This window comes from Streptomyces sp. NPDC005492, assembly GCF_040605995.1.
GTDB lineage: Bacteria > Actinomycetota > Actinomycetes > Streptomycetales > Streptomycetaceae > Streptomyces.
This window is the reverse complement of the sequence record NZ_JBEXDX010000057.1, coordinates 1-51,134: the sequence shown is the minus strand read 5'-3', so window position 1 is coordinate 51,134 and position 51,134 is coordinate 1. Positions and strand designations below refer to the sequence as shown.

Annotated in this window: 41 protein-coding genes; 22 read left to right on the top strand and 19 right to left on the bottom strand. The window is 71.1% G+C overall.

The features are described 5' to 3' along the window. Both ABZT04_RS41020 and ABZT04_RS41015 read right to left on the bottom strand, forming a co-directional pair. Positions 1-1,426 (bottom strand): glycoside hydrolase family 127 protein (locus ABZT04_RS41020; RefSeq protein ID WP_356064411.1); only part of this gene is annotated, 1,426 nt, incomplete at its 3' end. Between the two features lie 51 nt (positions 1,427-1,477). Then, positions 1,478-2,236 carry an ABC transporter ATP-binding protein gene (locus tag ABZT04_RS41015; RefSeq protein WP_356064408.1) on the bottom strand — a complete coding sequence of 253 codons (759 nt, stop codon included), beginning with the start codon at positions 2,234-2,236 and terminating at the stop codon, positions 1,478-1,480. Positions 2,237-2,389: 153 nt separating this feature from the next. Here ABZT04_RS41015 and ABZT04_RS41010 point away from each other — a divergent pair, with 153 nt between their 5' ends. The 9 genes from ABZT04_RS41010 to ABZT04_RS40970 all read left to right on the top strand — a co-directional run bounded on the left by ABZT04_RS41010 (position 2,390) and on the right by ABZT04_RS40970 (position 12,964). Then, on the top strand, positions 2,390-3,424 hold the full coding sequence (locus tag ABZT04_RS41010) for an ABC transporter substrate-binding protein (protein WP_356064405.1): 1,035 nt from the start codon (positions 2,390-2,392) through the stop codon (positions 3,422-3,424). Positions 3,425-3,429: 5 nt separating this feature from the next. Next, on the top strand, positions 3,430-4,230 hold the full coding sequence (locus ABZT04_RS41005) for a methyltransferase domain-containing protein (protein ID WP_356064402.1): 801 nt from the start codon (positions 3,430-3,432) through the stop codon (positions 4,228-4,230). After that, a complete protein-coding gene (locus tag ABZT04_RS41000; protein WP_356064399.1) occupies positions 4,227-4,985 on the top strand; it encodes an ABC transporter permease in 759 nt (252 codons plus the stop codon). The genes ABZT04_RS41005 and ABZT04_RS41000 overlap by 4 nt, the downstream gene beginning before the upstream one ends. 163 nt (positions 4,986-5,148) lie before the next feature. Beyond that, positions 5,149-6,732 carry an ABC transporter substrate-binding protein gene (locus ABZT04_RS40995; protein ID WP_356064396.1) on the top strand — a complete coding sequence of 528 codons (1,584 nt, stop codon included), beginning with the start codon at positions 5,149-5,151 and terminating at the stop codon, positions 6,730-6,732. Positions 6,733-6,734: 2 nt separating this feature from the next. Then, on the top strand, positions 6,735-7,691 hold the full coding sequence (locus ABZT04_RS40990; protein WP_356064393.1) for an ABC transporter permease: 957 nt from the start codon (positions 6,735-6,737) through the stop codon (positions 7,689-7,691). After that, positions 7,688-8,566, top strand: a complete 879-nt coding sequence (locus tag ABZT04_RS40985; RefSeq protein WP_356064390.1) for an ABC transporter permease — start codon at positions 7,688-7,690, stop codon at positions 8,564-8,566. The genes ABZT04_RS40990 and ABZT04_RS40985 overlap by 4 nt, the downstream gene beginning before the upstream one ends. Beyond that, positions 8,566-10,296 (top strand): ABC transporter ATP-binding protein, encoded by a 1,731-nt coding sequence (locus tag ABZT04_RS40980; protein ID WP_356064387.1) that lies wholly within the window; start codon positions 8,566-8,568, stop codon positions 10,294-10,296. Before ABZT04_RS40985 ends, ABZT04_RS40980 begins: the two co-directional genes overlap by 1 nt. Further along, positions 10,293-12,299: a CocE/NonD family hydrolase gene (locus tag ABZT04_RS40975; RefSeq protein ID WP_356064384.1), complete on the top strand. Its 2,007-nt coding sequence runs from the start codon at positions 10,293-10,295 to the stop codon at positions 12,297-12,299. The genes ABZT04_RS40980 and ABZT04_RS40975 overlap by 4 nt, the downstream gene beginning before the upstream one ends. Continuing rightward, positions 12,266-12,964, top strand: a complete 699-nt coding sequence (locus ABZT04_RS40970; RefSeq protein ID WP_356064381.1) for a TetR family transcriptional regulator C-terminal domain-containing protein — start codon at positions 12,266-12,268, stop codon at positions 12,962-12,964. Before ABZT04_RS40975 ends, ABZT04_RS40970 begins: the two co-directional genes overlap by 34 nt. On the opposite strand, the gene ABZT04_RS40965 is transcribed toward ABZT04_RS40970, so the two are convergent. Together ABZT04_RS40965 and ABZT04_RS40960 are read right to left on the bottom strand one after the other, a co-directional pair. Then, positions 12,918-13,829, bottom strand: a complete 912-nt coding sequence (locus ABZT04_RS40965; RefSeq protein ID WP_356064377.1) for an SGNH/GDSL hydrolase family protein — start codon at positions 13,827-13,829, stop codon at positions 12,918-12,920. The two genes, ABZT04_RS40970 and ABZT04_RS40965, sit on opposite strands and share 47 nt — an antisense overlap. A gap of 151 nt (positions 13,830-13,980) precedes the next feature. Next, positions 13,981-14,994: a zinc-binding alcohol dehydrogenase family protein gene (locus ABZT04_RS40960; protein ID WP_356064423.1), complete on the bottom strand. Its 1,014-nt coding sequence runs from the start codon at positions 14,992-14,994 to the stop codon at positions 13,981-13,983. A 121-nt stretch (positions 14,995-15,115) separates the two neighbouring features. Between ABZT04_RS40960 and ABZT04_RS40955 the strand changes: the two genes are divergently transcribed. After that, on the top strand, positions 15,116-15,910 hold the full coding sequence (locus tag ABZT04_RS40955; RefSeq protein WP_356064374.1) for a VOC family protein: 795 nt from the start codon (positions 15,116-15,118) through the stop codon (positions 15,908-15,910). On the opposite strand, the gene ABZT04_RS40950 is transcribed toward ABZT04_RS40955, so the two are convergent. Then, on the bottom strand, positions 15,907-17,136 hold the full coding sequence (locus tag ABZT04_RS40950; protein ID WP_356064371.1) for a low temperature requirement protein A: 1,230 nt from the start codon (positions 17,134-17,136) through the stop codon (positions 15,907-15,909). The two genes, ABZT04_RS40955 and ABZT04_RS40950, sit on opposite strands and share 4 nt — an antisense overlap. Before the next feature lie 100 nt (positions 17,137-17,236). On the opposite strand from ABZT04_RS40950, the gene ABZT04_RS40945 reads away from it, so the two are divergent. The 4 genes from ABZT04_RS40945 (at position 17,237) to ABZT04_RS40930 (ending at position 21,432) form a co-directional block, all read left to right on the top strand. Next, positions 17,237-17,926: a ribonuclease H gene (locus ABZT04_RS40945; RefSeq protein WP_356064369.1), complete on the top strand. Its 690-nt coding sequence runs from the start codon at positions 17,237-17,239 to the stop codon at positions 17,924-17,926. 120 nt (positions 17,927-18,046) lie between these two features. Continuing rightward, positions 18,047-19,258: an FAD-dependent monooxygenase gene (locus ABZT04_RS40940; RefSeq protein WP_356064366.1), complete on the top strand. Its 1,212-nt coding sequence runs from the start codon at positions 18,047-18,049 to the stop codon at positions 19,256-19,258. Between the two features lie 96 nt (positions 19,259-19,354). Further along, positions 19,355-20,848 (top strand): MFS transporter, encoded by a 1,494-nt coding sequence (locus ABZT04_RS40935; protein ID WP_356064363.1) that lies wholly within the window; start codon positions 19,355-19,357, stop codon positions 20,846-20,848. Continuing rightward, on the top strand, positions 20,845-21,432 hold the full coding sequence (locus ABZT04_RS40930; RefSeq protein WP_356064360.1) for a TetR family transcriptional regulator: 588 nt from the start codon (positions 20,845-20,847) through the stop codon (positions 21,430-21,432). The genes ABZT04_RS40935 and ABZT04_RS40930 overlap by 4 nt, the downstream gene beginning before the upstream one ends. Here the strand turns inward: ABZT04_RS40930 and ABZT04_RS40925 are convergent. Then, positions 21,429-22,346 (bottom strand): squalene/phytoene synthase family protein, encoded by a 918-nt coding sequence (locus tag ABZT04_RS40925; protein WP_356064357.1) that lies wholly within the window; start codon positions 22,344-22,346, stop codon positions 21,429-21,431. The two genes, ABZT04_RS40930 and ABZT04_RS40925, sit on opposite strands and share 4 nt — an antisense overlap. 42 nt (positions 22,347-22,388) lie before the next feature. Further along, positions 22,389-24,122, bottom strand: a complete 1,734-nt coding sequence (locus ABZT04_RS40920; RefSeq protein WP_356064355.1) for a cholesterol oxidase substrate-binding domain-containing protein — start codon at positions 24,120-24,122, stop codon at positions 22,389-22,391. A 136-nt stretch (positions 24,123-24,258) separates the two neighbouring features. On the opposite strand from ABZT04_RS40920, the gene ABZT04_RS40915 reads away from it, so the two are divergent. After that, entirely contained in the window at positions 24,259-25,242 is a 984-nt protein-coding gene (locus ABZT04_RS40915) for an aldo/keto reductase (protein ID WP_356064352.1), read from the top strand. A 45-nt stretch (positions 25,243-25,287) separates the two neighbouring features. Further along, a complete protein-coding gene (locus ABZT04_RS40910; protein ID WP_356064349.1) occupies positions 25,288-25,773 on the top strand; it encodes a DUF6328 family protein in 486 nt (161 codons plus the stop codon). Here ABZT04_RS40910 and ABZT04_RS40905 read toward each other — a convergent pair. The 7 genes from ABZT04_RS40905 to ABZT04_RS40875 all read right to left on the bottom strand — a co-directional run bounded on the left by ABZT04_RS40905 (position 25,706) and on the right by ABZT04_RS40875 (position 34,387). Beyond that, complete coding sequence (locus ABZT04_RS40905; RefSeq protein ID WP_356064421.1) at positions 25,706-26,353, bottom strand: DUF2238 domain-containing protein; 648 nt, start codon at positions 26,351-26,353, stop codon at positions 25,706-25,708. The genes ABZT04_RS40910 and ABZT04_RS40905 overlap by 68 nt on opposite strands. Positions 26,354-26,463: 110 nt before the next feature. Beyond that, complete coding sequence (locus ABZT04_RS40900) at positions 26,464-27,495, bottom strand: hypothetical protein (protein ID WP_356064346.1); 1,032 nt, start codon at positions 27,493-27,495, stop codon at positions 26,464-26,466. Between the two features lie 97 nt (positions 27,496-27,592). Continuing rightward, positions 27,593-29,236 carry a serine/threonine-protein kinase gene (locus tag ABZT04_RS40895; RefSeq protein ID WP_356064344.1) on the bottom strand — a complete coding sequence of 548 codons (1,644 nt, stop codon included), beginning with the start codon at positions 29,234-29,236 and terminating at the stop codon, positions 27,593-27,595. A 329-nt stretch (positions 29,237-29,565) separates the two neighbouring features. Next, the gene (locus ABZT04_RS40890) at positions 29,566-30,525 is read right to left on the bottom strand and encodes a pyridoxal-phosphate dependent enzyme (protein WP_356064341.1); all 960 of its coding nucleotides are present in this window, start codon (positions 30,523-30,525) and stop codon (positions 29,566-29,568) included. Positions 30,526-30,798: 273 nt separating this feature from the next. After that, positions 30,799-31,476, bottom strand: a complete 678-nt coding sequence (locus ABZT04_RS40885) for an AIM24 family protein (protein WP_355902461.1) — start codon at positions 31,474-31,476, stop codon at positions 30,799-30,801. A gap of 66 nt (positions 31,477-31,542) precedes the next feature. Then, positions 31,543-32,994 (bottom strand): CAP domain-containing protein, encoded by a 1,452-nt coding sequence (locus ABZT04_RS40880; protein WP_356064339.1) that lies wholly within the window; start codon positions 32,992-32,994, stop codon positions 31,543-31,545. 127 nt (positions 32,995-33,121) lie between these two features. Beyond that, a complete protein-coding gene (locus tag ABZT04_RS40875) occupies positions 33,122-34,387 on the bottom strand; it encodes a serine hydrolase domain-containing protein (RefSeq protein ID WP_356064417.1) in 1,266 nt (421 codons plus the stop codon). 310 nt (positions 34,388-34,697) lie between these two features. On the opposite strand from ABZT04_RS40875, the gene ABZT04_RS40870 reads away from it, so the two are divergent. The 5 genes from ABZT04_RS40870 to ABZT04_RS40850 all read left to right on the top strand — a co-directional run bounded on the left by ABZT04_RS40870 (position 34,698) and on the right by ABZT04_RS40850 (position 43,212). Then, a complete protein-coding gene (locus ABZT04_RS40870) occupies positions 34,698-36,485 on the top strand; it encodes a M4 family metallopeptidase (RefSeq protein ID WP_356064336.1) in 1,788 nt (595 codons plus the stop codon). 113 nt (positions 36,486-36,598) lie between these two features. Continuing rightward, positions 36,599-37,771, top strand: a complete 1,173-nt coding sequence (locus ABZT04_RS40865; RefSeq protein WP_356064334.1) for an ROK family transcriptional regulator — start codon at positions 36,599-36,601, stop codon at positions 37,769-37,771. Positions 37,772-37,811: 40 nt separating this feature from the next. Beyond that, complete coding sequence (locus tag ABZT04_RS40860) at positions 37,812-39,599, top strand: CBM35 domain-containing protein (RefSeq protein ID WP_356064414.1); 1,788 nt, start codon at positions 37,812-37,814, stop codon at positions 39,597-39,599. Between the two features lie 23 nt (positions 39,600-39,622). After that, positions 39,623-41,989 carry a glycoside hydrolase N-terminal domain-containing protein gene (locus tag ABZT04_RS40855; protein ID WP_356064331.1) on the top strand — a complete coding sequence of 789 codons (2,367 nt, stop codon included), beginning with the start codon at positions 39,623-39,625 and terminating at the stop codon, positions 41,987-41,989. After that, complete coding sequence (locus tag ABZT04_RS40850; RefSeq protein ID WP_356064328.1) at positions 41,986-43,212, top strand: SGNH/GDSL hydrolase family protein; 1,227 nt, start codon at positions 41,986-41,988, stop codon at positions 43,210-43,212. Before ABZT04_RS40855 ends, ABZT04_RS40850 begins: the two co-directional genes overlap by 4 nt. Before the next feature lie 8 nt (positions 43,213-43,220). On the opposite strand, the gene ABZT04_RS40845 is transcribed toward ABZT04_RS40850, so the two are convergent. The 5 genes from ABZT04_RS40845 to ABZT04_RS40825 form a co-directional block, all read right to left on the bottom strand. Continuing rightward, the gene (locus ABZT04_RS40845; RefSeq protein WP_356064324.1) at positions 43,221-46,184 is read right to left on the bottom strand and encodes an AAA family ATPase; all 2,964 of its coding nucleotides are present in this window, start codon (positions 46,182-46,184) and stop codon (positions 43,221-43,223) included. A 75-nt stretch (positions 46,185-46,259) separates the two neighbouring features. Beyond that, positions 46,260-46,610: a UBP-type zinc finger domain-containing protein gene (locus ABZT04_RS40840; protein WP_356064321.1), complete on the bottom strand. Its 351-nt coding sequence runs from the start codon at positions 46,608-46,610 to the stop codon at positions 46,260-46,262. Further along, positions 46,607-48,064 (bottom strand): ATP-binding protein, encoded by a 1,458-nt coding sequence (locus tag ABZT04_RS40835; RefSeq protein WP_356064318.1) that lies wholly within the window; start codon positions 48,062-48,064, stop codon positions 46,607-46,609. Before ABZT04_RS40835 ends, ABZT04_RS40840 begins: the two co-directional genes overlap by 4 nt. Then, complete coding sequence (locus ABZT04_RS40830) at positions 48,061-49,737, bottom strand: FAD-dependent oxidoreductase (protein ID WP_356064316.1); 1,677 nt, start codon at positions 49,735-49,737, stop codon at positions 48,061-48,063. Before ABZT04_RS40830 ends, ABZT04_RS40835 begins: the two co-directional genes overlap by 4 nt. A 120-nt stretch (positions 49,738-49,857) precedes the next feature. Next, the gene (locus ABZT04_RS40825) at positions 49,858-50,211 is read right to left on the bottom strand and encodes a VOC family protein (RefSeq protein ID WP_356064313.1); all 354 of its coding nucleotides are present in this window, start codon (positions 50,209-50,211) and stop codon (positions 49,858-49,860) included. A 61-nt stretch (positions 50,212-50,272) separates the two neighbouring features. Between ABZT04_RS40825 and ABZT04_RS40820 the strand changes: the two genes are divergently transcribed. Beyond that, positions 50,273-51,134: universal stress protein (locus tag ABZT04_RS40820; RefSeq protein ID WP_356064310.1), on the top strand; the 862-nt coding region annotated here is incomplete at its 3' end.

Genomic DNA, 51,134 nt, shown 5'->3' with positions numbered 1-51,134 from the left:
AGCGGTCCGGGAAGCCGGTGGTCTGCCGCCAGGTGATGCCCCGCTCCCGCCAGACGACCTCGGACGGGATGAACAGGTTGACCAGCAGGCCGAGTTCGTCGTGTGTGTAGATCGTGTCGGCGAACTTGGCCTGCGTCTCCATGCCGGTGCCGTGGTCGCACGAGAAGTTGTCGTAGTCCGTGGAGTACACGTCCGGATCCGCGCCCATGAACGAGGGCTGGCGCTTGAACGAGCCGGGTGCCAGACCCGTGTAGTAGATGTTGAAGCCGTGCTCCGAGTCCGGGTCCTGCTCGCCCAGCATCTGGTTGAACAGCACGCGTTCGTAGAAGTCGAGCAGCTCCGTGCGGTCCGGCGTGTGCAGGTGCAGCAGCCGGGTCAGCTTGAGCATGTTGTAGCTGTTGCAGTTCTCGCAGGTGTTGTCGGACAACTGCCCTGCCACGACGTCCGGTTCGTGGAAGGCCTCGCCGTTGCTGTTTCCGCCGATGACGTACGAGTGGTGCCCGGTGACGATCTCCCAGAAGTTCGCGGCGATGGTCCGGTACCGGTCGGGCAGGCCCTCCTCCCACAGCCGCAGCGCACCGACCATCTTCGGGATCTGGGTGTTGGCGTGCAGTCCGGCGAGCCGGTCCTCGTTGCGGGCGAGGGGATCGAAGACGCGGGCGTGGGTGAAGCGTTCGGCCACGTCGAGCCAGACGCCGTCACCGGTGAGGGAGTGCAGATCGGCGAGCACGTCGTTCATCCCGCCGAACTCGGTCTCCAGCACCCGCTGCATCTGCTCGTACGACAGCCTCGCGGTCCGCGCGTCGACCCAGCGCGCCTGCTGGAGCACGACGTCCAGGGCCTGCTCGTTCCCGGCCAGCCGGTACTGCTCGACGAGCCCCGCCATGATCTTGTGGATCGTGTAGTACGGCGCCCACACCCCGGTCCCGGCCTCCAGCCGGTCGAAGAAACTCTCCGGGAACGCGGACAGGTATCCCGCGCCGAAACCGGCTGCGGAGGAAGCCTTCTGACACTTCGCCAGCTCGGCTACGAGTGCGCGCCCCTTGGAACGCAGCGCCCTGTCACCGGTGTTGGCGTACGCGAGGGCGAGTCCGGAGAGCAGATGCCCGGTGGAGTGGCCGCGTAGTTCCACGTCCGGCCCCTCCCACCCACCGCAGGGCTGGGCGTCGCTGGGCAGGCCGACGTTGGTGCGGAAGGTGTGCAGCAACCGGTCGAGGTCGACGAAGCGCAGATAGGCCGAGTTGCGGCGCTGGTTGTCCCGGAACGGACTGTCCAGCAGGGTCACGGCGGTGAGCGGGAAGGGGCGGGTGCGGGTGGTGGCGGCTCGGGGTGCGGCGTGGGCGGTTCCGCCGCCGGTGACGGCGAGGGCCGCCGAGGTGGCACCTGCGGCGGCGAGCAACTGACGTCTGCCCAGGGGTGGGGTCATCACCAAATCCTTCGCATGCCGAGGGGTTGGGGTTGCCGTTGCCGGTGCGGATCAGGTGTCGCTGTTCAGCAGCAGGGCGTGCAAATCGGCCGCCCGCCCGGCCAGTTGTTCCGCCTGGCCGGCCTCGGCGCGGGTGCGCGGCCGGGGCAGGGTGATGTCGAGGACCGTACGGATTCGGCCGGGGCGGGGAGTGAGTACCACCACCCGATCGGCGAGCAGCACCGCCTCGTCGACGGAGTGGGTGACGAGGACGACGGTCGACGGATGCTCGCGGTGCGTCCGCTGCAACTCGGCGCACAACTCGTCCCGGGTGAGCGCGTCGAGCGCGGAGAACGGCTCGTCCATCAGCAGCACCCGGGGCCGCCGCATGAGCGACCGGCACAGCGCCACCCGCTGCTGCATCCCGCCGGACAGCTCGTGCGGCAGCCGCCGCTGGAAGCCGTCCAGGCCCATCGTCCCGATCAGCTCCAGCGCAAGTTTCCGCGCGCCGTTGCGCCGCTCGCCGGCGATCTCCGCAGGCAGCAGCACATTGTCCAGTACCGACCGCCACGGCAGCAGCGCCGGACGCTGGAAGAGGACGGCGCAGTCGGGGCGCGGCCCGGTGACGGCACGGCCGCCCACCATGACCTCTCCCCGCGTCGGCGGTACCAGCCCGGCGATCAGCCGCAGCAGCGTCGACTTCCCGCAACCGGAACGCCCGACGACCGCCACGAACTCACCGTCGGCGGCCTCCAGATCGATGCCGTGAAGCGCTTCGACGGAACCCCGCCGATGCGTGAACTCCTTGGAAACGCCCCGTAATTGGATCACGCGTCGACTCCCGTCGGCCGCCGTGCGCGGAGTACCGAAAATCGCTCTGCTGGATTGTGGCATACCCGCGTACGCTTTTCCGGATCGCGACCCCGGCGATAACCCCCACCGACTGCCGTCGTCCCCCACCCATTCCCCCACAGGCGAGGTCGCATGATCCGCTCGAACCGTACGGCCACGGTGCTCTGCGCGACGCTCACGCTCCTGGCTGCCGCTGCCTGCGACTCCAACTCGGGCTCGAATACCAAGAGTTCGGCCAAGGACCACATCACCTACGTCACCGCCTTCGGCGCGGCGGGACGGGACGCCTTCGCCTGGGTGGCCGAGCAGAAGGGCTATTTCCGGGACGCCGGAATCGACGTACAGATCGAACTCGGAAAAGCCGCCGGAGAGAACCTCAAGGCCCTCGCCTCCGGAAAGGCGCAGTTCACGACCCTCGACCTGACGGGCGCGATGATTTCCGCCGGAGCCAAGAACTCCACGGCCTATCGCGACTTCCGCGCCGTGCTCGCCGTCCATCAGCGCACCCTGGTCTCCATCATGGCGATGCAGGGCTCGGGCATCGCCACCCCGAAGGACCTCAAGGGCAAGCGGATCGCGGCCGCCGCCAACTCCGTGAACCAGATGCTCTTCCCCGGCTATGCCAAGCTCGCCGGCATCGACACCACCGGCGTCCGCTGGATCGCCGTCCAGCCCGTCCAGTTGGGCCCGGCCCTCGCCAGCGGAAAGGCCGACGCGCTGAGCACGTTCCTCATCGGCCGGCCCACCATCGAGAAGGCCACCGTGCAGGCCCGGTCGAAGCATGTCGTGGTGTTCCCCTACAGCACCTACCTGCCCGACCTGTACGGCAACGCGACCGTCACCTCGGCCTCCCTCGCCGCGAAGAGCCCGGACCTGGTCAAGCGCTTCCGCACCGCGCTGCTCAAGGGGCTGAAGTACACGATCCAACACCCCGACGAGGCAGGGAAGTTGCTGCATTCCAAGCATCCGGAGACGGACGCCGCCGCCGCGACGGCGGAGATCAAGCTCATGACCCCGTCCGTGACAGCCGAGGGCACGGAGAGCATCGGCCTGATCACCGAGGCACGGATGCAGCGGGCCATCACCAGCCTGCAGAGCGCCGGTGTCATCCAGCCCGGGATGACACCGCAGAACGTCGTCGACTTCGCCGCCATGAAGGCGAGTTGACGGCCGTGGAGACCCCGCTCTCGTACGTCTTCGACAACGACCACCCCGAAGCCGTCGACCGGCACGGCCAACTCCCCGCCATCCTGGACGAGTTCACCATCTCGCGGCTCTCCTCCCTCGGCGACCTGACCGGCCTGCGCTGTCTGGAGACCGGCGCCGGGGGCGGCAGCATCGCCACCTGGCTCGACCGGGCGACGGGACCGACGGGGCGGGTGCTGGCCACCGATGTCAACACCCGTCATCTGCCGCCGAGTCCGCCGTACGACGTGCTCGTGCACGACCTGGAGAGCGAACCGGTGCCGGACGGTCCCTGGGACCTGATCCATGCCCGGCTGGTGCTGCTGCACCTGCCCGGACGCGAGACCGTGCTGCAAAGGCTCGCGGAAGCCCTCGCACCCGGTGGCGCACTGGTGGTGGAGGACTTCGAGACGACCTTCCGCAAGCTGGTGCTGGCCGCCCCCACTCCACGTGCCGCCCACCTGGTCGACCGCTACCACGAGTTGCTCGTCGAACGCGTGCTGCCCGCCCACGGCAACGACCCGACCTGGGCGGGACGCGTGCCCGCCGCCATGCTGGACGCGGGCCTCACCGACATCGACACCGTGATCCACTCCCGGTCCTGGCCGGGCGGCACCCCGGGCGCGCTGCTGATCGGCGCGAACATCGCCCAGGCGCGGGATGACTTCCTGGCGGCGGGCATGACCGCGGCCGAACTGGACGAGCTGAGCCGACTGGTCGCCGACCCCCGGCTCCTGCTGCGCGGCCACTTCACCTACTCGACCATCGGCCGCAGGCCCCAGGCGTGAGACGCGTCCTCGCGGCGGGACCGCCGGTCCTCGCCGCCGTGTGCGCCCTCGCCGGATGGTGGCTGGTGACGGTCGCCTTCGGCATCCGGCCGTTCCTGCTGCCGTCGCCACCCGACGTCGTCCACGCCTTCGACCGGCTGCCGGGCTATCTGCTCCGGCAGACCTGGCAGACGTTCACCGAGACGGCCGTCGGCTTCGGTCTCGCCGTCGGCGCGGGACTCGCGACCGCTGTACTGCTCACCGCCTCCCGCGGTGTGGAACGCGCGGTCATGCCGCTGCTGGTCGCCGTGAACGCCGTACCGAAGATCGCGGTGGCACCGCTCCTCGTGGTCTGGCTCGGCTTCGGCACGGCACCGAAAGTGTTCATGGTGGCCCTGCTCGCCTGGTTCCCCGTGGTCGTGTCGGCGATGGCCGGACTGACCTCGGTCCCCCTGGAGCTGACCGAGCTGGCCCACTCCCTCACCGCCTCCCGCTGGCAGACCTACCGCAAGCTGCGCATCCCCTGGGCCCTGCCCCAGGTCTTCACCGGCCTGCGCCTCGGCGTCACCCTGGCCGTCGTCGGCGCGGTGGTCGGCGAGTTCGCGGGCGGTGACCAGGGCCTCGGCTACGTCATCGTGGCCTCCGGCGGCAACGCCGACACCCCCCTCGCGTTCGCCGCGATGGCCCTGCTCAGCGCCATGAGTGTGCTGCTCTTCTACGCGGTCGTCCTCGCCGAGCGGGCACTGCTGCCCTGGGCCCGCGAGATCACCGGCTGAGCCAGCCCCGCGCGACTCCAGCCGGTAACCACTGCGTTTCGGACGTTAATTTCCGCGCCCAAAGGGTTGGCGGGAAACCATCCCCTCGTTATCGTTCACGCACTTCACTCAATCGTTCGGCTGAACGAATAGCTGAACGGATAGCGACAAGGACGGTCGGTACATGTCCGACATCCACCACCCGGGACGCCGGTCGGTGCTCGCCGCGGGCGTCGCCTCGGCCGTGGCGCTCGGCGGGTCCTGGCTGCTGACCGGCTGTACCGGGGCGGCGGCCGCCCCCGTCCTGCCGGCCGCCGCCCGGAAGGGCGCCCCCGACCGAGGCGGCACCCTGCGCATCGCCCGGCCGCCCGCCTCCGACGCCGAGACGCTCGATCCTGCAAGCTCGCTGTCGGCGTACGAATACCTGGGCGCCCTCTACAACCGGCTCGTCCGCATCGGCGCGGACGGCGAACTGGCACCCGACCTCGCCGAGTCCTGGGAGCCCGACGCCAAGGCCCGCACCTGGACCTTCCACCTCCGCAAGGGCGTCACCTTCCACAACGGCCGCGCCTTCACCTCAGCCGACGCCGCCTACACGCTGCGCCACATCCTCGACAAGGCGACTGCCTCGCCGCAGGCCGCCGTGCTCGCCCCGCTCATCGACCCGGCGAAGCTGGGCACGCCCGACGCCCACACCCTCGTGGTCCCGCTGAAGACGCCGAACGCCGAGTTCCCGAGCCTCCTGACGCACTACAACTGCTACGTCGTCCCGGACGGCAGCGCGAAGTCCGTCGGCCGCACCGGCATCGGCACCGGCCCCTTCAAGCTGGAGTCGTTCGCACCGGCGGGCCCCGGCCGCGTCACCGCGTACAAGGACCACTGGGCGGGCCGCCCGGTGCTCGACGCCATCGCCTTCTACTCGGTCGCCGACATGTCGGCCCGCTCAAACGCCTTGCTCGCAGGGCAAGTTGACCTGCTCTCGCAGACCAACCTCGACTTCGCGACCGCCCGCGTGGTCGCCGCCTCCGACCGCGCCACCATCGCCCGCGTGAAGAACGCCCAGTGGTACGTCCTCCCGATGCTCACCACCGAGAAGCCCTTTACCGACGTGCGTGTCCGCCAGGCCATGAAGCTCGCCTACGACCCCGAGCACGTGGTGAAGGTCGCCCTCCAGGGCGCGGGCACCGCCGGCTGGGACAACCCCGTACCCCCGAGCGACCCCGCGCACATCACCGCACACCCGAAACACGACCCGGAACAGGCCAAGTACCTGCTGAAGCAGGCCGGTCACGAAGGCCTGGCCATGGACCTCTACACCTCGTCCTACGACCCGCTGTTCACACCGATGGCCCTCGCCTACCAGGACTCCGCGAAGCGGGCCGGCATCCGGATCAGGGTCAAGACGGCCTCCGCGGACTCCTACTACACCCAGATCTGGATGAAGAAGCCGCTGATGGCCACCTACTGGTTCACCGGCCGCCCCGTCGACCAGCTCTTCACCCAGATCTTCCGCAGCGGCTCCTCCTACAACGAGACCGCGTGGTCCGACAAGGACTTCGACGCCGTGCTCGACCGTGCCCGCGCCGAGCTCGACGACACCAAGCGGCGCGAACTGTACGGCCAGGCACAGCAGTTGGTGATCGAGAAGGGCGGGGCGATGACCCCGATGTTCGCCGACCGGCTCGTCGGCATCTCCCGCAAGGTACGCGGATACGCCGAGTACGGCTTCGAGTTCGACTATCTGGGCATCGGCCTGAAGGGAGCCTGACCATGCTCTCCTTCATAACGCGCCGCATCGCAGCGGCCGTTGGCACGCTCTTCCTCTCCTCCGTCCTCGTCTTCCTCGCCGTCCAGGCGCTGCCCGGCGACGTGGCCACCCAGGTCCTCGGCAAGGACGCGACCCCCGACGCGGTGGCCGCCCTGCGCACCAAGCTGGGGCTCGACCAGCCCGCCTGGGAGCGGTACTTCCACTGGGTGCGCGGCGCCCTGCACGGCGACTTCGGCACCTCCCTCGTCTCCGGCAAGGCCGTCGGCGGCGAAGTGTCCATGTACCTCGGCAACTCCGCGCTGATCGCCGTCGTCACCGTCCTCTTCGCGGTCACCGGCTCGATCGTCCTCGGCATCCTCGCGGGCCTGTACCGCGACCGCTGGCCCGACCACCTCATCTCCACCGTCAGCCTCATCGGCATGAGCGTCCCCGAGTTCGTCGTGGCCACCGTCCTCGTCCTGTGCTTCTCGGTCGCGCTCCCTTGGTTCCCCGCGGTCGTCCTCTACGGCCCCGACGCCACCGTCGGCCAACTCCTGCCCGCCGTATGGCTCCCCGCCCTCGCACTCGCCGTGGTGATGGCCGCGTACATCGTCCGCATGGCCCGCACCTCGGTCATCGACGTGATGGCCACCGAGTACGTCACCACCGCCCGCCTCAAGGGCCTGACCACCTGGCGGGTCGTCACCCGGCACGCCCTGCCCAGCGCCCTGCTGCCCACCCTGCACGTCATCGCGCTCAACATCGCCTGGCTGGTCGGCGGGGTCGCCGTCGTCGAGAACGTCTTCAACTACCCGGGCATCGGCAAGCTGATGCTCTCCTCGGTGCAGAACCGCGACCTGCCCACCATCCAGGCCATCGCCCTGATCAGCGCGGTCGTCTACGTCGTCTGCAACCTCGCGGCCGACCTGGCGACCATGGCCCTCGACCCCAGGCTCCGCACCCGAGGGAGGACCCGATGACCACGCTCGACACCGCACCGACCATCGCCGCACGCGGTACCCGCGCCTGGCGCACTCTGAGCATCTCCCGCACGGCGCTCGTCGGCCTCGCCATCGTCGCCGTACACGTCCTGATCGCCCTGCTCGCTCCCCTCCTCACCTCCTACGACCCCATCGCCAACGACGCCAACCACGCCTTGCTCGGCCCGAGTTGGAGCCACTGGGCCGGCACCGACCAGTACGGCCGCGACGTTCTCGCCCGCGTCCTGTACGGCGGCAGGTACGCCCTCGGCGTCTCCGTCGCGGCCACCGTCCTCACCGTCGCCCTCGGCACGGTGATCGGCTGCGCGGCGGCCCTGCGCGGCGGCTGGTTCGACGACGTCCTGGGACGGGTGCTGGACGCGATCCTGTCCATCCCGGCGGTCCTGGCACTCCTCGTCGTCGTGACCGCACTCGGCACCGGTCCGGCGGTCATCGTCCTCGCCGTCGCGATCGTCTACGTCCCGCAGGTCATCCGCGTCGTCCGGGGCGCCGCGCTCGCGGTCGTCCCCGCCGACTACGTGACCGCCGCCCGCGCCCGTGGCGAGAGCACCTGGTCGATCCTGCGCCGGGAGATCCTGCCGAACATCACGGACGTGGTGTGCGTGGAGTTCGCGATGCGGGCCTCCTGGGTCGTGCTGCTGATCTCCTCGCTGTCCTTCCTCGGCTTCGGCGCCGACCCGCCCACCCCCGACTGGGGGTTGATGGTCGCCGAGAACCGCACCGCCATCACCGTGGTCCCGATGGCCGGCCTCGCTCCCATCATCGCCCTGGCCACTCTCGTGGTCGGGCTCAACCTCGCGGCCGACGGCCTGTCCAAGGCGTGGGGCGTCGACCGGATCAGGGAGGGCTCCTGATGACCCCGATCGTTTCCGTCAACTCCCTGTCCGTGGCCTACCGTTCGGGCGGCCGGGACGTGCCCGTCGTGCACGAGTTGTCGCTCGACGTCGCCGAGGGGCGGACGCACGCGCTGGTCGGCGAGTCGGGCAGCGGCAAGTCGACCGTCGCCGCGACCCTCCTCGGACATCTGCGCCACGGCTCACGGATCACCGCAGGATCGGTGCAGGTGGCCGGCGCCGACGTATTCGCCCTGCCCGCACGGGAGTTGCGGCGCCTGCGCGGCGGCACGGTCGCGATGGTCGGCCAGAACGCCGGCCACGCCCTCACCCCCTCCATGCGTATCGGACGGCAGATCGCCGAGGCGGCCGGCGACGTGCCCGTCGTAGAACTGTTGGAACAGGTACGACTGCCGCGCCCGGCGGAGTTGGCCCGCCGCTATTCGCACGAGCTCTCCGGCGGCCAGCAGCAGCGCGTCGCCATCGCCATGGCCATCGCCGCCCGGCCCAAGGTGCTGGTCCTGGACGAGCCGACGACCGGCCTGGACGTCGTCACCCAGCGCGGCGTCCTCGACCTGATCGCCGCCCTGCGCGACGAACTCGGCCTGGCCGCTGTGCTGGTGAGCCATGACCTCGGTGTCGTCGCCCACATGGCCGACGAGGTGACCGTCCTGCGCTCGGGCCGGGCGGTGGAGTCGGCGCCCACCCGGCAGCTCTTCGCCCAGCCCCAGGACCCGTACACCCGGCGCCTGTTGGCGAGCGTGCCGCGCCTCGACGACACCGGTCTCGCGGTCGTCGGCGAGACGGGGGAGCGCGAGGTCAGGCCGAAGGCCGAGGTGCCCGCCGACGCCCCGGTGGCCGTGTCCGCGCGGGACGTCACCGTCGACTACGGCAGCACCCGGGCCGTGCACGGTGTCTCCTTCGACGTCCGGCGCGGCGAAGTCCTCGCCCTCGTCGGCGAGTCGGGCAGCGGCAAGTCCACCCTCGCGTGGACCCTGGCCGGACTGCGCACCCCCTCCGGTGGCACCATGCGCCACGAGGACGGCGACCTGGCCCGGCCGGCCCAGCGACGGCCGCTGTCCCTGCGGCGCCGGGTCCAGCTCGTCTTCCAGAACGCGGACACCTCGCTCAACCCCCGCCGCTCCGTGGGCGACGCGGTCCGGCACCCGCTGCGGTTCTTCGGCACGGCGGCCGACCGTACGGAGGCGGCCGAGCGGGCCCGGCGGCTCATCTCCGACGTACGGCTCGACCCGGCCCTCGCCGACCGGCTCCCCGCCCAGCTCTCCGGCGGTCAGCGCCAACGCATCGGCATCGCGAGGGCGTTGGCGGGCGAGCCGGACGTGCTGATCGCCGACGAGATCACCACCGCCCTGGACGTCTCCGTCCAGGCCGATGTACTCCGCCTCCTCGACGACCTCCGGCGCGAACGGGACCTGGCCTGCCTGTTCATCAGCCACGACCTTGCCGTCGTACGGGGCATCGCGGACCGCGTCGTCGTACTGCGCCACGGAGTCGTCGTCGAAGAGGGCCCCACGGAAGCCGTGTTCGCCGACCCCCGCCACCCCTACACCCGCCAACTGATGGCCGCCGCACTCGAACCCGACCCCGACGCGCGGCCCTACGTCGACGACACCGCCGACTGGGCCGACGCGGCGGAAGGGGACGACATCTGGACCGACCACGGCGAGGACGGCCACCGCGTCCGACGCTGGCACCCGCTCAACGCCCCCGTGGCGGAAGGAGTTTCGTGAAGTACCGCGAGCAGTTCGAGCGCCGGGTCGTCCGCGAGGACGTCTGGATCCCCACCCGGGACGGGAGGACCCGGCTGCACGCCCGCATCTGGCGCCCCGCCGACGCCGAGTCGGACCCCGTGCCCGCGCTGCTCGAATACCTCCCCTACCGCAAGAGCGACTGGACCGCGCCCCGCGACGCCCAGCGCCACCCCTGGTACGCGGGCCACGGCTACGCCTCCGTCCGCGTCGACATCCGTGGCCACGGCGACAGCGAAGGCGTGCCCGGGGACGAGTACGACGAGCAGGAACTCGCCGACGGCGTCGACGTCGTCAACTGGCTTGCCGCGCAAGCCTGGTGCACCGGCAAGGTCGGTATGTTCGGTATCTCCTGGGGCGGCTTCAACTCGCTCCAGATCGCGGCCCTGGCACCCGAACCCCTCAAGGCGATCGTCACCGTCTGCTCGACCGACGACCGCTACGACAACGACGTCCACTACACCGGCGGCGCCGTCCTGGGCATCGACATGCTCGCCTGGGCAGGCACCATGCTCGCCTTCGCGTCCCGCCCGCCGGACCCCGCGAACGTCGGCGCCGACCGCTGGCTGCCGATGTGGCGCGAGCGCCTCGACGCCCTCGAACCCTTCCTGCACACCTGGCTCGCACACCAGCAGCGCGACGACTACTGGAAGCACGGCAGCGTCTGCGAGGACTACGGCACGATCGATGCCGCTGTCCTCGCCGTCGGCGGCTGGAACGACCCCTACCGGGACGCCGTCCTGCGGCTCGTCGAGCACCTGCCCGGGGACCGCGTCCGGGGGATCGTCGGGCCGTGGTCGCACCAGTACCCCGACCGGGGGCTGCCGCCCGGCCCCGCGATCGGCTTCCTCCAGGAGACTCTGCGCTGGTGGGACCAGCACCTCAAGGGCATCGACACGGAAGCCATGGACGAGCCCCTGCTGCGGGCCTGGATCACCGACCCGGTCCCGCCGCGGACGTCGTACGACGTGCTGCCCGGTCGGTGGGTGGGTGACGTCAACTGGCCGAGCGCAAAGGTGCGTTGTGACGCACGAGTCCTTGGCGCCGGCGCCGAGCCCGTCCTCGTGTGCTCCCCGCAGCACACCGGACTCGACGCCGGACGCTTCTTCCCCTTCGGGAACGCGAGCGATCTGCCGCCGGACCAGCGTGAGGAGGACGGCCGTTCGGTCTGCTTCGACTCCGAGCCGCTCACCGAACGCGCCGAGATCCTCGGCCGCCCGCGCGTCCGGCTGCGCCTCGACAGCGCCACTCCACGGGCCCATGTCGTCGCCCGCCTCTGCGATGTCGCCCCGGACGGCTCGTCCACGCTCGTCACCCGGGGCGTGCTCAACCTGCTGAGCCGACACGGGCGTGACCGGGCCGTCGAGTGGACGCCGGGGACGTACGAGGACGTCGAGTTCGAGCTGACCGGCATCGGCTACGCGGTCCCGCCGGGGCACCGGATCCGGCTCGCCGTGTCCGACACCTACTGGCCGTGGGTGTGGCCGCACGGCGAGCGCGGTGAGCTGCGGGTCGTACCGGCCGAGAGCGCCGTACTGCTGCCCCTGCGGGAGGCGGGGGACGAGCCGGTGATCCGCTTCGAGGAGCCCGAGCAGGCGGTACCGCTCGACGTGACCTACGACCGGCCGGCCGAGCCGACGCCCGAGCGGCTGGTCACGCACGATGTCGCCAAGGGGGAGTGGACGCTGGAGGTCGACCCCAACTACGGGGGATCGCGGACGTATCCCGACGGGCTGCGCTACGAGGAGAGCGCGCGGGAGACGTACCGCATCCGGAGCGACGACCCGCTGTCCGCGCACGCCGTGTCGGAGTGGCGTGTCCGGTTGCGGCGCGGGGACGAGTGGGACGCTGAGATCATGGCGCGGACGGAGCTGCGCGCCACGGCCGACGACTTCGTCATGGACAGTCGCGTCGAAGCACGGGCGAACGGAGAGACAGTGGCCAAGCGCGCATGGCACCGCACCACCCCGAGGACGTCGGGATGACGGCCGCCAAGCAGCCGCAGCCGACCGCCAGGTCCCCGCGTCGTGCCGTCGCGGCCGCCGACCGCACCCGGCAGCCCACCGAGGTGCGCCGCCGGCTCATCGTCGAGGCGGCCGTCCCGCTGATAGCGGAACGCGGCTACGCCTCGGTCGGCGTGCGGGACGTGGCCGCCGCCGCCGGGGTCTCCGTCGGCACCGTCACCTACCACTTCGGCAGTGTGCAGGAGATCCTCTCCGAGGCGATGGTCCTGCACATCGAGCGCTACTACGCCGAGTTGAGCGAGGCCGCCGAGCAGGCGACCAGCGGGGCCGAGGCGCTGCGGCTGCTCGTGGACGCGCTGTTCACCGAGGACACCGACCGGCACTGGCGGATGTGGTTCGACTACTGGAACGCGGGTGAGCAGGGCACGGACGCGGCCTTCAGCAGCGGACAGGCCCGGCGCTACGAGGACTGGCACCGGCAGATCCGCGCGCTGGCCGAACGGGGCGTCGCCGACGGCGAGTTCGACTCCGACGACCTCGGCGGCTTCACGGTCCGCTTCGCCGCCCTCGCCGACGGCCTCGCCCTCCAACGGCTGCGGCAGACACCGCCGTTGAGCACCCAGGACGCCCGTCGGCACCTCAACCGTCTGATCGAGACGGAGTTGGGGCGCCGATCACCCGGGTGATCTCACGGGCGATCCGCAGGATGCCGGGGGAGGGGACGGGACAAGGTCTGGGCTTCGAGGTCGTCGGCACCAGGCAGAAGTGCAGGTAGTCCGTGTCGAGGTGCAGGGCCGTGCGGTCGTTGCCGGGCTGGGTGCAGTAGTCGGGGTGGGCGCGTTCGTAGGCGGTGCAGGGCAGGTACTGGGCCCAGGTGTAGCGGGCTCCGGCGGGACTCACGGTCTTGCCGGCGTCGGCGACGATGTCGCCCGTGGACCGGGCCTGCGCCGCGTAGAGCGCGTTGACGGCCCGGACGCGCTCGGGCGTGATCGGGTCGGGGCCCTGCAACACCCAGACGATCGTGGGGCGTCGCGCGCCCCCGGCGGCCGCGATCTGCGCGGTGAGCCTCCTGATGTCGGCCTTGTAGCGGGCGAAGTACGTCTCCCGGTCGGCGGCGTAGGTGATCCCGTCCATGCAGGGCGTGTAGGCCCACGCGTTGCCCCAGAACTGCAGCACCACGTAGTCCGGGTGCAGTGAACGCACCAGCGCGGCGGCCTTGTCCGCGTCCGGGACCAGCGAACCCTTCTTCGCGCCCTCCAGGTAGTCGCACGGAGTCGTCCCCGAGTACGGGGCGCTCGTGTACGTCGCGTCCAAGGTGGAGCGGAGTTCCCGCCCGAGCACGTTCTGGCTCTCCATCGCAAGGGAGTCCCCGAGGTACAGCACGCCGGGTGCCGACTTCGCGACCGCGCTGGGCGAGGCCGGCTCCTGTCGTGGTGCGGTGGTCGGCACGGAGGGTGTGGGCGGGGCGACTTCGGGCCCGGACACCGGGTCCGTGCACGCGCCGAGCAGCACTCCGGCCAGCACCACACCCACGATCCACGGCTTCCGCATACGGCAACTCCCGCCCCGCGCACCGGAAAACGGCTCCCCAGGCAAGCACAGCGGGACGGAAGGAGGAAGGTGCCCGACGACTCCCGACCGCTCCCGGTAGGCGCCGCGCGGGGGGCGCAAACGCCGTGCCCGCGCGAAACCCCTTGCGCGCCTACCGGTTGAGGTCGTTCACGAGCACCGCGGCCCCGTCGAAGAGGCCGGCCTTCAGGTCTGTGAGCGCCCGCGCGGCCTCGGAGAGCGGATAGGTGTGGGTGGTCGCGCGCACGTCGTACCGGGCGGCCAGATCGAGGAACTCCCTCGCGTCCGCACGGGTGTTGGAGGTGACGCTGCGCAACTCCCGCTCGTAGAACAGCTCGCGCTCGTAGCGCAGCGGCGGAATGTCGCTGAGGTGGATGCCCGCGACCGCGAGGACGCCGCCCCGGTCGAGGGCCCGCAGCGCCACCGGCACGAGGTCGCCGACCGGCGCGAACAGGATCGCGCTGTCCAGCGGCTCCGGTGGCGCCTCGTCCACGTCGCGTGCCGAGGCGGCCCCCAGGTCGAGGGCGAGTCGCCGCGCCGCGCGGCCCCGAGTCAGCACATGCACCCTCGCTCCCTCGGCGAGCGCCACCTGCGCGCACAGATGGGCGCTGCCGCCGAAGCCGTAGAGACCGAGCCGTCCGCCCGGCGGGAGCGAGGCGCGGCGCAGCGCGCGGAAACCGATGATCCCGGCGCACAGCAGCGGTGCGAGGGCCACGTCGTCGAGGCCGGCGGGCAGATGGTGGGCGTACGCGGCCGGTACGGTCGTGTACTCCGTGTATCCGCCGTCGGCGTCCCAGCCGGTGTACTCGGAGCGCGGGCACAGATTCTCGGCCCCGCGCGAGCAGTACCCGCAGTCGCCGTCGGTACGGCGCAGCCACGCCACCCCCACCCGATCACCGACCGCCCACCCGGTGACCGCCGTCCCGAGGTCCGCCACCTCCCCGACGACCTCGTGCCCGGGAGTCACCCCCGGGCGGTGCACCGGCAGATCACCCTCGCTGACATGCAGATCGGTACGGCACACCCCGCAGGCGCGCACCCGCACGAGCAGTTCGTCCCGCGCGGGCACCGGAACAGGCTTCTCCACGAACCGCAGGGAGCCGTGCTCGACCGGCCCCGGACGCTCGCCCACCGCCCATGCGCGCATCGTCGTCGCATCCGCCATGCGTCCAGTGTGGAACGGACTCCGGCGTTCGGCGCGCGCCCCGCTCCCCGGGTGACTAGCGTGAGAATTCGGACAACCCGACCTATCGGAGAGGGCCACAGCCATGGCCGTACAACCTGAGGGAACCCCCTGTTGGGCCGACGCGATGTTCGGCGACGTCGAGGGAGCCAAGAGTTTCTACGGCGACGTCCTCGGCTGGACCTTCGGCGAGGCGTCGTCGGAGTACGGCAACTACACCCAGGCCTACGTCGACGGAAAGGCCGTGGCGGCCGTCGTACCGCCGATGTCGGGCCAGGAGGGGCAGTCGCAGTGGTGCCTCTATCTCGCGTCACCGGACGCGACGGCCACCGCCGCGAGGATCCGGGAGAACGGCGGCGAGGTACTGATGGAGCCGATGCGGGTCGGTGACTTCGGCACGATGTGCCTGGCCCGTGAGCCCAGCGGCGCCGTCTTCGGCGTATGGCAGGGCGGCACCCACGAGGGCTTCGAGGCCGCGGGCGTGCCCGGCGCCTACGCGTGGGCGGAGGTCTTCACCCGGGAGCCCGGGAAGGCGGACGGGTTCTTCCCCGCGGTCTTCCCCTACTCGGCGAAGCAGGTCGTGGACGACAACGTCGACTTCCGCGTCTACAACGTCGGCGAGAACCCGGTCCTGGGCCGGATGAAGATGGGCGACGAGTTCCCGCCCGAGGTGCCCTCGTACGTCAACGTCTACTTCGGCGTGGACAACTGCGACGACGCCGTCGCCAAGGCCACCAAGCTCGGCGGCGTCCTCCGCTTCGGGCCTGTGGACAGCCCCTTCGGACGGTTCGCGGCGCTGAGCGATCCGCAGGGCGCCTCGTTCTCGGTGATCGACATGTCGACCACTCAGGGCGAGATGCCGGGCATGACGGACGTCTAGCCGGGCAGTTCGTTCATCACGGGCCGTTCCTCCCCGCTCGACACCCGGTGCACCACGGCGAACCCCCAAGGGACGCTGAGGAGGAGCACGAGAAGCAGACCGAGAACGATTGGGGCCGGGCGCAGCGCGCCCACGCCCACGCACAGGAAGGCCATCGTGGCGCAGATGCGGGCCAGCGGCCGGTAGAGCCCGGGGTCCTCGTCCCAGGCGCGCAGGGACGCCGCGAGCACCATCGTCGCGCAGAGGACGACGGCAGCGCCCCCGCCGAGCACCCAGGCCGTGGCGGCGGGGGTGCGGCCGTCGTGGGCGTGCTCGACGAGGCCGACCATCGCGGCGCCCATGGCGGCCACCGCGGCCGTGAGCGGCAGGTGGATCGTCATCCACTGGAGGGCGCCCGCGCGCGTGGGCCTCGGCAACCGGTGCCCGGCGAAGTCGAAGTAGGTCCACCAGGCGCCGAATCCGACGACGACGGCGACCAGACCGACCGCGAGGGTGAGCGCGTCGGTCGGCTCGTGGGCCAGGCCGTCGACCACCCCCGTCACGTTCTCGCCCAGCACGATGATGATGAACAGCCCGAACCGTTCGGCGAGCGCGTCGGTCACACTGTGCCCGACCACCTGTCCCGGAACGGCCCTGCCGAGCACGAACACGAACCCCACCAGATAGCCGGCGGCCAGCACACCCCACGTCAGCACGCGGGCGTCCGCCGGCAGCGCGGCGCTCGCCACCAGGACGACCGCGCAGAGCGTGGTACCCGTCACGAACAGCGCGCTGGGGCGCCGGAATTCGGGACTGTCACCCCGCGAGACCAGCAGCCACAGCAGTGCCAGGACCCCGAACAGCACCCCCGCGTCCACGGCGAACGCGGTACCGCGCGCCCCGCCCGCCTCGGGGATGAACGCGCCCAGCGGGACGAGCACCAGGATCTGGAGCAGGAACGTGCTCCGGCCGCGGGCGTCCTCGCGCCCGTGCAGTTCGTGGTGCAGGCTGCCGTTCAGCCAGGCGATCCACACCAGCGCGAACACCGCGGCGAACAGCCCGAGACCGTGCGGGTCGAGATCGCCGGCCAAGTGGTGGGCGGCCTGGGCGACCAGCACGACCACGACCAGGTCGTAGAAGAGTTCGAGGGGTCCGACCACCCGCTCGCGCGGCTGATCACCGTGCGGACGCGGAGGACGCCACAACTGACGCCGGAGCCGGGCCCACTGCTCGTGTCGCGAGGTCATGCGCGCAGCGTAGAGCGCCACCGGACGGGATCTTCGATTACGGCTCGCAGCGGGGCCGCATTGCTTCGGGGGGACGCGGAAGCCCTCGCGCGGTCATGGCATGATCGGGCGTATGCGTGAACGAGTGGTGGCCGCGTGCGACGGGGCTTCGAAGGGAAACCCCGGGCCGGCGGCCTGGGCCTGGGTCGTGTCGGACGACAGGGAGAGCCCGGCCCGCTGGGAGGCGGGGCCGCTCGGCAAGGCCACCAACAACGTCGCCGAACTCACCGCGCTGGAGCGCCTGTTGACGGCGACCGCACCGGACGTACCGCTGGAGATCCGGATGGACTCGCAGTACGCCATGAAGGCGGTCACCACCTGGCTGCCCGGCTGGAAGCGCAACGGCTGGAAGACCTCCGGCGGCAAGCCGGTCGCCAACCAGGAGCTGGTCGTCCGCATCGATGAACTCCTCGACGGCCGCTTGGTCGAGTTCCGTTACGTCCCCGCCCACCAGGTCGACGGCGACCCCCTGAACGACTTCGCCGACCGCGCCGCCAGCCAGGCCGCGATCGTCCAGGAACCCGCGGGCAGCGACCTCGGCTCCCCGGAACCGCCCCCGTCGCCCGACACCCCGAAGAAGCCCGCCCGCCCCGCCAAGTCCCCCCGCAAGAGCACTGGTTCGGCCTCCCGCACCATCAAGGCGAAGTTCCCCGGCCGCTGCCTGTGCGGCCGCGCCTACGCGGCCGGCGAGCCCATCAGCAAGAACGCCCAGGGCTGGGGTCATCCGGAGTGCCGTACGGCTGAGGCTTGAGGTCTGAGGCCGAATCGGTCCACTTGTCCACTTGTTCACGTCCAGGACGTTTCGCATGCCCCCAAGCTGCTACTCTGCGGATCCACTTGACCACTTTGAGTAAATTCCAGGGGTGTGCGCGTGAAGGTCGCCTGTGTCGGAGGCGGGCCCGCCGGCCTGTATCTCTCGATCCTGTTGAAGCGGCAGGACCCGTCCCACGACATCACCGTCTACGAGCGCAACCCCGAGGGCTCGACCTACGGCTGGGGCGTGACGTACTGGCGCGGACTGCTCGACCAACTCCGGGACTGTGACCCCGAGTCGGCGCAGGCCGTCGACGAGCACTCGGTGCGCTGGAGTGACGGCGTCGCCCGCATCCGGGACCTGACAACCACTCAACCCGGTGACGAGGGCCACGGCATCGGCCGCCACCGGCTCCTCAAGATCCTCGCCGAACGGGCCCGATCCCTCGGCGTACGGCTGGAGTTCGACCACGACATCACCGCCGACGACCTCCCCGACGCGGATCTGATCGTGGCCGCCGACGGCGTCAACAGCGCGCTGCGCACCCGCCACGCCGACCACTTCGGCACCGACCTCAAGCCCGGCCGCAACCAGTACATCTGGCTCGGCACCAGCAAGGTCTTCGGCTCCTTCACCTTCGCCTTCGTGGAGACCGACCACGGCTGGATCTGGTGCTACGGCTACGCGTTCGGCCCCGAGGGCAGCACCTGTGTCATCGAGTGCGCACCCGAGACCTGGACCGGCCTCGGCCTCGACACCGCGGGCGAGGCCGACGGACTCGCCCTGCTGGAGAAGCTCTTCGCCGACCTCCTGGACGGCCACTCCCTGATCGGCCGGGCCTCGTCCGACGGCAGCGCCCAGTGGCTGAACTTCCGCACCCTCACCAACCGCACCTGGCACCGCGACAACCTCGTTCTGCTCGGCGACGCCGCCCACACCACCCACTACTCCATCGGCGCCGGCACCACCCTCGCCCTGGAGGACGCCATCGCGCTCGCCGACGCGCTGCGCGAGCACACCGAACTGCCGAAGGCCCTCGCCGCCTACGAACAGCGGCGCAAGTCCGCCCTGTTGTCCATCCAGAGCGCGGCCCGCTACAGCGCCCAGTGGTACGAGAACCTCCAGCGCTACATCCACCTGCCCCCGCACCGCATGTTCGCCCTGCTCGGCCAGCGCCACTCGCCCCTGCTGCCGTACGTCCCGCCGCAGGTGTACTACGGCCTCGACAAGGCGGCGGGACGGCTGGAGCCGCTGCGCCGGTTCAAGCGCTGGCTCGGCCCCCGGCTTGCGCGGACCGTGCACGCGCGGGCGCTCGCCTCCCGCAAGTAGGGCACCCGCGGGCGGTCCGAGGAGGTTGGGTGAATGGCTATTCACCGGATAAGGTGAATAGCCATTCACCTTCTTTTCGTGTCCGCTGGAGTGCCCATGGGCCAGCCCGTCCCGATACCCGACCCGCCCGGCACCACCGCCGGGCGGCCCCCCTTGCGGGACCGGCTCACCGTGCCGGTGCTGGCGTTCGGCGGGATCCTCATGGCGGTCATGCAGACCGTGGTCGTCCCGCTGCTGCCGTCCCTGCCCCGGCTGACCGGCTCCTCCGCGGGCGCCGTCTCCTGGATGGTCACGGCGACCCTGCTCTCCGGCGCCGTCCTCACCCCCGTGCTCGGCCGGGCCGGCGACATGTACGGCAAGAAGCGGGTGCTGACGGGCGCACTCAGCCTGATGACCGTCGGCTCGGTGATGTGCGCCCTGTCCTCCGACATCCGCGTACTGATCTTCGCCCGTGCGCTGCAAGGCGCGGCCGCCGCCGTCGTTCCGCTGTCGATCAGCATCCTGCGGGACGAACTGCCCCCCGAGCGCAGGGGCGGCGCGGTGGCGCTGATGAGTTCCACCGTCGGCATCGGCGCCGCGCTCGGACTGCCGCTCGCGGCACTGATCGTCCAGTACGCCGACTGGCACGTCATGTTCTGGGCGACCAGCGCCCTCGGCGCGCTGGGCGTGGCGGCGATCTGGTGGGCGGTGCGCGAGTCGCCCGTCCGTGAACCGGGCCGCTTCGACGTCCTCGGCGCGCTCGGGCTCGCCGTAGGACTTGTGTGTCTGCTCCTCGGGGTGTCGCAGGGCGGTCAGTGGGGCTGGGGAAGCCCGCGGATCCTCGGGCTGTTCGTCGCCACCGTCGCCGTGCTCGGCCTGTGGTGGTGGCAGCAGTTGCGCACCGAACTCCCGCTGGTGGACCTCCGGTTGGTGTCGCGACCCCGGGTGGGCCTGTCCCATGTCGCGGCCCTGCTGACCGGTTTCGCGTTCTACGCCAACTCCCTGTCCACCGCCCAGTTGGTGCAGGCGCCCAAGGCCACCGGGTACGGGCTCGGACTGTCGATCGTCGAGACCGGCCTGTGCCTGCTGCCCGGTGGCGTCATCATGCTGCTGCTGTCGTCCACCTCGGCCCGGATCTCGGCGGCCCGCGGTCCGCGCGTCACGCTCGCCATCGGAACCGCGATCATCGCGCTCGGCTATGTGGTGCGCATCATCGACAGCCGCGACCTGTGGACGATCATCCTGGGCGCGACGGTCGTGGCCACCGGCACCACCTTCGCCTACTCGGCGCTGCCCACCCTCATCCTGCGCGCCGTCCCGGCGGGCCAGACCGCGTCCGCCAACGGCGTCAACGTCCTGATGCGCACCATCGGCCAGGCCGTCTCCAGCGCCGTGGTGGCCGCCGTGCTGGTGCACCACACCAGCCTGGTCGGCGGACTCCCGCTGCCCACGCTGCACGGATACCTGATGGCCTTCGGCATCGCCGCCGTGATCGCCCTGGTGGCGAGCGCGGCGGCGCTGACCATCCCGGGCGACCCCTCCTCCGACGACACCCGACCCGCCCGGGACCGCGCCCGTGGCAGCCGGGACGAGGCGCTGGAGGGAGCATGAATGCCGTGAGCACCACTCCACCCACCGCGTCCCCGCCCGCACGCCGCGACGCCGAGGCGACCAAGGCGGCCATCCTCAGGGCCGCCCGCTACCTCCTCGCCCGGAACGCGCACGCCGACATCACCCTCAAGGCCGTCGCCGAACGCGCCGGTGTGAGCGCCCCGTTGATCCTCAAGTACTTCGGCAACAAGGACGCCCTCTTCGCCCGCGTGATGTCCTTCGAGACCGACGCGGACGCCCTGCTGGACGCCCCGCTCGACGGACTCGGCCGCCACATGGTCCGGCACGTCCTGGTCAGCCAGCGCGAGCGGGGCGCCGACCCGCTGCTGCGCATCGCGTTCGCGCCGCTGCAGGGCGACCACGGCGACATCCTGCGGGTCAACTTCCGCGCCCAGGTGGTCGACCGCCTCGCCGACCGCATCCCCGGCCCCGACGCCGCCCTGCGCGCCGAGCTCGCCGTCGCGACCATCCTCGGCCTCGGCGTCATGTACGGCATCGCCCGCGGCACCCGCCTGCGCGCGACCTCGATCGACACCATCGTGGACCGCTACGGCCCGTCCGTGCAGGCACAGTTGACGCCCTAGGCGAACCGGCGTGCCATGCGGTACTGCCGGGCCAGGACCCGCAGCGTGGCGGGCACGGCCGGACTCGCACCGCGACGCAGCAGCCCGCCCCCTTCGCGTCGCACCGCGCGGAGCCGAAGGTCCTGGACCGCGATCAGGGCGTCGAGGAACGGCCGGTGTTCGGCCGCGACAAGAGCGGGCAGCTCCCGGCACTGCGCGAGCGTGGCCTCGGCGAGATCGGCCTGCGCCCGGACGAGCCGGTCCAGCGCGAGCGCGCACGCCGCCGACCTGCTCCGCAGATCCTCGAACTTCAGCCCGTACCGGGTGAGTTCATCCTCCGGGATGCCGATCCGGCCACTCTCGGCATCCTCCGCGAGGTCGGCGAGGAAATCGCAGCGCTGCCATCCGTCGATCAGCGCTCGGCACCCCGTCACATACGCCTCCTGGGAGCCGGCCGGCGCGAGCAGCGACGCGGTCAGCATCAGGGCGGGCAGCGAGTAACTGTCCACGTACGCCTGGAAGTCGGCCTCCGTCTCGAAACCGGTCCAGCTCGCCTCGACGGGAGCACCGTCGAGGAAGGCCCGTACCCGGGCCGCCATCCGGGGGTGCCGGCGAGCGGTGTCCCAGAGCGCCAACAGGCTCTCGCGGTCGGGTGGTTCGCTGCTCTCCAGGGCGTTCGTGGTCTCGGCGTCCCAGGCGGCGAGGGCCGCCGTACGCGCCTCCACGTCACCGGTGTCGATCAGTTCGTCGGTCGTGTGCATATAGGCCACCGCGGCGACGACCGCCGGATGCAGCTCCGCCGGCAGCAACAACCTCACCGCCACGTACTCGTGCAGCGCGAACCTACGGACGATCCCGCGCTGGGCGTCGTAGGCGCGCCTGAGGCGCGGGTCGGTGATGCCCGCCTTCGTCAGTGCGGTCGGCCAACCGGTCACAACGCTCCCTGTGTCAAGATCCCGGACACAGCCTAGTCAGCGCTAGCCGAACAACCGGTCCAGGAAGGCGTTCCCGAACACCCGGTGCGGGTCGAGCCGATCGAATGTCCCCGCCGCCTGCCCCCACACCGACTCCCCGAACGAAGCCGGGATCGCCGTGTTCAGCACCTCCGTGTCGCTCCACGCGGCCTGCTCGGTGTACGCCCAGCCCTTGGACCACTCGACCCGGGTGAGGGCGTCCGTGCCGTCGTACGAGCGGTACAGGAACTGCTCCAACTCCCGCAGGAATTCCTCCGCGTACGGTGTGCCGGGCAGCGTCAGGACGTCCAGCCAGACCGCCGTGTCCCACTCGGGGTGCTCGTCGCTGGGCCGCAGCGCGGACAGCAACGGGGCGCGGGCGCCGGTGAGTTCGGTGTCGGCGGGGTGGTCGAGGCCGGTGACCCGGATCTCGACGGTGCCGTTGACCGGGAACCGGCCGAGCGCGGCGTACGCGGCCAGCCGCTCCCGGTAGAACTCGGTGAACTCGTGGACCACACGCTGTACTTGGGCCCTGGTGGTGAGCACCGCGTAGCCGTTGGCGGTCTCCCGCAGTGTCGTGGGCTTGATGTAGAGCAGCGTGTTCTTCGACGGTCCCCAGATGTCCGCCGACAGGGTCGTCGTCAACCCCAGGGCGGCCGCTTCGAGTTGGGCGTTGCCGAGCACCGGCGCCAGATACCACGCGGCATCGGACAGCATCCGCCCGACAAGATCCGCGACCACCTTGGGCACGTTGTCGGAGAACGGATAGTTGTACGGCGACGTGACGTGCCGCGAGGTCAGTGGCCGGGTCGGTGCCACGCTCCACGCCTTCAGCCAGGGGTACTCGGTGAACGCGAACCAGATCGCCTCGGCCCGCCCCGACTCGTCCAGGAAGCTCGCGAAGGTGCGCCCGTCGGACCCGGGCGCCGCGAACAGTTCGGTGGCCGGGATGTCCGTACGGCTCACACAGCGCAGGTTCGCGTTCGCCCCGACGCGCAGCACGACCTCGGTGACCAGCGAACGCCCCAGATGCGTGAGGAGTGCCGCACAGTCCGCCTCGTCGCGGGTGTAGGTCCGCAGGGCGTACGCGCCGGTGTCCGCGTCCCACACCACCGCCGTCAGCGACAGGACCAGATTGCTGAGCGACCCGAAGGTGTGCCCGGCCGTCCGCTGCTCGCCGTCCGCCGGTACGGCCGTGCCGTGCGCGTCGATGGCCAGCGCGCCGCCGAGCGTCAGATCGCCGGGCGCCGGCGCGGCGGTGAGACCGAGGCCCTGCTCCTCCAGGTAGGTGAGCAGCGTTTCCAGGGTGACACCGGTGCCGGCCCGGACGGCGGAGGCCGAGTCCAGGGACACGGCGGTGAGGTGCGGGGCGGTGTCGACCAGCAGCACCGGCGCGTCCGACGCCGTACCGGACTCGATCGTCAGTGGCGACCAGCCGTGCGAGGAGCCCCGGGCGCGCACCCTCCAGCCGTGCTGCCGGGCCCAGTTGACGACGGACACCACCTGGTCGGCGTCGGTGGGCGCGCACGCCCACAGTCCGTCGGCGGTGATCTCACCGACCCAGTTGCGGTACGCGGAGCGGTAGAGGCCGACCTCGGCCGGGAAGTCGGGCAACTCGGCCGCGGCGAGCGCCGGATCGGCCGACAGGAGGACGGGCACGGCGGCCAGGGCGGCGGCGGAGCGGAGGAAGCCGCGACGGGTCCAGGGAGAGGAACTGCCGTCTCCCGACCGGAGGTTGTTCGGCACATGATCGGTCACGCGCACACGCTAGGGTCCGATTGACACGAGTAGGCAATCTGCCGACCTCTTTCACTCGTGTGAGTGAAAGGTTCACAGGTGACGTCCCGGAGGATCACGTTCCGCGCATGTCAGTGGCGGATGACAGACTGACGGCATGGACGAACGGGTAATCGACAGGTCGCAGCAGCAGGTATCGGTGGTCGGTCTCGGCACCTGGCAGTTGGGCGCCGACTGGGGAGACGTCGACGACAAGGAAGCCCTCGCGGTGCTGGAGGCGGCCGCGGAGTCGGGCGTGACCTTCTTCGACACGGCCGACGTGTACGGCGACGGACGCAGCGAGCAGACCATCGCCGCGTTCCTGAGCGGCCGACCCGATCTGCACGTCCTGGTCGCGACCAAGATGGGCCGCCGCGTCGACCAGATCCCCGAGAACTACGTCCTCGACAACTTCCGTGCGTGGAACGACCGCTCCCGCCGCAACCTTGGCGTCGACCGCGTCGACCTGGTGCAACTGCACTGCCCACCGACGCCGGTGTACTCCTCTGACGAGGTGTTCGACGCCCTCGACACCCTGGTCGCCGAGGAGCGCATCGCCCGGTACGGCGTCAGCGTCGAGACCTGCGAGGAGGCCCTCACCGCGATCGCCCGGCCGAACGTGACCAGCGTGCAGATCATCCTCAACGCCTTCCGCATGAAGCCCCTGCTCCAGGTGCTCCCGGCCGCCCAGCAGGCGGGCGTCGGCATCATCGCGCGCGTGCCCCTCGCCTCCGGCCTGCTGTCGGGCAAGTACACCAAGGACACGGTGTTCCCCGACAACGACCACCGCACCTACAACCGGCACGGCGAGTCCTTCGACCAGGGCGAGACCTTCTCCGGCGTCGACTACCCGACGGGCGTCGAGGCCGCCGCCGAGTTCTCCGCCCTCGCCCCGGAGGGATACACCCCGGCCCAGCTCGCCCTGCGCTGGATCATCGACCAGCCCGGTGTCACCACGGTGATCCCCGGCGCCCGCTCACCCGAACAGGCCCGCGCCAACGCGGCCGCCGCCAAGCTGCCCGCCCTGTCCGAGCACACGCTCACCGCGATCCGGGACCTCTACGACCGCCGGATCAAGGACCAGGTGGAGAGCCGCTGGTAGGACCCGCTCCGTTTGAAGGGCGGGCGGCGCGGATACCCGTGCCGCATGACCCAGGTAGAGCGGCGCACGGGGCGCGACGAGACCGCGGAGGAGCGGGCGGACCGGATGTGGGGCGAGCTCATCCAGGAGGTCCGGGTCGCGCAGACGGGCGTACAGATCCTGTTCGGCTTCCTGCTGACCGTCGTCTTCACCCCGAAGTACGCGTCGCTGGAGCACGCGAACCAGGTTCTCTACATCGTGACCGTCGTCCTCGGCGCCACCGCCACCGGAGCGCTGATCGGCCCGGTCTCCCTGCACCGCCTGGTCTCCGGCCGGAAGGTGAAACCCCAGGCGGTGCGCTGGGCGTCCCGGCTGACCCTCGTCGGCCTCGTCCTGCTGCTCGCCACCATGGTCGCCGCGCTGCTGCTGATCCTGCGGGTCGCCACCCACGACGCCTATGTGCCCTGGTTGGTCGCCGGGGTGGCTACCTGGTACGGGCTGTGCTGGTTCGTGGTGCCGCTGTGGGCGCGGCGGCACGAGCGGCACCGGTGACATCGAGCCGCGCCATCCGCCGGTCGTGGATCCGGCCGAGCAGCAGCACCGAGACCGTGGCCCCGATCAGCGCGCAGAACATGTCCCACTGGGTGTCCCAGACATCGCCCTGGGTGGCCAGGAAGGCGTCCGCGCTGTGCCCGCCGATCACGGCCGCCGCCCATTCGAACAGCTCGAAGAGGGCGCTGAACGCCAGACACGCGCACACCGTGAGCGGCGCCAGCCAGCGGCTGCCGCGCAGGGGTGAGGTGCGGGTGAGAACCTCCCGTACCAGGACCGCCGGTACGAAGCCCTGCATCAGGTGGCCGAAACGGTCGTAGGGATTCCGGCTGAGGCCGAACGTGTCCCGGACCCAGTCGCCCACCGGCACCTGCGCGTATGTGTAGTGGCCGCCCACGGCGAGGACCAGCGCGTGCGCCGCGAGCAGACAGCACAGCAGGTCGGTGAGCGGGAAGCGGCGCCAGGTCAGGACGATCACCGGCAGCCCGACGAAGACCCACACGGTCTCCAGGAACCACGTCGTGCGATCGTGCGGTTGCCACGCCGAGACGGCCATGCCCGCGACGACCAGCGCCACCATGAGGGCGGGCAGCCGGCGCCGCGGTGCGGAAGGAACGACGGACACGATGGGCTCCCTTGTCGTGGGGAGCCCCATCGTGTCCGAAGGTCCGGGCCGCTACATGAGTACGGCTACTCAGCCGGCGTGGTGGAACCGCGCAGCGCGGTGAGGCAGCTACCGATGGCCTGCTGGAGTTCCTCCAACCGCTGCACCATGTCGTCCTCGTAGAAGTCCTGGGCGTCGTCGAAGGTCAGCTCCTCGAACGCCTTCGTGGCCTTCTGCAGACTGCTGTAGAACTTCGTCCGCCGCTCCTGGACGCGGAGTTCGGGGTCGGCCTCCACCGCCTCGACGACCAGGTTCTTCATCGTGTCGTAGGCCTCGGTGGCCCACTCGCCGGTGTCCTCGCCGTCCTCCAGCTCGTCCAGCAGCGAGAGGTGCCGCTCGGCCTCCTGGCGCAGGTCGACGGGGGCGTCCACGGTCTGGCCGGCGGGCGTCTTGATCTGGCCCGACTCGGCGATCTGGCGAACGTAGCCGATCCGGTCCGCCGACCGGCTCTCCGTGGCCACCGCCTTCTTCAGGTCGTCGGTGCGCACGACGTCCCGGGCCAGCTCCGACTGGAGTTCCGGGTCCTCGCGGACGCGGTCCAGGAGCGCCTGCCGGGCCGCTCGCGCGGTCGACGGGTCGGCGAGGATCGCGGCGCGCAGGGCGGTCGGGTTCTCCGCGACCTCCAGCGCCTTGGTGGGCCGGATGCCCTCGGCCTCGGCGGCCTCGGAGATGGCGGTGCCGCGCTCGGAGGTCGCGCTGGACCGGGAGACGTAGTAGTTCAACCACACGTCGGCGTCCGGGAGTTCGACCTCCTGGCCGGGTGCCAGCTCCTCGAAGTGCGGGACGAGACCGTCGTCGGCGGCCCGGTCCCAGGCCTTGTAGTAGCGCATCACGCGCTCGGGGGAGCAGTCGGCGAGTTCGGCGAACTCCTTCGCGGACACCTTCGGCGTCTCGTCCGCGCTCTGCCCGCCGGGCCGTACGCTGCGCGCCACCTTGAGGCCGAAGGCCCAGCCGCCGGTGCGGGCGTAGGCTCCGAACTCGTGCGCGTCCCGGGCGACGAGGCCGGCGTCGTCGAGGGCGGTGAAGGACGTCTCGGCCTGGTCGATCGCTACGGTCAAGGCGGACTCTCCTGGGCTTGTGATGAGGCTTGGTGCGAACAGGCAGCCTATATCCACCCATTGCCGCTGCTTTGAGCGCCCAGTCTTCGCGTCGCCGTCAGTCCGACTCCCGCCGGAAGGTCTTGAAGAAGGTCTGCAGGGCCTGGCGGTTGGCCGCGTCGTTCCACTCGTCGGCGGGCGTCGTCCACCGTAGCGAGAAACTGCGCCCGCCGCCGATCAGGAAACCGCGCCCGAGGGTGTGAAGCCGGGCGTCGCCGGTTCCCGAGAGCCACTCCAGGTCGGCCGCCTTGTCGCCCTGGAACGTGGTGGCCCTGATGTCGCCGATCTGCTGGAAGCCCTGGGTCTGCTTCAACCCCGGCAGCACGTCGTCCCGCCACACCGCGACCGGATCCGGACCGGCCTGGGTGCTGTATGTCACGGCCAGCGTCCGCGGATCACCGGAGGCACCGAAGGTCACGCGGTAGGCGGCATCCGACGCCCGCTGGGTCTCCAGCGCCTTCCAGCCCTTGGGGAGCGCCACGGAGAAGCCCTGCGGCGCCGTGAACACCCGAAAGCCGGCCGGCAGCGCCGAGGCGGTGGGGGAGGGGGACGCGGTGACCGAGGGCGAAGCGGACGCGGCGGGGGAGGTGGGCGGCGTGGGCGACGGCGTGACGGATGGGCTGGAGGCGTTCCCGTCGGTGTTCTCGCCGGGGGCGGAGGCAGGGACGGAGGCGGACGGGAACGGGGAGGGGGTGGTGGCCGCCGAGGACTCGGTGCCGGGCAACTGGTGGGTGGCGGCGAGGACGGCGACCGTGACCGTGCCCACGGCGAGGGCGGTCCCGGCGGCCATGCCACGCCCGCTCCAGGTGGTCCCCGCCCCGCGAAAGGCGTCGTAGGCCCGTCGCAGCCGGGGCAGTTGGACGGGTTCCCGGTCGGCGTACGGGTCGTCGTCGAGGATGCGGGTGAGGGCCTCGCGGACCACCTGGCGGGTCGGCCGCTCCCGGGAGTCCTTGCGCAGCAGCCCCTGCACGACCTGCGCCAGCGGCCCGGCCCGTGACGGGCCGCGCATCGGGAGCCGGTCCACTCCCTTCAGGGTCGCCTCGGGGCGGCCCCGGTCGCGGAACGGCGGGTGCCCCTCGACCAGGGTGTAGAGGATCGCGCCCAGCGCCCACAGGTCGGCGGCCGGTCCGATGCGCTCGTCGCGGGCCTGTTCGGGGGAGGCGTACGACGGTGCGGTCACGCGCGGGGCGAGGGTGGCGCCGGCGAGGCCGAAGCCGGTGAGGACGACCGTGCCCCGGTCCCGCACGAAGACCTGGCCGGGGCTGAGTTCGCCGTGCGTGATGCCCTCGCTGTGCGCCTCGTCCAGGATGTCGAGCAGTTCGAGTCCGATGCGGGCGGCCCGCACATAGTGGAACGTGCCCTGCTGGGCGAGGAGTTCACCGAGCGGCGTGCCGTCGATCCAGTCGGTGACGGTCCACAGCGTGCCGGCCTCCTCGATGGCGTCGACGACCTGGGCGACCCGGGTGGGACTGAGCAGGACCATGATCTCGGAGGTGCGCAGGATGGCGGCGGTGGTCCGCCGGGAGCTCTCCTCGTCCAGGGCGGCGGGAAGCGTCACCTGCGTGAGGAGGCAGGGGCGTTCGGCGGCCGTGTCCTCGCCGTACCAGGAGACACGGTTCGTCTCCCGGTGCGCGACCTCCATGAGCCGGTATCTGCCGGCGACCAACTCGTGTACGGAGACATGTGTCTCGACCATGGCCATCCCTCGCTGAACCCCTGGCTCTCATTCCTTTCCCAGTGGTACGGAGGGTGTGATGGGGTGGTTCAAAGGAAACCCAATTACCCGGCGGTTCTTGCCTTTTATTCAGTCGCGGCGAGCAGGTGTGCGAAAAAAGGGAGTCGCGAGGGAGGTCCCAGGTCGCCGCTCGTGTCGCGCCGCCGGTGAATTCGCCTCCGAGGCCCGGGGAGCGAATTAACCCTGCCCCGACCTGGTGGTAACCAGCGGTAAACGCCGGCGTGAAGACCGCGAATACGAGCCCTGTTTGTCGACAACGTAGTCAACAGTCCCGCCGAGGTCCCACTGACGGAAAGTCAGGAGAGCCCGAAACGGGCGGACCAGGCCGCGACTTCCCCGACCGTCGCGTTGCCCCCGCACACCACGAGACCGAGCCGGGCTCCGTCGCCGACCCGCTCCAGCACCTGCCGGGCCGCCGGCAGCAGACAGCCCGCGGCGGGCTCGGTCCACACCTTGGCGTGCTCGGCGAGGTCGAGACACCCCTGTACGGCGTCCCGGTCGGGGACGGTCAGCACCTCGGTGACGAGGGCCGACACATGGTCGTACGTCAGTTGTGACACGGCCGGCGCGCTCAGCGTGGTCACGATCGAGGACGGCACGACCGGCACCGGACCGCCCGCCGCGAGCGCCGCGGACATGGCCTCGGCGCCCTCGGTCTCCACACCCCAGACCCGGACACCGGGACGGCGGGCGTGCAGGGCGGCGGCGATCCCGGCGATGAGCCCACCGCCACCGATGCTGACCAGGACGTCGGTGAGGTCACCGGCGTCCTCCGCCAACTCCAGCCCCACGGTGCCCTGTCCGGCGATCACCACCGGGTCGTCGAACGGGTGGACCAGGGTCAGTCCCTCGTCCCGCAACCGGTTCACCAGCTCGAAGGCGCTCGGCATGTCGTCGGTCAGCCGCAGCGACGCGCCCGCCGCCTCCACCAGCGCGACGGACCGCGCCGGCGCCGAACGCGGCATCACCACCGTCGCCTTCACGTCCAGCGCCGCCGCCATCACCGCGAGCGCGATCCCGTGATTGCCGCCGCTGACCGCCACCACGCCGGCCGCCAACTCGCCCTCACTGAGCGACAGCAGCTTCGCCGTCGCACCGCGGGCCTTGAAGGACCCCGTGCGCTGCAACAGCTCAAGCTTCGCCGCGACCGGAACACCGAGCAACTCCGAGAGCCCGAAGCTCTCCACGGTCGGGGTGCGTACGACGTGTCCGGCGATCCGCTCGGCGGCGGCTTCGATCTCCGAGATGCCGATCAAGGCAGTTCATCCTCCCGGCACGGGGCAAGGTGGTCCGCGCCGTATCCGACCCTGACGCGTCAAGGACACGCAGGCAACACGTTTCAGAGTTCGAGGGGCAGCGGGAACTCCCGCGTGGACCGCAGGTCTTGAGAGTACGGCCGGTTCGGCCGCGTACGCCGACTGCCGCCGGGGTGACGGGAACGGGTCGCGCTGCCGGGCAGGGGTACCACCGCTCCACGATGCCCAGTTCATCGCGACCGTGCCACCGGGCTGGGAACCACCTGCCTGGACCTAGTGCTGCTGTGCCTTCTGCGGAGTCTCCTCGCTGGGGCGTACGACCACGAACCCCTCGCCCTGGAGCATGAGTTGGACCGCCTCGCCGGAGCCGCCGCGCAGCATCGACCCGATGGACTGCGAACGGTGCAGCGAGGTCTGGAGGTTGGCCGACCAGCCGACCACCGCGTCCGTGTCGACGTACACCGGGTACTGCGGCGAGACGGGTATCACCAGCGGGTTGCCCTCACAGACCAGGCCGAGCTTGCCCTGCCCGGTGAAGACGCTGTTGAAGAGGCCGCCGCCCGCGATGCCGGAGCCCTTCACCGTCCTGATCGCGTAGGACAACGAGGCGTCGAAACACAGCACGTTGCGGCCATTGACGGTGAACTCGTCCCCGGGGTCGATCTCGACCACGAAACAGTTCTGCGCCTCGTGCGCGAACCACGCCTCGCCCTGCCCGCGCACCGCCATCAGCGGCAGACCCTCACCGGTGACCGCGCGCTTGAGCATGCCGCCCACGCCCTGGCCCTTGCGTTCGAACTGGAGATTGCCGCGGTAGGCGATCATCGCCCCCTGCCGGGCGAGCATCTCGCCGTTGACCGCGTACCTGATGCACTTGGCATTCTCCACGGTCATGCCCGGCGCGGTGGCCGGCTGCACCATGTGCTCACTGGAAAACAGATCACCCTTCATGCGGGCATCCTGTCCCGGAAGATCTCATTCCGCCAAGATCGCGGCGGGGCCGACCGTGCCGAACGGTCAGGCGCCGAAGAGTTGCGTCCAATACGTCCCCATCTGTCCGCCGCCCGCGAAGCCGATGCCGATGTGGGTGAAGTCCGGCTTGAGGATGTTGGCGCGGTGGCCGGGGCTGTTCATCCAGCCCTCCACGACCTCGGCGGGGGAGCGCTGACCGCAGGCGATGTTCTCGCCGATCGTGCGCCTGCGCGAGCCCGCGGCGGCGGCCCGGTCCCAGGGCTGGGAACCGTCCGGCGAGGTGTGCGAGTAGAAGGCGCGCGCCACCATGTCCGTGCTGTGCGCCTGCGCGGCGGCGGCGAGCAGCGGGTCCACGCCCAGCGCCGGCAGTCCGGCCCGGGCCCGCTCCCTGTTCGTCAACTCGACCACACGCGCCGCCGTTTGGGCCAGGTCGCCCGCGGTGAGCGGCCTTGCCCACAACGCCGTCCAGTAGATGTCACCGGAGCGGGGATCGACGGCCTGGGCGAGGCCCGCGTGCGTGAAGTCCCGGTCGAGCAGCGTGCGGCGGGCCTGCTCGGTGCGGAGGCAGTAGTCGACGAACTCCTCGGGGGTGCGCGGACCGGAGACCAGGTGTTCGCCGACGGTGAGATAGGCGTATCCGGCGTGAATCACCCGCTGGTACACGGAGGTGCCGTCACTGCTCTCGGTGCTCAGATTCCCGGCGGCGGCCATGTCGGTGACGTGTGCCTGCGCGGCGGCAGCGAGGCGGGCGTCCGGGGACACGGGCGGTGAACCGGCGTCCGCGCGGGCGGAGTTGACCAGGGTCAGAAAGCCGGTGGGATCGGGTGCCGGGCTCGTGCGGGATGCCGACCGGGGTGCGGGGACGGGTGCGGACGCCGATCGGCGTGGAGTGGTGGCGTGTGCGGGTGGTGTCGTGGCTGCGCCCCCTGCTCGTGCGACGGCGCCCGGCGCCCGTGACGTCGTAGCCGCGCCGCCGCTTCGCCCGGAGGTTGAGGCTCCGGCGAGACCGGGAGTGGCGTCCTCCACGACGTCCACGCCGAAGTCCCGCGCGATCCCCGCGAGTCCGTCGGCGTACCCCTGCCCCAGCGCGCGCAGCTTCCAGCCAGGGCCGCGTCGGTAGAGCTCGGCGAGGAGCAGGACGGTCTCCCGCTGGGGGCGCGGTGGGGTGAAACGGGCGAGGTGCCGGCCGCTCGGGTCGGTGACCTGGAGGGTGGGTGCGGCGAGGCGGCCCAAGGGGGTGCCGGGGTCGGCGGGACTGATGACGACCGTGACCCGGGCGGCTCCGGTGCGAAGGCGGGCCGGGTCGACGGTCAGGGTGTCGCCCCGCAGGCGCGCTCCGGGCGCGCTCGGCTGGTTGTAGAACACGAAGTCCGCGTCGCCGCCGACCTTGCCGCTCTCGTCCGTGATCAGCGCCGACACGTCGAAGGGGCCGGGCACCCGCAAGGTCAGGGCGCCGCTCGGGAGGGGCAGATTGCCGCCCGGCACCAGCTCGTCCATGGCGCTGCCCTCGCTGTTCGTGCCCGGTGGGGGAGTCCGTCCTCCAGTCAACGTCCTGCCGGTGCGGGAGGGTTCCCGCACCGGCAGGCTGGGGGCGGGCGAGGCTGCCCGGCCCCACCACCAGCACTCAGTCCCGGGCGACCCTGGGAGCGATGTCCTCGTAGGCCACGTGCCGTTCGGTGACGTCGGAGCCTCGGCCGGTGAGCGACGAGCCCTGGATCGCCTTCGTCCGCTTGCCGCAGAACGCCGACTCCAGGGTGCCCGCCATCGTGTTCAGCACCGTGCCGTTGTTGGAGGTGTTGGCCAGCGCGGTGAGGCTGCGCCGGCCGTCCTTCGAGGTGAAGGAGTAGGTGTAGAAACCCTGGACCGCGCCCGTGTGGCCGTACACGGAGACGCCGCAGGACAGATCGCGGCGGCGCAGCCCGAGGCCGTAGCGCGTCGTGCTGTTGACCGGAGTCCAGCGCTCCATCTGCGCGAGCTGTGCGGCGGAGGTGAGCCTGCCGCCGAGCAGTGCGGAGAAGAAGGTGTTCAGGTCGCGGGTGGTGGAGATGACCGCGCCCGCGCTCTGCGCCCAGGACACCGTCTGGTCGGTGGCGTCGACGAGGTTCGCGCCCGCCCGGTCCGGGGTGAGATAGCCGCGGGCGTGCCGGCCAGGGATCTTCGTGTCCGGGTGGACGTAGAAGGTGTCGCGCAGCTTGAGCGGCTCGATGATGCGCTCGCGGTACTCGGTCGCGACGGAGTGGCCCGTCAGCTTCTCGATGAGCATCCCGGCGACCACGAAGTTGGTGTTCGAATACGAGTAGGCGGCGCCCGGCGCGTTGGTGCGCGCGTGCTTCAGGGACAACTGGACCAGTTGCCGGTAGGTGAAGACCTTGTCGCGTACGGCCTCGAAGCCGGAGACCGAGTTGGCGAACATCGAGTTCGTGTAGTCGTAGAGGCCGCTGCGGTGGCTCAGCAGATGCCGCACGGTGATCCGCTTGTCGGGCAGCAGCCCGGGGAGATAGCGGTCGACCGAGGCGTCCAGGTCCAGCTTGTGGGCGTCGGCCAGTTGGAGCAGGACGACGGCCGAGAACGACTTGGTGACGCTGCCGATGCGGAAGCGGTCGGCGTTGCCGATGGCCCGGCGGGTCGTGGGGTCGTCGATGCCCGCGGCCGCCGTGCGGACGGTGCCGTGGTCGTCGATCCGGGCGATCGCGCCTGGGGCGCCCTGCGTGGTGAGGGTGCGCAGCACGGCACGCAGTCCCGCCATGTCGGGGGCGGGGAGCGCGACCGCCGCGCTGTTCCTGGGGTCCGGCTCGGGGGTCGCCGCGTGCGCCGGTACCACCGCGAGCGTCAGCAGTGCCGCCGCCGATGCCGTGGCCCTGCGCGCCGTTCTTGAGACCATCCGGTCCATCCGGTCCATCAAGTTCTCTCCCGTTCTCTGTATGCGAGATGGGTCACAGTCGCGCGAGGCAACCTTCTCGCATCCCGTCACATCTCCACAGGCGACGCACAGTTGGTCACTCGCTGATCACTGAGCGACGTGGATATGCGAAGTATTGCTGCGAAAGGCGCGGAAACCGCTCATTTCGGCTTTACATGCGCATGACGCATCCGCAAGGGTTTCGCCTCGGGGCCCGACCAGCCCCCTGGACGCGTTCAACAGCGCCCTGTCTCAAGGCGGTTGGTGATCCGGCTGCCTTTGAACGGAGGAGCCCTCATCCATGCGTAGACCCCACATACGCAGCCTGGCGGTCGCCGTCGCGGTGACGACAGCCGCCACGGGCCTGGCCGGAACGGCCTTCGCGGGACCGGACCACGCGGTGGCCTCGACGACCGCCACCACCGCCGCATCGGTGGTCGAGGCCGCCCGCGCCGCCGCCTTCGCCCACGCATCCGCGACCGGTGTCACGCCGGGCGACGAACTCCGGGCCCAGGACGTGATGATCGACCCCGAGGGTGCGCGGCATGTGCGGTTCATCCGCACCCACCAGGGCATGCCGGTCCTCGGCGGCGACCTCGTCGTTCATCTGTCCCACCGGCTGGCCTACACCGGTGTCACCCGGGCGGCCGACCAGAGCGTCGAACCCGCCACCGCACGCGCCGAACTGACGACCGCTCAGGCCGAGGCGAAGGCCGCCGCGGTCGCCAAGGGCGAGGCGGGTACCGCCCAGCTCGTGGTCGACGCCCGGGGCGGGGGAGCAGCCCTCGCGTACCAGGTGCCCGTCAGCGACAGCACCACCGCCGAGGCCGCCGGCACCCGCACGGTCGTCATCGACGCCGTCACCGGCAAGGTCCGCAGCAACACCCCCGACAGCGACGAGTTCCTCTCGCCCAAGCTGCTCGACACCCTGCGCGAGCGCGGCGAGACCCTGAACCCCGCCACCGGCACCGTCCCACCGGCGGCGTCGCTCACGTCGGCCGCCGCGGCCCGCGCGGTCCACTACCCCACCGCCGCCTCGGGCACCGGCACCTCCCTCTTCGTCGGCAAGGTGCCGCTGACCACCACCCGTACGGCACGCACCAGCTACCTCCTCAAGGACCCGACCCGCTGGGGCACCGAGACACGGGACGCCAAGGGGCAGGAACTGGAGAGCTTCGCGCGCGGCAAGGCGTTCACCAGCACCACCAACAAGTGGGGCAACGGCGCCGTCTCCCACCGCGACAGCGCCGCCGTCGACGCCCAGTACGGCATCGCCGCGACCCTTGACTTCTACAAGAAGACCTTCGGCCGCAAGGGCATAGAGAACAACTCCAAGGCCGCGCGCGGCATGGTCCACTTCGGCGACAAGGTGGCCAACGCGTTCTGGGACTCGACCTGCGACTGCATGCTCTACGGCGACGGCGACGGCGACATGTTCAAGAAGCCGCTGGTCGTCCTCGACGTCACCGGCCACGAACTCACCCACGGTGTCGTGGACGCCACGGCCAAACTGGAGCCGACCCGCGTCGACGCGGACGGCAACCAGTACGGCGAGGCGGGCTCCCTGAACGAGTCCCTCGCGGACATCTTCGGCTCCAACGTCGAGTTCAGCGCCAACAACCCGAAGAACCCGCCGAACTACCTGATCGGCGAGAAGCTCGGCCTCGCCCAGAAGTTCCTGCGCCGCCTCGACCACCCCTCCCTCGACAAGCTCGAAGGCACCATCGACTACTGGTCGCCGCAGACCTACGACGCCGAGGTGCACGCCGGTTCCGGTGTCTCCTCGCACGCCTACTACCTCCTCGCGGAGGGCAGCGGCCGCAAGACCGTCGGTGGCGTCGCCTACGACTCGCCCACCTACGACGGCTCGACGGTCACCGGCATCGGACGCGCCAAGGCCACGGCGATCTTCTACCGCGCGCTCACCCGCTACATGGTGTCCACCACCGACTTCCACGACGCCCGCACCGCGACGCTGAAGGCGGCGGCGGACCTCTACGGCGCGACCAGCACGGCCTACCAGACCGTCGACAAGGCCTGGTCCGCCGTGAACGTCACGGCAGCCAACACCCCCGCCCCCAGGCACTGATGGCCGTCCGGGCGCCCCGCCACGAGCGGGGCGCCCGGACGCCTGGCAACGCCGCTTCGGCGAATCCTGCTTCTTTTATTGACGGCGGAAAAGAAGCCATCTAGGTTCCAGCCATGCGCTCGATCCCCGACACCGAGTCGTTCCCGGCCCACACGCCGGCCGTCTCACAGGTCTTCACGACCGTTCTGTCCCACGGCCCCCTCACCCGCCTTGAGGTGGCCCGCCGGGCGGGGCTGTCGGCGGCCGCCGTGACCAAGGCGGTCCGGCCGCTGATGGAGGCCGGGTACCTGGCGGAGGGCGCCGACCAGGGCGCGCCCCCGGCGCTCGGGCGGCCCGCGAACCTCGTACGGGTCGACGGCGGGCGGGCGTTGTTCATCGGGGTCAAGGTGACCGGCGACGAGATCATCGCGGTCCTCACCGACCTGTGCTGCCGTATCCGCGTCGCCCGCCATGTGCCGCTCACCGACCACGACCCCAAGGCGGTGCTGGCCTCGATCGCGGACCTGGCCCAGGAACTCCGCATCCAGGCCGACGAGTTCGGCGTACAGGTGCTCGGCCTCGGGCTCGCGGTCTCCGGCGATGTGGACCGAGGCGAAGGCGTCGTCCGCTACTCGCCGTTCCTGGAGTGGCACGACGTACGCCTGGCCGAACTGGCCGCCATGACCACCGGGTTGCCGGTCACCGTCGACAACGACGTACGGGCGCTCACCGTCGCCGAGCAGTGGTTCGGCGCCGGCGCGGGCCTCACCGACTTCGCCGTGGTGACCGTCGGCGCGGGCATCGGCTGCGGACTGGTCGTGCACGGCCAGGTCGTCGCCGGCGCCCATGGAGTGGCGGGCGAGATCGGCCATGTCGTCGTCGACCCCGCCGGGCCCCGCTGCCACTGCGGCAACCGCGGCTGCGTCGAGGCCATCGCCGGGGACGCCGCGATCGTCGCCCGCGTCCGGGAGGTGACGGGGGTTCAGGTCGCCGACACTTTAGAAGCCGTGGCCCTCGCCCACCGGGGCGACGCCGGAGCGCGCGAGGTGTACGCGCGGGCCGGGGAGGCGATCGGCCGCGGCATCGCCACCGTGGCCAACCTGCTCGGCCCCGAGCGCGTGATCATCTCCGGTGAAGGCCTCGCCGCCTACGACCTGTTCGCCGAGCAGATCCGCGACTCCTTCGCCGCGGCCGCCTTCGGCTCCGCCGCCCGGTGCGACGTACACACCCGCCCCCTGCCCTTCGACGAATGGGCGCGCGGGGCCGCCGCCACCGCGATCCAGTCCTTCATCCGAGCCGCCGACTAGCCCGACAGATCACTCTCCGCACCCGCACAAGGAGCCGATGATGTCTTCCCGTACGTCCTTCCGCGCCCTGAGAACCATGGTCGTCCTGGCTCTCACCGCGGGCTTCGCCACGACCGTCCCCGCGGCCGCGCAGGCGGACACCCCCGCGCCCGTCGCCGCCAAGCCCTATATGGGCTGGTCAAGTTGGAGCATGCAGTCGTCCAAGTACCCGGGGCTCAACCCGGACGGCGACTACAGCTACCTCACCGAGGCCAACGTCACGAAGCAGACCGACGCGCTCGCCGCCAAGCTGAAGAAGTACGGCTACGACTACGTCAATATCGACGCCGGCTGGTGGCGCGACAACAGTTGGAAGCCCGAGTACGACCAGTACGGCCGCCAGGCCGCCGACCCCAAGCGCTTCCCCAGCGGCATGAAGGCCGTCGCCGACCGCATCCACTCCAAGGGACTCAAGGCCGGTATCTACCTTCCGGCTGGCCTGGAGAAGGAGGCCTACAACGACGGCAAGACGCCGATCTGGAACGCCGACGGCTGCACCACCGCCGACATCGTCTACAGCGACCTGCGCACCACCAACGGCTGGGACAGCTCCTACAAGCTCGACTTCTCCAAGCCCTGCACGCAGAAGTACATCGACTCGCAGGCGCAGTTGATCGCCGACTGGGGCTACGACTTCCTCAAGCTCGACGGGGTCGGCCCGGGGTCCGGGAAGAGCGGCGACCAGTACGACAACGTTGCCGACGTGGCCGCCTGGAACAAGGCCATCACCGCCATCGGACGCCCGATCCACCTGGAGCTTTCCTGGTCCATGGACATCGGGCACGCCGCCGACTGGAAGAAGTACTCCAACGGCTGGCGCATCGACACCGATGTCGAGTGCTACTGCAACACCCTTGTCAGTTGGGAGAATTCGGTCGACGACCGCTGGGACGACACCCCCGGCTGGACCGACAAGGCGGGCCCCGGCGGCTGGAACGACCTCGACTCCCTCGACGTCGGCAACGGCGCGATGGACGGCCTGACGAAGGCGGAACGGCAGAGCTACGCCACCCTCTGGGCCGTCGCCAAGTCCCCGCTCTTCACCGGCGACGACCTCACCCGCCTCGACGACTACGGCCTCTCCCTGCTGACCAACCGCGAGGTCATCGCCGTCGACCAGAGCGACGCTCCGCCCGCCCGTCCGATCACCCCGTCGGACTCCCAGCAGGTCTGGGCTGCCAAGAACCCCGACGGCACCTACACCGTGGCCCTGTTCAACCTCGCCGACTCTCCCGCCGCCGTCTCCGCGAACTGGACGGCCCTCGGCTTCACCGGCAAGGCCGCCGTCCGTGACCTCTGGAACCACGAGGACCTCGGCACCTACACCAACAAGGTGACCCAGGCCCTGCCCGCCCACGGCTCCCGCCTCTTCACCGTCACCCCGCACGGCAGCGCCGTCACCGCGACCGCCTACGAGGCCGAGGCCACCACCAACACCCTCAGCGGCAACGCCGTCGTCGCCGACTGCTCGGCCTGCTCCGGCGGCCACAAGGTCGGCAACCTCTACGTCGGCGGCAAGCTCACCATCAACAACGTCGTCGTCGCCAAGGCCGGCACCTACCAGGTGAAGATCGCCTACGTCAGCGGTGACGCCCGCTCGGCCGCCGTCTCCGCCAACGGCAACGGCGCCACCAGCCACAAGTTCCCGTCCACCGGCGACTGGGGGACCGTCGGAACGGTCAGCGTGCCGCTGACGCTCAAGGCGGGCGCCAACACGATCACCTTCGACAGCGGTTCGGGCTACGCGCCGGACATCGACCGGATCGACGTACCCAAGTCCTCCTCCTGAGCCGACCCTTTCGGAGACCCGCCATGTCCAGTGCACCGTCCGCCCTGCCCAGACGTAACCTGCTCGCCCTCGCCGCGGCCACCGGCGCCCTCGCCGGTCTGCCCGCCTTCACCGCCTCCGCCGCCCCGCAGCGGCCGGCCAACGCCTCGTACAGCAGCGGCACTTCACGCCACACCCTGTGGTGGCAGGCCCCCGCCGACGACAACTCGATGATCGAACAGGGCCTCCCCGTCGGCAACGGCCGACTCGGCGCCCTCGCGAGCAACGACCCCGGCCACGAGGTCCTCCTCGTCACCGACGCCACCATGTGGACCGGCGGCCTCAACGACACGCTCGACTCGGACGGCCAGTTCCCTTACGGCCGCGACGACTTCGGCTCCCTCACCCTGCTCGCCCGGCTCACCGTCGACATCCCCGACCACGACCTCGGCGCGGTCTCCGGCTACCGCCGCACCCTCGACCTCGAACAGGGCGTGGTGAGCGCCTCCTACGTCCGCTCCGGAGTGACGTACGAACGGCGGCTCTTCGCCAGCCGTCCCGACGACGTGATCGTCCTGCGCCTCACCCAGAGTGGCGGCGGACGCTACACCGGCACCGTCGACCTGGCGGGCACCCACGGCGAAACGATCGGTGACGCCCGCTCGTTCGGCGCGACCCTCGGCAACGGCCTGCGCTACGGCGCCGCCGTCACCGCGTACGGCACCGGCGGCAGCGTCACGGTGACCGGCTCCCGCGTCGCCTTCTCCGGCTGCAAGGACGTCACCGTCCTGCTGAGCGGCGGCACCAACTACGCGCCCAATCCCGCCGCCCACTACCGGGACCCCTCCCTCGACCCGCAGAAGCTGGCCCGCACCAAGGTCGCCGCGGCCGCCCGGCACTCGGCGGACACCCTGCTGCGCACCCATGCCGCCGACCACGGCGCGCTGTTCGGACAGTTGGACATCTCGCTCGGCACATCCTCCGCCGACCAGCGCGCCCTGGACACCTGGGAGCGGATCCAGGCCCGCGCCCGGGACGGCGCGCCCGACCCCGAACTCGAGGCCGCCTACCTCCAGTTCGGCCGGTATCTGATGATCGCCGGCTCCCGGGACAGTCTCCCGATGGGTCTCCAGGGGAACTGGCTCGACGGCAACGACCCCGACTGGATGGGCGACTACCACACCGACATCAACATCCAGATGAACTACTGGATGGCCGACCGCGCCGGACTGTCCCAGTGCTTCGACGCGTTCACGGACTACTGCGTCACCCAGTTCCCGACCTGGACCGACCTCACCCACAGGCTCTTCAACGACTCCCGCAATCGCTTCCGCAACTCCAGCGGCAAGAACGCCGGTTGGACCGTCGCCTTCTCCACCAACCCGTACGGCGGGTCCGGTTGGTGGTGGCATCCGGCGAGCAACGCCTGGCTGTGCAACAGCCTGTGGGAGCACTACGAGTTCACGCGGTCGCGATCCCACCTGGAGAAGATCTACCCCCTCCTCAAGGGCGCCTGCGAGTTCTGGGAGGCACGGCTGCTGACCATCACCCTCCCGGGCACCACCCGCGAAGTACTGGTCGACGACAGCGACTGGTCGCCGGAGCAGGGTCCGCAGGACGCCAAGGGCATCACCTACGCCCAGGAACAGGTGTGGACGCTGTTCGGCAACTACTGCGCGGCGGCGGCCGAACTGAAGGGGGACAAGGAGTACGCGGCGACGATCGCCGGCCTCCGCAAGCGGTTGTACCTCCCGCAGGTGAGCCCGAAGTCCGGTTGGCTGGAGGAGTGGATGTCCGAGGACAACCTCGGTGAGACCACGCACCGGCACCTCTCGCCGCTCATCAACCTGTTCCCCGGCGACCGCATCCGCCCCGACGGCTCCACCCCGAAGGACATAGTCGCCGGCGCCACCGCACTGCTCACCGCCCGCGGCATGGAGAGCTTCGGCTGGGCCAACGCCTGGCGCAGCCTGTGCTGGGCGCGGCTCAAGAACGCCGAGAACGCCTACCAGTTGGTCGTCAACAACCTCCGCCCGTCCACCGACGGCAGCAACGGCACCGCCTCCAACCTCTTCGACATCTACCAGGTCGAGGTGGGCCGCGGCATCTTCCAGATCGAGGCCAACTTCGGCACCCCCGCCGCGATCATCGAGATGCTGCTCTACTCCCGCCCGGGACACCTGGAAGTGCTCCCCGCCCTCCCCGACGCCTGGGCCGCGTCCGGCTCCGTGACGGGTGTCGGCGCACGCGGCGGCTTCGTCGTGGACCTCCACTGGCGGAACGGGAAACCGACCGAGGTGAAGCTCCGCAGCATCGGCGGCCGGACCACGACGGTCGCCTTCGGCACCACCACCCGGACGGTGAGCCTGTCACCCGGTGCGTCCGTCACGCTGCGGGACCTGGCCCGGTGACGGCCCGACGGGCACGACTGCGCCACGCGGTGGCGCTCCTCCTGCTGGCCGCGGCCTTCCAGGCCGGGCCCGCACAGGCGCAACCGCAGACACAGACACCGGCGAAGCCCTCGAACGCCGCGAAGGACGTCATCACCTGGGGAGCCAGCGCCGACCACCTCGGCGACGGTGTCGCCGACCGCGGCTACCGCCTGGTCGTGCACACCAGTGTCGCGGGCGGCGATCTGCGCATCCGGCTCTCCAACGCCTTCGGTGACCGGCCGGTGACCTTCGACGACATCTACGCGGGCGTACAGCGGACGGGCGCCGCGCTGGTGCCCGGCTCCAACCGCCCGCTCACCTTCGACGGCACGCGATCCGTCACGATCCCCGCCGGCGCGGTCGCCTACAGCGACCCGCTGCCCGGCAGGCTGCCCGCCGCGACCAACCTGGTGGTCAGCATCCACAGCCCGGACGCGGCGGGCCCGGCGACCGGCCACGGCATGGCCCTGCAGACGTCGTACGCCACTCAGGGCGACCACACCGGCGAGGAGAGCGCCACCGCCTGGACCGACACCACCGGCTCCTGGTACTACCTCGACGCCGTCTCCGTACGGCCGAGCGCGGGCATCGGCGCCGTGGTCGCACTCGGCGACTCCATCACCGACGGCTGGGCCTCCACCACGGACGAGAACCGGCGCTGGCCCGACTACCTGGCCCGACGGCTCCAGAGCGCCCACACCACGGTCGAGGGCGTGGCCAACGAAGGGATCTCCGGCAACAAGGTCCTCGCCGACGGCGCGGGGCAGAGCGCCCTCAATCGGCTCCAGCGGGACGTCCTGTCGCAGCCCGGCGTCCGCACGGTGTTCCTGTTCGAAGGCGTCAACGACATCAAGTCCCACAGCGGTGTCACCGCCCAGGACATGATCGCCGGCTATCGCGAGGTGATCGCGCGGGCGCACGCGGCCGGGAAGTGTGTCGTCGGCGCCACTGTCGGACCGTTCGAGGGCTGGTCCGAATGGGACCCGGCCGCCGAGGCCGTACGACAGGAGGTCAATGAATTCATCCGGGACAGCGGGGAGTTCGACGCCGTCACCGACTTCGACCACATCCTCCGCAGCCCCTACGACCACGAGAGGATCCTTCCCTTCTTCGACGGCGGCGACCATCTGCACCCCAACGACAAGGGGATGGCGGCCATGGCCGACGCCGTCGACCTGAAGAGTCTCGACTGCGCGAAGTGATCTGAACGTCAGCCGGACGCCGTCGCCTCCGGGGTGATCAGGCCCTGGCGGTAGGCGATCGCCACCGCTTCCGTACGGCTCGCGGCGCCCAGCTTCGCGAGGATGTTGGAGACGTGGACGCTCGCCGTCTTGCCGGTGATGTACAGCTCCTCGCCGATCTGGCGGTTGCTGCGGCCGAGGGCGAGCAGCCGCAGCACGTCCCGCTCGCGGGCCGTCAGCGGCGAGGGGCGGTCCCCGGCGTCCGGCGCCCGATCGCCGAGGCGGCCCCGGCGGACCAGCGCGTCCACCTGGGCGAGCAGGGGCGCGGCACCGAGCCGGGTGGCCGTCTCCCGGGCCGCACGGGCCTGGGCGGCGGCCTCCTCACGGCGGTCGGCCGCCAACAGGGCTTCCGCGAACCGGAATCGGCAGCGGGCCCGTTCGTACGGGTCGCCGTAGTCGAAGGCGGCCACCGTCTTCTCCCAGGCCGCCGCGTCCGGTCCGGTGGCCGCGCGTACCCACTCCGCCTCGGCGCGGGCCAGCCAGGCCATCCCCTCGGGTCCCTGCGCAAGGCCGTTCCGGCCCTCCGTCGCCGTGGTCCGTGCCAGCTCGACGAGTTCCGTCGCGGTGTCCGTCCAGCGCCGCACCCCCGCTTCGTCACCGGTGAGCCGCAGCGCGGCGGCCCGGTCGGCGACGGCGGACAGGGCGAGCGCGGCGAGCCGGACCGTGACGTCGGGACGCCGGCCGGAGTCGTCGGTGAGCGCCGTGACCGCCGCCCGCATCCGCTCCACGGCCGCCTCCGGATCGCCCTGGAAAGCGGCGGCATCCGTCAGCACGATGCCCGCCACCAGCGCGACCATCCAGTCGAACGGCCCGTCCAGCAGGGCATGCGCCCGCTCGGCGGCCCTCGAGTCACCCCGCGCCAGCGCCACATACAGTGCCGGCCCCATGGTGAAGCCGCCCGCCCGCGGCAACACCTGTGCGTCGCTCTCGGCGACCTTCGCGCACTCGTCCCAGCGGCCCAGCGTGTACAGCACCAGCAGGTGGAGATAGCGCATCTCCAGCGGATACGGCGACGAGAGCAGCCCGGCGCGACGGGCCCGGTCCAGCCCCTCGGTGAGCCAGGGCAGGCACTCCTCCAGGTCCCCGGACTCGAAGCTGCCGATGGCGAGGTTGAACAGGGCGCGCATCTCCAGGGGCGCGTGTCCCGCCCGCCGGGCCAACTCGCGTGCCTCCGCGAGCCGTTCGCGACCCTCCCGGGTCCGCCGGCCGCCGCCTTCGAGACCGGCCAGCGAGATCAGCAGATCGGCCCGGGCGTCGTCCAGCCGGAGTTCCTCGGCGGTGCGCAGGGCCTGGCGGGCGACCCGCAGCGCGATCTCGTCCTCGCCGACCTGCCGCGCCGCCATCACATGCGTGGCCGCCGCCCACACCCAGGTCCGCGAGGGCGGGTCGGCGGGGATCATCGCCAACGCCTCGCTGCTGTAGGCGAACGCGGCCGTCAGGCTGTCCACGCCGATGAGATTGCCGGCCAGGGTGTAGCGGACCCGGGCGGCCAGCTCGGAGTCGGTGTCCTGGCCGATCCCGGCGAGCGCGGACCGGGTGAGGGAGACCGCGCGGTGCGCGTCCCCCGCGTGGGCGGCCGCGGCCGAGGCGCGCAGCGTGAGGGTCACGCTGTCGGTGCCCTCGCGGGCGGGCCGGGCGGCCGGGTCGACCGAGGTCCACAGGTCGAGGGCGGTTTCGAGATGCCGTAGCTCCTCGGCGGGCGCCCCCACCCGCTGGGCGTGGTCGGCGGCCTCCAGCGAGGCGGCCAGGGCCTCGGCCAGATCATGGCTCTCGCGGTAGTGGTGGGCGCGCTCGGCCGCGCTCTCGGCGGGATGCCCGCGCCCGGCGAGGAGGCGGGCGAACGCGCCGTGCAGCCGGGAGCGCTCGCCGGGCAGCAGATCCGCGTACACCGCCTCGCGGGCGAGGGCGTGTCGGAAGGAGTACGTGTCGCCGTGCCCGGGGACCAGGAGCTGCCGCTCGACGGCCTCCCGCAGCGCCGACTCCAGCTCGTCCTCGGGGAGTTGGACCGCGTCCCGCAGCAGGTCGTACTCGACGCGGCGCCCGGCGACGGCCGCGGTGCGCAGCACCTGCTGGGCGGTGTCGGAGAGTTGCTCGAACCGGATCAGCAGGACGTCGGCCAGACCACTGGGCACCCCGCCCGCCTCCAGGTCGGTCGCCGCGAGCAACTCCTCGGCGTAGAAGGCGTTTCCCTCGGCGCGCTCGACGATCCGGCGGACCGTGCCGGCCGGCACCGGACCCGTGCGCAGCGCGCGCACCAGCCGGGCGACCTCCGCGTCCCCCATGGGCCGCAGCTCCAGGCGCTCCACGGCGGGCAGCCGCACCAGCTCGGCCAGCAGGGGCCGGAGCGGATGCCGGCGGTGGAGGTCGTCCGCGCGGTACGAGGCGAGCACCGCGAGGCGGTGGGTGGGGGCCCCGCCGGCCGGACGCTGGAGGATGCCGCGGCTGAGCAGGAAGCGGAGCAGGTCGCGGGAGGACTGGTCGGCCCAGTGCAGGTCCTCCAGGACCAGGAGCAGGGGAGCGAGGTCGGAGAGGTCGGCGAGCAGTCCGGCCATGCCCTCGAAGAGCCGCAGCCTCCCACCCGCGTCCCGGGCCGCGTCGGTGCCCGCGCCGAGCAGGCGGTCGACCGCCGGATGCGCGGCCAGGGCGGCGGCGAACCGCTCGTCGTCGGCGAGCACCCCGAGGATCTCGGTGAACGGCAGATACGGCAGACCGACGTCACCGAGGTCGACACAGTGCCCGGTGAGCACCGTCATCCCGGCGGTCCCGGCCCGCCCGGCGATCTCGTCCAGGATCCGGGTCTTGCCGACGCCCGCGTCCCCGGCGATCAGCACGGCCCCGGCCGTGCCCGCGCGGGCACGCTCCAGTACACCGGTGAGACGGGCCAGTTCCTCGTCCCGGCCGATGAGCGGCGCGGCTGCTACGGATTGCGACACGTCCCCATCCTGGCACGCGCCACCGACAACGCACCTGGCCACCGGGCGGGAGGCGCCTCCCGCCCGGTGGGCCGTTCAGCGCAGTGTCTCGGCCCAGTTGGCCGGCACCCGTCCCGCGGGACCGGGCGTCGGCTGGTCCTTCGGGTGGCTCACCGGGGCGGCGAGTTCGGGCCCGGAGTCGTACAGCTCGGAGGTGCTGAAGTTCCAGAACCAGTCCTCGCCCGGCTCGTAGCTCTGAATGAACGGGTGTCCCGTGGACTGGTAGTGGGCCGTGGCGTGCTTGGCGGGGGAGTCGTCGCAACAGCCGATGTGACCGCACTGCGCGCACCGCCGGAGGTGGAACCACCAGCCGCCGGCCGCGTCGCACTCCACGCACCCGGCACCGCTCGGCGGGACACTGGGGTCGATTCCGGTGATGTCGTTCATGCGGACTCCTCGGGCGTCTCGTTGTCCGTGGCGGTGAGGGGGAGCAGGACCTGGAAGCGGGTGTCGCCCGGTACCGACTCCACCTGGAGCGTGCCGTGGTGCTTGTTGACCACGATCCGCCAGGAGATGTCCAGACCGAGGCCCGTGCCCTCGCCCACCGGCTTGGTGGTGAAGAACGGATCGAAGATACGGCTGCGGATCTCCTGCGGCACACCGGGTCCCGTGTCACGGAACTCCACCATCAACTGATCGCGCACCAGAGCCGTCCGAACCGTCAACGTGCCTTCCCCGCCCGCGCTGTTCATGGCGGAGACCGCGTTGTCGATCAGGTTCGTCCACACCTGGTTGAGCTCGGCCGGGTAGGCCGGGATCCTCGGGAGCGTCCGGTCGTACTCCTTGACGACCTTGATCCGGTCGCCGACCTTCGCGCCGAGCATCAGCAGTGTGCTGTCGAGGAGTTCGTGGACGTCGGCCACCTGGTAGGGGGCACGGTCCAACTGGGAGTACTGCTTGGCGGCGCCCACCAGGTTGGAGATGCGGGTGGTGGAGTCCTCGATCTCCGACATCAAGAGCTCTGTCTCGACCGTGTAGTTGAGCCAGCCGACCGCTCCCGGCAGGATGTCCTCGTCCACGGCCGCCGCGACCTGGTCCAGCCACTCGACGTCGAGACCGGCCTGCACGAACGTCGGCGCGATTTGCCAGGACTCCGTGATCCCGTGGTCGTCGAGCCAGTCCGTGAGCTGGTCCTCGCGGTCCGAGGCCTCCAGCGGGCTCAACGCCGGTGCCTTGGCGACCCGTTCGGCCGTGCGCTCCTGGATGTCGATGAGGTTGGCGAGGTCCTCCCGCGAGTATGGGCCGGAGGAGATGACACGGAGTTTGTGCCGCATCTTCGCCACCCGCTCCCGCAGCGTCGAGGTGGCCCGGACCGCCGCCGCCGCCGGGTTGTTGAGTTCGTGGGTCAGTCCGGCCGACAACGAGCCGAGCGCCAGCAGCCGTTCACGCTGGCTGATCGCCAACTGACTGCTCTTCTGGCCGAAGAAGAGCCCCTCCAGCAGATGGACCGCCATCGGGAACCACTCGCTCATGATGGCCGCGAACGTCTCGGCGGGCAGCACGAAGAACCGCGTCGGCTCCGTCACCCGCATCGAGTTGAGGTACACCTGCTGCACCCGGTCCCCGATGTAGGCCTGCATCGCGCCCGTGTACACCCCGCGCTGCGAGGTCCGGGCGACCTCCACGTCGTCGCCGCCGACCCGGCGCGAGAGCACCACGGTGCCCTCGATCATGACGTAGAAGCAGGTGGCGGGATCACCCTCGGTGTAGACAGGCCCGGCCTCGAACTGCTCCACCTGCCCGTCGCAGCACAGCCTGCCGAGCTGCTCCGGCGTCAGCTTCTCGAACAGGAACAGCGAGCCGATCTCCTGCGGGCTGCACGGCAGCACCTGCCCGCTCATGACTGCTCCAGGTAGCGGTGGACGAGCATCACGGCCATGGCTCCCTCTCCGACGGCGGACGCGACACGTTTCGCGGACTCGGCGCGCGCGTCGCCCGCCACGAACACGCCGGGAATGTTGGTCTCCAGGTGGTACGGCGGCCGGTCCAACTCCCAGTCCGCAGGCGGCTTTCCGTCCGCGGTGAGGTCGGGACCGGCCAGGATGAACCCGCGCTCGTCGCGCGCCACCGCGCCGTCCAGCCAGTCGGTCAGCGGGGCCGCGCCGATGAACACGAACATCCACTGCGCGTCGACGAGTTCGGTCTTCCCGCTCTCCGTGTCGCGCAGGGTGAGCTGCTCCAGGTGGTCGGAGCCGTGCGCGGCGTCCACGACCGTGCCGGTGCGCACGGAGATGTTCTCCGCCTCGTTGATCTGCTGGATCAGGTAGTACGACATCGACGCGGCCAGCGAGGAACCGCGCACCAGCAGGGTCACCGACTTGGCGCCCCGGGCCAGGTACATCGCGGCCTGCCCCGCCGAGTTGGCGCCGCCGACGATGTACACGTCGTGCCCCTGGCAGGAGGCGGCCTCGGTCAGCGCCGAGCCGTAGTAGACCCCGCAGCCGGTCAGATCGGGTGTGCCGGGCGCCTCCAACTGCCGGTAGGACACACCGGTCGCCAGGATCACGGCGTGCGCGGCGACCGCCGAGCCGTCCGCGAACCGTACGACCCGCGCCGACCCGTTGGCCTCAAGCCCCGTGACCTCGCGCGCGGTCAGGATCTCGGCACCGAACTTGGTGGCCTGCCGCCTTGCCCGGTCGGTCAGTTGGGCCCCCGACACACCGTCCGGGAAGCCGAGGTAGTTCTCGATCCGCGAACTCTGCCCGGCCTGGCCACCGGTGGCCGACCGCTCCACGAGAACCGTCCGCAGCCCCTCCGAGGCCCCGTACACGGCCGCGCCGAGCCCGGCAGGCCCGCCCCCGATGACGACGAGGTCGTAGAAGTCGGCCGTGGGCGTGGTCGCGAGCCCCACCTCCGCGGCCAGTTCGGGTGCCTCCGGCTCGACCAGCACCGACCCGTCGGCGGTGATGACCAGCGGCAGCCGCTGCCCGTCCTGCCCGGCGGCGGACAGCAGCCGCAGCCCCTCCGGGCTGTCCGCCGCGTACCAGCGGTAGGGCACCTGGTTGCGGGCCAGGAACTCCCGCACGTCGGAGGAGCGCGCCGACCAGCGGTGCCCGACCACCTTCGTGGCGGGCACCGGCCGGTAGTCGCTGTTCCGCCACGCCTCCAGGAGGTCGTCCAGGACCGGGTAGAGCTTCTCCTCCGGCGGGTCCCAGGGCTTCAGCAGATAGTGGTCGAGGTCCACGACGTTGATCGCGTCGATCGCCGCGTCCGTGTCCGCGTACGCGGTCAGCAGCACCCGGCGGGCGCCCGGATAGACGTCGAGGGCCTGTTCCAGGAACTCGATGCCGTTCATCTGCGGCATGCGGTAGTCGGCCAGGATCACGGCCACGAGATCCCCGCGCAGCTTCAGCTCGCGCAGCGCGTCCAGAGCGGACTCACCCGACTCCGCGCGCACGATCCGGTACGACTCGCCGTAGCGCCGCCGCAGGTCACGGGCGACGGCCCGGGAGACTCCCGGATCGTCGTCCACGGTCATGATGACGGTCCGCGCGGCTTCGGCGGCCTGTGCCATACGTCTCCCACCCCGAGTGGTCGGCTTCACGGCACGGCGGCGCCGTTGTCACCGCGCCGGCTCCCGACCATCGTATGTTCGATCGCCCCGGTGCGCTCCGCTACGCCCGATACGGCGGTCTCAGCGGTGCCGGGAGCGCAACACGCAGAACTCGTTGCCCTCCGGATCCGCCAGCACCACCCATGTCTGCTCGCCCTGCCCGACGTCCGCCGTCCGTGCCCCGAGGGCCAGCAATCGAATCACCTCGGCCTCCTGGTCGTCGGGCCGGAAGTCCAGATGCAGCCGGTTCTTGACCGTCCTGCTCTCGGGCACCGGCACGAACAGCAGCCCGGGCAGGCGGTCCGGCTCCGGACGGATCTCGAACTCGTCCGGCGCCTCGCCCACCACCACCCACCCGAGCGCCTCGGCCCACCAGCGCCCGAGCGCGACGGGATCGGCCGCGTCCACGACCACCTGCTCCCACTCCAAGGTCATGCGCGCAGGGTAGTGAAGACTGGGCTACCTACAGGTGACCGCAACACTGGGAGGCCACGGGATGACACGCCCGATCACGGCAGGGGTCGACGGATCGGCGGAGAGTCTCGCCGCCCTCGCCTGGGCGGGCCGGGAGGCGGTACGGCGGGGGCTGGCGCTGCGCGTGGTGCATGTCTGGCGGTACGAACCGCACCAGGCCCTCGGTGCCGGGGACCGGGACACCCAGGACCGCTGGGTGCACGACGCGGCCGCCGAGGCCGCCCGGACCCTCGCCGAACGCCACCCGGATCTGGACATCACCACCGACATCCTGGAGGGCGACCCCGTCGACACCCTGACCGCCGCCGCTGCCGACGCGGAACTGCTGGTGCTCGGCTCGCGCGGGCACGGACCCGTCGTCGGCTTCCTGCTCGGGTCCGTGGGCCAGCAGGTGATAGCCGATGCCGTACGGCCCGTCGTGCTCGTGCGCGCCGGGGACGAGCCGTCCGGGGAGGCCGCCGGGCGCGACATCGTCGTAGGTCAGCAGGGCGACCCGGAGGACAGTGCCGCCGCGCTGGGCTTCGCCTTCGCGACGGCGGCGGCACGTGGTGCCACCGTGCGGGCGGTACGGGCGTGGACCCTGCCGCCCGTATTCGCCTACAGCCCGGGATCCCTGAAGCTCCTGGACGAGGCCGGCGGCCTGGAACCGTACGAGAGGACGGCCCTCGCCGAGGCGCTGGAGCCGTGGCGGGAGCGCTTCCCCGACGTCCCCGTGGTCGAGCACGTGGAGATGGGCAGCGCGGGGCAGGTGCTGCTGTCGTTGGCCCGGCGGGCGCAGTTGACGGTCGTCGGGCGGCGCGCCTGGGTGTACCTCGCGGCCCCCTCCGTCACCGCGGCCCTCCGCGCCCACGGCAAGCTGATCGAGGGCGGCGATTGGCTCGACC

Coding starts and splice junctions, on each gene's coding strand:
- ABZT04_RS40980 (WP_356064387.1), top strand. CDS start 8,566: ATGACCCCGATCGTTTCCGTCAACTCCCTGTCCGTGGCCTACCGTTCG.
- ABZT04_RS40865 (WP_356064334.1), top strand. CDS start 36,599: ATGCGCTCGATCCCCGACACCGAGTCGTTCCCGGCCCACACGCCGGCC.
- ABZT04_RS40830 (WP_356064316.1), bottom strand. CDS start 49,737: ATGGCACAGGCCGCCGAAGCCGCGCGGACCGTCATCATGACCGTGGAC.
- ABZT04_RS40910 (WP_356064349.1), top strand. CDS start 25,288: ATGACCCAGGTAGAGCGGCGCACGGGGCGCGACGAGACCGCGGAGGAG.
- ABZT04_RS40840 (WP_356064321.1), bottom strand. CDS start 46,610: ATGAACGACATCACCGGAATCGACCCCAGTGTCCCGCCGAGCGGTGCC.
- ABZT04_RS40875 (WP_356064417.1), bottom strand. CDS start 34,387: ATGGACCGGATGGTCTCAAGAACGGCGCGCAGGGCCACGGCATCGGCG.
- ABZT04_RS40970 (WP_356064381.1), top strand. CDS start 12,266: ATGGCACCGCACCACCCCGAGGACGTCGGGATGACGGCCGCCAAGCAG.
- ABZT04_RS40935 (WP_356064363.1), top strand. CDS start 19,355: ATGGGCCAGCCCGTCCCGATACCCGACCCGCCCGGCACCACCGCCGGG.
- ABZT04_RS40995 (WP_356064396.1), top strand. CDS start 5,149: ATGTCCGACATCCACCACCCGGGACGCCGGTCGGTGCTCGCCGCGGGC.
- ABZT04_RS40885 (WP_355902461.1), bottom strand. CDS start 31,476: ATGAAGGGTGATCTGTTTTCCAGTGAGCACATGGTGCAGCCGGCCACC.
- ABZT04_RS40930 (WP_356064360.1), top strand. CDS start 20,845: ATGAATGCCGTGAGCACCACTCCACCCACCGCGTCCCCGCCCGCACGC.
- ABZT04_RS40960 (WP_356064423.1), bottom strand. CDS start 14,994: ATGCGCGCATGGGCGGTGGGCGAGCGTCCGGGGCCGGTCGAGCACGGC.
- ABZT04_RS40825 (WP_356064313.1), bottom strand. CDS start 50,211: ATGACCTTGGAGTGGGAGCAGGTGGTCGTGGACGCGGCCGATCCCGTC.
- ABZT04_RS40880 (WP_356064339.1), bottom strand. CDS start 32,994: ATGGACGAGCTGGTGCCGGGCGGCAATCTGCCCCTCCCGAGCGGCGCC.
- ABZT04_RS40860 (WP_356064414.1), top strand. CDS start 37,812: ATGTCTTCCCGTACGTCCTTCCGCGCCCTGAGAACCATGGTCGTCCTG.
- ABZT04_RS40955 (WP_356064374.1), top strand. CDS start 15,116: ATGGCCGTACAACCTGAGGGAACCCCCTGTTGGGCCGACGCGATGTTC.
- ABZT04_RS40945 (WP_356064369.1), top strand. CDS start 17,237: ATGATCGGGCGTATGCGTGAACGAGTGGTGGCCGCGTGCGACGGGGCT.
- ABZT04_RS40895 (WP_356064344.1), bottom strand. CDS start 29,236: ATGGCCATGGTCGAGACACATGTCTCCGTACACGAGTTGGTCGCCGGC.
- ABZT04_RS40990 (WP_356064393.1), top strand. CDS start 6,735: ATGCTCTCCTTCATAACGCGCCGCATCGCAGCGGCCGTTGGCACGCTC.
- ABZT04_RS40985 (WP_356064390.1), top strand. CDS start 7,688: ATGACCACGCTCGACACCGCACCGACCATCGCCGCACGCGGTACCCGC.
- ABZT04_RS40855 (WP_356064331.1), top strand. CDS start 39,623: ATGTCCAGTGCACCGTCCGCCCTGCCCAGACGTAACCTGCTCGCCCTC.
- ABZT04_RS40870 (WP_356064336.1), top strand. CDS start 34,698: ATGCGTAGACCCCACATACGCAGCCTGGCGGTCGCCGTCGCGGTGACG.
- ABZT04_RS40950 (WP_356064371.1), bottom strand. CDS start 17,136: ATGACCTCGCGACACGAGCAGTGGGCCCGGCTCCGGCGTCAGTTGTGG.
- ABZT04_RS40965 (WP_356064377.1), bottom strand. CDS start 13,829: ATGCGGAAGCCGTGGATCGTGGGTGTGGTGCTGGCCGGAGTGCTGCTC.
- ABZT04_RS40915 (WP_356064352.1), top strand. CDS start 24,259: ATGGACGAACGGGTAATCGACAGGTCGCAGCAGCAGGTATCGGTGGTC.
- ABZT04_RS40835 (WP_356064318.1), bottom strand. CDS start 48,064: ATGAGCGGGCAGGTGCTGCCGTGCAGCCCGCAGGAGATCGGCTCGCTG.
- ABZT04_RS41010 (WP_356064405.1), top strand. CDS start 2,390: ATGATCCGCTCGAACCGTACGGCCACGGTGCTCTGCGCGACGCTCACG.
- ABZT04_RS40905 (WP_356064421.1), bottom strand. CDS start 26,353: ATGGTGGCGCTGGTCGTCGCGGGCATGGCCGTCTCGGCGTGGCAACCG.